The 54313-nt window shown below is 51.9% G+C and carries 40 protein-coding genes and 5 pseudogenes; 18 read left to right on the top strand and 27 right to left on the bottom strand.

Annotation, left to right across the window (positions count from 1 at the left end; genetic code table 11):
- Positions 1–122: 122 nt before the first annotated feature.
- The 3 genes and pseudogenes from FHS72_RS17510 (at position 123) to FHS72_RS17500 (ending at position 2845) form a co-directional block, all read left to right on the top strand.
- The gene (locus FHS72_RS17510; RefSeq protein ID WP_183531033.1) at positions 123–1115 is read left to right on the top strand and encodes an IS30 family transposase; all 993 of its coding nucleotides are present in this window, start codon (positions 123–125) and stop codon (positions 1113–1115) included.
- A gap of 6 nt (positions 1116–1121) precedes the next feature.
- A pseudogene (locus FHS72_RS17505) lies at positions 1122–1400 on the top strand (integrase core domain-containing protein); the annotation flags it as partial.
- Positions 1401–1618: 218 nt separating this feature from the next.
- Complete coding sequence (locus tag FHS72_RS17500; protein ID WP_183531032.1) at positions 1619–2845, top strand: hypothetical protein; 1227 nt, start codon at positions 1619–1621, stop codon at positions 2843–2845.
- Positions 2846–2942: 97 nt separating this feature from the next.
- Here FHS72_RS17500 and FHS72_RS18540 read toward each other — a convergent pair.
- The 16 genes and pseudogenes from FHS72_RS18540 to FHS72_RS17430 form a co-directional block, all read right to left on the bottom strand.
- Positions 2943–3047: pseudogene (locus FHS72_RS18540) on the bottom strand (IS5/IS1182 family transposase); the annotation flags it as partial.
- A gap of 39 nt (positions 3048–3086) precedes the next feature.
- Positions 3087–3592: pseudogene (locus FHS72_RS17495) on the bottom strand (integrase core domain-containing protein); the annotation flags it as partial.
- Between the two features lie 371 nt (positions 3593–3963).
- A pseudogene (locus FHS72_RS18535) lies at positions 3964–4233 on the bottom strand (integrase core domain-containing protein); the annotation flags it as partial.
- Positions 4234–4515: 282 nt separating this feature from the next.
- Positions 4516–4701, bottom strand: a pseudogene (locus FHS72_RS18530) (transposase); the annotation flags it as partial.
- 274 nt (positions 4702–4975) lie between these two features.
- On the bottom strand, positions 4976–5989 hold the full coding sequence (galE, locus tag FHS72_RS17485; RefSeq protein WP_183531031.1) for a UDP-glucose 4-epimerase GalE: 1014 nt from the start codon (positions 5987–5989) through the stop codon (positions 4976–4978).
- Positions 5990–6021: 32 nt separating this feature from the next.
- Positions 6022–7110 (bottom strand): DUF1972 domain-containing protein, encoded by a 1089-nt coding sequence (locus FHS72_RS17480; protein WP_183531030.1) that lies wholly within the window; start codon positions 7108–7110, stop codon positions 6022–6024.
- On the bottom strand, positions 7107–8171 hold the full coding sequence (locus FHS72_RS17475) for a glycosyltransferase family 4 protein (RefSeq protein WP_183531029.1): 1065 nt from the start codon (positions 8169–8171) through the stop codon (positions 7107–7109). Before FHS72_RS17475 ends, FHS72_RS17480 begins: the two co-directional genes overlap by 4 nt.
- A 41-nt stretch (positions 8172–8212) precedes the next feature.
- A complete protein-coding gene (locus tag FHS72_RS17470) occupies positions 8213–9469 on the bottom strand; it encodes a glycosyltransferase family 4 protein (protein WP_183531028.1) in 1257 nt (418 codons plus the stop codon).
- Positions 9466–10512, bottom strand: a complete 1047-nt coding sequence (locus FHS72_RS17465) for a hypothetical protein (protein ID WP_183531027.1) — start codon at positions 10510–10512, stop codon at positions 9466–9468. Before FHS72_RS17465 ends, FHS72_RS17470 begins: the two co-directional genes overlap by 4 nt.
- A gap of 115 nt (positions 10513–10627) precedes the next feature.
- Positions 10628–11056 carry an acyltransferase gene (locus FHS72_RS18415; protein WP_221235469.1) on the bottom strand — a complete coding sequence of 143 codons (429 nt, stop codon included), beginning with the start codon at positions 11054–11056 and terminating at the stop codon, positions 10628–10630.
- 484 nt (positions 11057–11540) lie between these two features.
- Entirely contained in the window at positions 11541–12668 is a 1128-nt protein-coding gene (locus tag FHS72_RS17455) for a phosphotransferase (RefSeq protein WP_183531025.1), read from the bottom strand.
- A complete protein-coding gene (locus FHS72_RS17450) occupies positions 12665–13282 on the bottom strand; it encodes a nucleoside/nucleotide kinase family protein (protein ID WP_183531024.1) in 618 nt (205 codons plus the stop codon). The genes FHS72_RS17455 and FHS72_RS17450 overlap by 4 nt, the downstream gene beginning before the upstream one ends.
- Positions 13283–13497: 215 nt before the next feature.
- On the bottom strand, positions 13498–14736 hold the full coding sequence (locus FHS72_RS17445; RefSeq protein ID WP_183531023.1) for an oligosaccharide flippase family protein: 1239 nt from the start codon (positions 14734–14736) through the stop codon (positions 13498–13500).
- Between the two features lie 338 nt (positions 14737–15074).
- Positions 15075–15722 carry a YjbF family lipoprotein gene (locus tag FHS72_RS17440; protein ID WP_183531022.1) on the bottom strand — a complete coding sequence of 216 codons (648 nt, stop codon included), beginning with the start codon at positions 15720–15722 and terminating at the stop codon, positions 15075–15077.
- Positions 15719–17773, bottom strand: a complete 2055-nt coding sequence (locus tag FHS72_RS17435; RefSeq protein WP_246414861.1) for a YjbH domain-containing protein — start codon at positions 17771–17773, stop codon at positions 15719–15721. Before FHS72_RS17435 ends, FHS72_RS17440 begins: the two co-directional genes overlap by 4 nt.
- Positions 17774–17844: 71 nt before the next feature.
- On the bottom strand, positions 17845–19011 hold the full coding sequence (locus tag FHS72_RS17430) for a replication initiation protein (RefSeq protein ID WP_183531021.1): 1167 nt from the start codon (positions 19009–19011) through the stop codon (positions 17845–17847).
- A gap of 529 nt (positions 19012–19540) precedes the next feature.
- Between FHS72_RS17430 and FHS72_RS17425 the strand changes: the two genes are divergently transcribed.
- The 8 genes from FHS72_RS17425 to FHS72_RS17390 all read left to right on the top strand — a co-directional run bounded on the left by FHS72_RS17425 (position 19541) and on the right by FHS72_RS17390 (position 29702).
- Positions 19541–20926, top strand: coding sequence for an AAA family ATPase (locus tag FHS72_RS17425; RefSeq protein ID WP_183531020.1), 1386 nt, complete (start codon positions 19541–19543; stop codon positions 20924–20926).
- An 88-nt stretch (positions 20927–21014) separates the two neighbouring features.
- On the top strand, positions 21015–22079 hold the full coding sequence (locus tag FHS72_RS17420) for a ParB/RepB/Spo0J family partition protein (protein WP_183531019.1): 1065 nt from the start codon (positions 21015–21017) through the stop codon (positions 22077–22079).
- 582 nt (positions 22080–22661) lie between these two features.
- The gene (locus FHS72_RS17415; protein WP_183531018.1) at positions 22662–23729 is read left to right on the top strand and encodes a DUF4123 domain-containing protein; all 1068 of its coding nucleotides are present in this window, start codon (positions 22662–22664) and stop codon (positions 23727–23729) included.
- A 350-nt stretch (positions 23730–24079) separates the two neighbouring features.
- The gene (locus FHS72_RS17410) at positions 24080–25009 is read left to right on the top strand and encodes a zinc-dependent metalloprotease family protein (protein ID WP_183531017.1); all 930 of its coding nucleotides are present in this window, start codon (positions 24080–24082) and stop codon (positions 25007–25009) included.
- A gap of 2 nt (positions 25010–25011) precedes the next feature.
- Complete coding sequence (locus FHS72_RS17405; protein ID WP_183531016.1) at positions 25012–25716, top strand: hypothetical protein; 705 nt, start codon at positions 25012–25014, stop codon at positions 25714–25716.
- Positions 25717–25954: 238 nt separating this feature from the next.
- Positions 25955–26923, top strand: a complete 969-nt coding sequence (locus FHS72_RS17400; RefSeq protein ID WP_183531015.1) for a DUF4123 domain-containing protein — start codon at positions 25955–25957, stop codon at positions 26921–26923.
- Entirely contained in the window at positions 26920–28791 is a 1872-nt protein-coding gene (locus FHS72_RS17395) for a hypothetical protein (protein WP_183531014.1), read from the top strand. Before FHS72_RS17400 ends, FHS72_RS17395 begins: the two co-directional genes overlap by 4 nt.
- The gene (locus FHS72_RS17390; RefSeq protein ID WP_183531013.1) at positions 28788–29702 is read left to right on the top strand and encodes a formylglycine-generating enzyme family protein; all 915 of its coding nucleotides are present in this window, start codon (positions 28788–28790) and stop codon (positions 29700–29702) included. The genes FHS72_RS17395 and FHS72_RS17390 overlap by 4 nt, the downstream gene beginning before the upstream one ends.
- Before the next feature lie 7 nt (positions 29703–29709).
- Here the strand turns inward: FHS72_RS17390 and FHS72_RS17385 are convergent, their stop codons facing one another.
- From FHS72_RS17385 to FHS72_RS17365, 5 genes are all read right to left on the bottom strand, one after another.
- A complete protein-coding gene (locus FHS72_RS17385; protein WP_221235468.1) occupies positions 29710–30477 on the bottom strand; it encodes a hypothetical protein in 768 nt (255 codons plus the stop codon).
- Positions 30478–30483: 6 nt separating this feature from the next.
- The gene (locus tag FHS72_RS17380; RefSeq protein WP_183531011.1) at positions 30484–31503 is read right to left on the bottom strand and encodes a M12A family metallopeptidase; all 1020 of its coding nucleotides are present in this window, start codon (positions 31501–31503) and stop codon (positions 30484–30486) included.
- Positions 31504–31741: 238 nt separating this feature from the next.
- Positions 31742–33064: a DUF4123 domain-containing protein gene (locus FHS72_RS17375; RefSeq protein WP_183531010.1), complete on the bottom strand. Its 1323-nt coding sequence runs from the start codon at positions 33062–33064 to the stop codon at positions 31742–31744.
- Between the two features lie 31 nt (positions 33065–33095).
- A complete protein-coding gene (locus FHS72_RS17370; RefSeq protein ID WP_183531009.1) occupies positions 33096–33353 on the bottom strand; it encodes a PAAR domain-containing protein in 258 nt (85 codons plus the stop codon).
- Positions 33353–35407 (bottom strand): type VI secretion system Vgr family protein, encoded by a 2055-nt coding sequence (locus FHS72_RS17365; protein WP_183531008.1) that lies wholly within the window; start codon positions 35405–35407, stop codon positions 33353–33355. Before FHS72_RS17365 ends, FHS72_RS17370 begins: the two co-directional genes overlap by 1 nt.
- A 934-nt stretch (positions 35408–36341) precedes the next feature.
- On the opposite strand from FHS72_RS17365, the gene FHS72_RS17360 reads away from it, so the two are divergent.
- The 3 genes from FHS72_RS17360 to FHS72_RS17350 all read left to right on the top strand — a co-directional run bounded on the left by FHS72_RS17360 (position 36342) and on the right by FHS72_RS17350 (position 40292).
- On the top strand, positions 36342–36851 hold the full coding sequence (locus FHS72_RS17360; protein WP_183531007.1) for a terminase small subunit: 510 nt from the start codon (positions 36342–36344) through the stop codon (positions 36849–36851).
- Between the two features lie 469 nt (positions 36852–37320).
- Entirely contained in the window at positions 37321–38415 is a 1095-nt protein-coding gene (locus FHS72_RS17355) for a hypothetical protein (protein ID WP_183531006.1), read from the top strand.
- Entirely contained in the window at positions 38412–40292 is a 1881-nt protein-coding gene (locus FHS72_RS17350; RefSeq protein ID WP_183531005.1) for a DKNYY domain-containing protein, read from the top strand. Before FHS72_RS17355 ends, FHS72_RS17350 begins: the two co-directional genes overlap by 4 nt.
- A gap of 40 nt (positions 40293–40332) precedes the next feature.
- On the opposite strand, the gene FHS72_RS17345 is transcribed toward FHS72_RS17350, so the two are convergent.
- From FHS72_RS17345 to FHS72_RS17325, 5 genes are read right to left on the bottom strand one after another with little or no spacing between them, the layout of a single operon-like run.
- Positions 40333–40731: a DUF4150 domain-containing protein gene (locus FHS72_RS17345; RefSeq protein ID WP_183531004.1), complete on the bottom strand. Its 399-nt coding sequence runs from the start codon at positions 40729–40731 to the stop codon at positions 40333–40335.
- A gap of 4 nt (positions 40732–40735) precedes the next feature.
- Positions 40736–41749 carry a DUF2169 domain-containing protein gene (locus tag FHS72_RS17340; RefSeq protein ID WP_183531003.1) on the bottom strand — a complete coding sequence of 338 codons (1014 nt, stop codon included), beginning with the start codon at positions 41747–41749 and terminating at the stop codon, positions 40736–40738.
- Between the two features lie 34 nt (positions 41750–41783).
- On the bottom strand, positions 41784–43640 hold the full coding sequence (locus FHS72_RS17335) for a lipase family protein (protein ID WP_183531002.1): 1857 nt from the start codon (positions 43638–43640) through the stop codon (positions 41784–41786).
- A gap of 9 nt (positions 43641–43649) precedes the next feature.
- On the bottom strand, positions 43650–44744 hold the full coding sequence (locus tag FHS72_RS17330; RefSeq protein WP_183531001.1) for an ankyrin repeat domain-containing protein: 1095 nt from the start codon (positions 44742–44744) through the stop codon (positions 43650–43652).
- 4 nt (positions 44745–44748) lie between these two features.
- A complete protein-coding gene (locus FHS72_RS17325) occupies positions 44749–46779 on the bottom strand; it encodes a type VI secretion system Vgr family protein (protein ID WP_183531000.1) in 2031 nt (676 codons plus the stop codon).
- Positions 46780–47180: 401 nt separating this feature from the next.
- Here FHS72_RS17325 and FHS72_RS17320 point away from each other — a divergent pair, with 401 nt between their 5' ends.
- From FHS72_RS17320 to FHS72_RS17305, 4 genes are all read left to right on the top strand, one after another.
- Positions 47181–48965 carry an SLC13 family permease gene (locus FHS72_RS17320; protein ID WP_183531034.1) on the top strand — a complete coding sequence of 595 codons (1785 nt, stop codon included), beginning with the start codon at positions 47181–47183 and terminating at the stop codon, positions 48963–48965.
- Between the two features lie 1286 nt (positions 48966–50251).
- Entirely contained in the window at positions 50252–50950 is a 699-nt protein-coding gene (locus tag FHS72_RS17315) for a hypothetical protein (RefSeq protein WP_183530999.1), read from the top strand.
- Complete coding sequence (locus FHS72_RS17310) at positions 50950–52659, top strand: polymorphic toxin type 15 domain-containing protein (RefSeq protein WP_183530998.1); 1710 nt, start codon at positions 50950–50952, stop codon at positions 52657–52659. The genes FHS72_RS17315 and FHS72_RS17310 overlap by 1 nt, the downstream gene beginning before the upstream one ends.
- Before the next feature lie 17 nt (positions 52660–52676).
- Positions 52677–53378, top strand: coding sequence for a GAD-like domain-containing protein (locus FHS72_RS17305; RefSeq protein ID WP_183530997.1), 702 nt, complete (start codon positions 52677–52679; stop codon positions 53376–53378).
- On the opposite strand, the gene FHS72_RS17300 is transcribed toward FHS72_RS17305, so the two are convergent.
- Positions 53375–54001, bottom strand: a complete 627-nt coding sequence (locus tag FHS72_RS17300) for a DUF4123 domain-containing protein (protein WP_183530996.1) — start codon at positions 53999–54001, stop codon at positions 53375–53377. The two genes, FHS72_RS17305 and FHS72_RS17300, sit on opposite strands and share 4 nt — an antisense overlap.
- Between the last annotated feature and the right edge of the window lie 312 nt (positions 54002–54313).

Below are 54313 nucleotides of genomic sequence, written 5' to 3'. Positions count from 1 at the left end.
TTTGGAACCAAGGAGAGACGGATATGAACAAAGGAATACGGTTTACAGACGAGTTCAAACAGGACGCTGTGGCGCAGGTTGTTGAGCGTGGATATCCTACTTGAAAGTCAGGAGAATCGTTTATGAAACGCACAGAGCTAAATCTAACTGAGCGACGTCAAATCGAAGATCTATTGTATCGCAAGGTGAACGTGACCGAGATTGCGCGGAGGATCAATCGCCATCGTGCGACCGTGTATCGCGAAATCAAGCGTAACTTTTTCAAGGATGATGAGCTACCTCAACTGAATGGCTATTACGGAATGACGGCACAGAGATGCGCAGCTGAGCGCCGCGCAAGACGTCGTAAGTTGGTCCGAATTCCTGCGCTGAGAGAAGCCGTGATTGACCGACTTCAGGAAGGTTGGTCACCCGAACAGATTGCAGGCCGTTTGAAGTTTGAAGGCCATACAACCACCGTCAGCCATGAGACGATCTATTCCTATGTGTACAGCCCAGATGGCCAATCCCAGGAACTCGCACGATATCTTCCAGATCGTCGCAAGAAGCGCAAACCGCGCTACGCAAGGACTGCGCGTGGCATGATGTTCCCGCCTGAGCGTTCGATCCACAACAGACCGGAACATATCAAAACCCGGGATAGCTTTGGTGCATGGGAAGGCGATTTAATGATCTTTCGGCGCGAACACGGCAAGACTAATGTGGCGTCTTTGGTCGAACGAAAGACGCGCTATGCTGTGTTGTTCCGCAACAATGACCGAAGCTCGAACCACTTCATGGCGCGGTTGATGAATGTCATGGAGCCCCTGCCCCAAACGGCCCGCCAATCCATCACTTTTGACCGTGGGATTGAGTTCTCTAGCTGGCGAAAACTGAAACCCGGGATCGGAACCGAGGCCTGGTTCTGCGATCCGCAGGCCCCTTGGCAGAAAGGCTCCGTCAAAAATATGAACAAGCGAGCGCGGCGGTATCTGCAACGCGATACACCCATTTCGACGCTCTCAGATCGCGACATGAAGGCGATTTGCAACCGCTTGAATGGAACCCCAAGGAAGTGCTTGGGATGGCGAACACCGACCAAGGCATTCGCCGAAGAACTCAGAAAGCTGGGATAGAGAAATGTCGCAACCAAACTTGAGTTCACAGCCTACCAAAAAAATGTCACTCTCGATTCCTCGCGCCCCGGAAAGCCCACTGACAATGCCTACATTGAGGCGTTCAGCGGCCGATTCCGCGCCGAATGCTTGAACGCGCATTGGTTCATGGGGCTTGAAGATACGGCCGAAAAGTTGGAGGTTTGGCGTAGAGACGACAACGAAGAACGACCGCACAGCGCAATCGGCAACAAAGTCCCAGCATCGCTGATGAAATTACCAGACGCATCCAGCCCGTTTGTGTGATCAAAGTGCGGAAAATCCAACCCTAAATCGGGACACTTTGTGTAGCAAAGCAGGTCCAATAGTTATTTGTGTTACTGCATGTTAAGTTGTAGGCGTAGAACTTGCGGTACAATGACTGTATTAAGAATAAGCAAAGTATATACGATTGTAATTTCATCCCTGAGGATATCTTGCCAAAGCGGGAACGGCGATTGGGATCAAAAATAGAAGGAATTGCAATGGCGCGTAAAGTAAATTCAGCTGCGATTACGCCACTGATGTTGTTAGTTGTCATAATTGTTTTTTTTCAGCGTGTGACCATAAATACAGACGCAAACGTAAATAGTAGCTTTCAATCTTCATCGGCAGCTTATGCTGTTGCGCTCTCAACAGTTCTTCTTATCGGATTTTCGTATGCCTACTACAACAAAGTATTTATGCGCCTGCCGAGAAATATAGTTACAATTTCTATACTGGTTTTCTACCTGATCGCTTCCATCTCCGCAATAAACTCGTTTCTACCTTTATTAAGTGGTTTTCGCGCAGTTTCCGGAATAGGCTTGACCTTAGCCGCGTCCGCTTACGGGCAGTACCTAGCAAGAAATTACGCCAGTAGCTTCGAGTATCAAATTTTTTGCTTTGCCTTAGCAATTTGCGCTACTTATTCGATCGGATCTGCAATTTTTCAAGTTCAAGTGCTAAATGTACCGCTTATCCCACTGCGAGGTGGGATGGGAGCGACAATCTTTTTATTGTTATGTATCTGGAAAATTATCGATTTATACAGCAGTCGGAATTACAGAAATATTTCTCTTGTTTGTCTTTTCTTTATGATCGGAATATTTTTGAACTCAGCATCGGCAGTTATGTCCTTCGGAATGGCTCTACTATTTCTAGCCTTAGTGAATGGCAGAATGCTATTATTTTTAACTGGCTTTGCTGGAGTTAGCATTGCGACTTTCGGATTCATAGAATACTTGAATGCAAACATAGATGATGTAATTTTTAACAAACCGGCACGGGCGTATTTAATCGGAACTGGAAGGTTCCCGTTGCTAAGCTTCGCAATAGATTACTACAAGACAGAATTTACAATAGCTCAACAAGTATTTGGAGTCGGTTTCATGGCGGAGCGGGAAATTCTTAAATTGAGCGAACTTAGCTGGACCTCCAATCTCCACAACTCCATGATTTCCAACTTGCTTGGAGTCGGAGTTGTAGGTTTCTTCGCATCGGCTGTTTTCCTTGTCGCACCGTTTTTTTTATTCTCCAGAATTAAAAATATTGCGGGAGGGGCATTGGCAAACAAATGGATAGCATGCCATCTAATATTTTTATTTTTTGGATTCACCTCATCAGACTATCCCAATAGCCCTAGTTGGCTCTTGCTGATTTTTCTTACATTCAATTCAGGTGTGGTGTGTATTGTTAGAAAATCAGCCAACAGAGATAGAGAGTTTGGCTGAATTGAGACCGGTAGTAACCCCTTGTTTCGTAAGGCTCAGGACCGGCTTTGTTGCACAATTCGGGCGAACGATGTTCTGCCCCGTTCCCCAGACGCACTTAGCCTACAGGTTCCCTGACAGGCATACCAAGAGCCATATAGCGATGGAGGACGGCGATGTGGATTTGGATTTCTGCGACCTGCCGCTCGCGGTCACTCGCCATGGAAATCCCCCCATTTTTAATGGGGTCCAGCCATAGAATTCATGCGGCTGTTTTCAATTTCATTGCGGAAGTTATGCCGCCGATGCCCATGTTGGGCCGCTCGTTATTATAAGTCCATAGCCATTGCGTTGCCTGGTCTTGTGCCTCCTCAATCGTTTCAAAGATATATTGCCCCAGCCACTCGCCACGAACGGTTCGGTTGAAACGTTCGATATAGGCGTTCTGCTGCGGCTTGCCCGGCTGAATGTGTTCAAGCCGGATGTTGCTTTTTCGGCCCACTTCATGAGCGTCCCACTGATATATTCTGGGCCGTTGTCGACGCGACTTACCTGCGGCTGACCGCGCCACTCAATGATCTGGTTCAAACTGCGAACGACACGTTCAGCAGGCAGCGAAAAGTCCACCTCTATGCACAGGCCTTCGCGATTGAAGTCATCCAGCACATTTAGTGTTCGGATCGAACGACCATCCGCCAGTTGATCCGCCAAAAAATCCATCGACCATGTGTCGTTTGGAGCCTCAGGCACAGCCAGCGGCTCAGGTTTCTAACGCCAGCACGTAAGTTAGAGCAGGTGTTGCAGTGACCGGCTGAATCCATCACCATTAATTTTAGGGTGATTACTAAACGACCAATTCTTGGTCTTGTACTTCGTAGGGGCCAACTGCTCATCCCACTCAGCTATTACTCCAGACTCATACAGTGAATCCCATTTGCGCAACAAAGCTAACCCGTTACAACAGATGTCCAACGGTATTCCGGACTGCAATCGCGTTCTCTGCAACAGACATATTCTGATTATGAGTCCTAAATCTAGATGCTAGACGTGACCTGAGCCCCAAGTTCCCTCCAGCTTTGCGCGGAGTCCTTGGGGTTAAATCTTTGGCGTTAGGCCGCCATCTTGTCCATTGCCTTTCTCTGCAAAAATTCCATCGGTGTCAGGTTGCCCAATGCTGAATGTGGTCTGCGCCAGTTATAATCCTCCTGCCATTCTTCAAGCGTTTTGCGGGCATCGCGCAATGTGTCAAATAGTGTTTCATTCAAACATTTGTCCCGCAGCTTACCGTTGAAGCTTTCGATAAAACCGTTCTGCTGGGGCTTTCCAGGCGCGATGTAATGCCAATCAATGCCGGCTTTCTGCACCCATTGGAGTATCGCCATGCTTGTGAACTCAGTGCCCCTTTCGGCAGATTGCTACGCAATCGCCTGTCGGGCAGTGGTGGTCAGAAACGATTGTCGTCGACATGCCCCGTTCAGCATCATCACCACGGCGCGACAGATATCTCACTGTTGACCGATCAACTTGCAGCACATCGCACGCCCGTCGCTGACTGACCTGATGGACGTCCATCAGATGCGCCACAGCTTTCCGCTTCCCAACGGGCGTCACCATTTTTTTTGAGTTGATGTCTCGCAGCATCGCGTCGTCTCTTGCCCGGCAGGGTATTGCGTAGCAATAGCCCGAGAGGGGAGCATCTGATCAGCCAGCAACTTCTTCAGCTTACCGTTCTCATCTTCCAACGCCCGCAACCGCTTCGCGTCGGATGGCTCCATACCACCATACTTCGATTTGTATTTGTAGAACGTCGCCGAACTAATCCCGTGCCGCCGACACACATCGGCAGTCTTCTCGCCAGATTCCTGTTCCTTGATCATCGCCCCTCTCGGGCTATTGCTACGCAATACCCTGCCGGGCAATGAATGATCTGTTCATCCGTAAATCGTGCCTTTATTTGTCGGTCCTTTTGTTGGGCGGACTCTACACAAATCTGGAGGAGTTTTAGGGGCGCAGGTCAGACGACATAACGAAATTTAATACAATTATTACGGGCAGTCATTTCGCCTGTAGTAGGTAGAGAAACTACTTGTGTAAAAGAGACTACGTTGGGACTATTATTTTATCGTTCATATTGATAAATATCGCTACTTTTCAATCATACCCACTCGGGTTCTTAGAATGCCAATTCCAAGTCGTATTACACATCGACGTAAGGTCGTGCTTGGCGCGCCAATTCAGTAAGTCTGCGGCACGTTCTACGGCTGCGAGACTACGGCCCACATCGCCGAGACGGCGAGGCATAATCTCAAACGGAATTTTTTTTCCCGCCGCCCGTTCAAATCCACTGAGCATCTCCAGCACGGTCGCCCCGACACCAGTTCCTACATTTAATACCTCGCATCCTACCTTGCTTTCGGCAAAAGATTGGGCGGCTAGATGTGCATCCGCCAGATCTGAAACGTGTATATAGTCACGTTCGCCAGTGCCATCTCGCGTTTCATAATCGTCACCAAAAACGCCCAACTGTGAGAGTTGCCCAGATGCAACACGCGTGATAAACGGCATCAAGTTATTCGGAATGCCTCTAGGATCCTCACCGATCCGCCCTGATTCATCAGCCCCTACAGGATTGAAATAACGGAGCAAAACACCGCTAGCCTCCGGCCAAGAATTAACCCAATCGCGGATAATCTCCTCGACAAATGCCTTTGTACGTCCGTAAGGGTTCGTTGGATTGATGGGATGATTTTCATCAAAAGGCAAGTATTGAGCATCACCGTAAACAGTAGCCGAAGAGGAAAAAATAATCTGGCGGCAGTTATGCGCCTTCATGCTTTCTAACAACTCAAGTGTACCTGAGACATTGTTCCGGTAGTACTCCAGAGGTTTTTCTGCCGATTCACCCACGGCTTTTAGCCCTGCAAAATGAATCACAGCCTCTGGAACGAAGCGGGCAAATACCGCATCCAGTGCAACTCGATCGCAGATGTCACCCCTCACAATTTGGGCCGCAGATCCTGCCAATTTAGCCACGCGGCGCAGTGACTCAGGTGAACTGTTCACGTAATTATCAAAAGACATTACCTCATGACCAGCTCGCAAAAGCGCCAAAATTGTATGGCTACCAATGTATCCGGCACCGCCCGTCACCAATACTTTTGCCACTTAAACGTACTCTCCTCTGAACGACCGAATTTCTACGAGCGTGTGTTTGCGTCCATCAATTCAAAATATCGTTTACAAACTATCTGCCATGTATAGTTGCGCTTCGCAATCTCGAGCATTTTCATGCCCTGTTTTGGTAATGGCTGCCCGGCAAGTTGAGCCAGTTTCTGCGCGGTACTAAAATAATTGGCTTCGTTTTCTGTTGTGTGCCGGTTGAAGCTGCAATCGAAGGCGTGAACCGGCACACCAAAATGCATCATCTCAACCAAAGAAGGATTGGTGCCCCCGGCGGAATGGCCATGAGCATACGCCCGGGCACCGGCCCGGATCGCTTGCAACGTGGCAGGGTCGTACACAGGGTCTAACAAGGTGATATTTGCATAGCTGCAATACCGTTGTTTGAGGTCCCGGCCAAAGTGGCTGTTGCTCCAATTGCCGACAAAGACCAGCGGCTCTTCAGTATCGGCAAAGGCCTCAAGAATCATGGCCACGTTGTTTTCAGGCTCAATCCGGCACAGCGCCAGCGTATAGGCCGCAGGCAGATCTGCAAGCAAAGCGGCATCTGGAGTGCCGATTGCCTCCGCCACCGCATGATCGCCACCATAAGCGATGGTTTCCACCTCAGTGCCATAGGAATCGCGGACATATTCCGCGATCGCATGATTGTCGGCCACCACCACATGCGACCAGCGCACCGCAAGTTTTTCAGACCACCGTAGGAATCGCTTGGCAATCCCTTGCCATTTCTCGCGCTTCCATTCGATGCCGTCGATGTTGGTGACAATGCGCCGCCGGGGAGCAATCAGCCGGATCAGCGGCAGGACAACCGCCCCCGATACCCCCAGCACCAAAAGCACGTCATCGCCTCGCCGCACCGCATCTAACGCGGTGACAATGTCGTAAAGCACGCTTTGAAGCCCATTGGCCCTAAGCCGAGAATAGCGCAACGTGGCGCCAGAAAATTTTGCCGGGCGTGCAGGATAAGCCCCCGCGCTACAATAGACCGTCAGCTCGCCCTTATCGATTCTTGCCGTATGGTAATGGACCAGATTTTCCGCCAAAGTTTCAAACCCGCCATAGCGGCCGGGTACGCCCACGGTGCCGATGATTGCGCGCTTCATGATGTCTCTTTCTTGGTGTAGATTTGTTGCAATTGGGCGGCTAGATTTGCCGTAAATTGCGACATTGTGAAATCACTCGCACGGGTCCGTGCAGCTTCTGACATGGACCGAGCCAATGTCGGGTCTTGTGCTAAGCCGGCCACCAGAGCGTGCAGCCGAGACGCATCGCGCCCGTCGCACAGATACCCTTCTTTGCCGTGGGTGATGATCTCGACCGGGCCGCCCACAGGCGGACCAATCACCGGCACACCAAAGGCCATCGCCTCCACCAGTGTCAGACCGAAGGTTTCGACCCACTCATCGGGCCGCGACAGGTTTAGCAAAATATCAGCCGTTGCATAGAAATGCTCCGGGGCTTCAGTGCGAGGATGCAAGCCTAGATTTGAAGGCCGTTTGACCGCTGGCACATACCGCGCCACTTCGGTTGCATCGCCATTCAACACCAACGTAAACATTATATCTGGGTGCGCCTCAAAACTGCGGGCCAGTGCCACAAATTCCGGCACGCCCTTAAAATCGCGCGGTGATGCCAGCATTAGCACCTCAAATTGGCCAGAGCGGCGGGACATATAGGGGGTATTTGCCCCCAAAGTGGCGATTTCGGGCGCGACAGGATTGGGCACAACCGCTTGAGGCACATCTGCAATCGGCAGACGGTCGCGGTTATCTCGTGACACATAGATCAACCGATCAGCACAGCGTTGTTGCATACCAACCAGAAACTTGCGCAAGGGGCTAGGCGAGATTGAAACCTCATGCACATGAGTGATGACCCGGTGGCCATGCATGCGCCCCCATAAAGCTGCCCCAAACGGCAGCAGCGTATTGACATAAATGACCGCGTCCTTGGGCAGCTTTGAGCGCGACAAAAGGCGATACAACATCAGCTGACTAGCGACAAAAGTGAACAGAGTAAGGATGCGAAACCGGCTGCGCCTGTACCAATAGCGCCGGATCGGCACACCTGCGTCTTCCAGACACCCGCGGCCCTGACTGCCCACACATAACATCGCATCATGGCCCGCCCCGCGCACTGCGCGGATCGTTTGACGCAAGACCATGGGACTACCAGAACTATCATTAAGCAGGTGACAAAAGACGATCATTCTTGCGCGGCCCCTTGCGTTGCCAGCAAATCCGCATAAGCGGCATCAATCTGTGTCGTGACCCTGCCCCAGGTGAATGTCTGTTCCACATGCGCCAGCGCGTTTGCGGCAAGGGTACTGCGCAATTCAGGCGCCTCAGCCAGGCACAGCAATCCTTCCGCCAGACCCTCGCGCGCGGCCGCATGGCTAGTCGGGGACACCTTGACACCACAGCCATCGCCAACAATCATGTCAGGACCATTCACCTTGAGACAGACTATGGGCAGATGATTAGCTATCGCCTCAAAAAAGGCCCATGTGCCGCCCTCTTTCATGGTCGTGGAAAAATAAATATCGCTGTCGCGCAGCGCATCAAAAACCTCATTTGAGGGCTTCTTGCCCACAAATGTCACTTCGGTCAGGCCGAGCTGATCACGCAACGTTTCTAAACGGCTCCGTTCAGGGCCATCCCCAATAATTGTCATCACAAAGGGGCGATTGAACTGCGCTTTAAAATCAGCCAACGCTTCTAGCATCAGAGGGTTAAACTTGCTGGTGATCAATCGGCCCACCGACACGATGTGCACCACATCGTTGGAGCGGGTGGGTGCGGCATCGGGTATCATCTCAGGCCCGATGGCGGTTTCCAACAACAGCTCGGTCTTATGATGATAGCGCGCCGGGAACATCTCGCGGGTCTCACCAGTGCGGGCAAAGATGCGGTCAGCTCGCGACAGATTAGCCAAGAATATCGGGTTCAGTACCATCAGTTTTTGCACCAGCCGCCGCACGAGCACTTTAATACGCCCCGCAGGCCTAAAGGCCCCGCGCAGCGACAGAGGAATACGTTCGCCGCCGCCCACCGGTCCCAATAAATAGCGGGTGTTCATCAGATATCCGAACTGCGGCCACAGCATTGTACCAAAGGTCAGAAAATGCGTGATCTCCCACCGTCCCTGTTTATTCATCTTGCGACAGCGCAGCACCGCCAACAAGCTCCAAAGCGCGTAATACAGATATAGCCCTCGTTCGCCGCGTTTGAACCACGCAATGGATTTGGGCAGATCGTAATAGATAAACTCAGGTCTCGGCCCGTCTTTAGGTTTTTGCGCATACCAGGCCTCAATGTGGGCGCGGTGGCTTTCGCGGGTCAGCACGGTCACATCATGATTGCGCTGGATAAGATGCGCCCAATGCCAGCCCACCTGCCGCTCAGAGCTTTCGCCGGGGCGGCAAGCATAGGCGATCAGCAAAACCTTTGCGCGGTGCGTCATCCAACATAACCCTTGCTGGTCTGCGTATTGCCATACGCCATTGCCCGTGCAGCCTTGGCTCGTTGCACCGCGACAATCGCTTCCAATGCGGCGGGCCCATTTGCAAATGTCGCCTGCGGTGCCTTCAGTGCCGACAGCCCCCCCGCTTCAGCCGATTCAGGTGACAACACCTGATCCACCAGTCCCATCCGGTCCAGCCTGCATGCCAGCGCCCTGCCCCGCGGATGGTCCGGCCCTGCTAGCACAAAGACCAGCCCCTTGCGTCGTTTCAGCAGCGCCAGATTGGCCTTCAGTTTGATCGAGGCCCCCGCAAGCTCCGTTCCATCCAGCCAGATACGGCGGTGAAACACTAGCTCAAGCGTCTCAAGGGCGGTGGATGAAATGCTGTCACGCGGGCCGGTCAGCACGATCAACTGTCCGGTTTCATCACGCAGACGTACCGCGATGCGCTTGGTCTGAAGCGCCATGTTTGCGACTTTCTCAGACAGCGATAGGTTGTTCTTAGCGGTCTGGCGCAGTTGCGCCCAATCGGCCCCACGGCGGGCCGTAACCGCTTCCACCTTGCCAGCGCGTGCGTCCTCCAGCATCGGGGCCATCCAGCCGTACTGCGCGGGCAACCAATCCTGATGCGTGATCCTGCTGTGCAACTCTGCGATCCGCGCGCAGTGGCGCTCAGACCAATCGTCCTTGAAAAGGCGCCGCATGGCAGTAAAGATCAGCTCCACTTCTGGGCGCGGCACATGAAAATTGCGCAGCGCGCGGCGGTCCTGCACCAGCACATCGTGCGGCAAGAGCGCCGGGCACCCTTTTGTGGAAAAGGCGGTAAAAAAATCAAGCTGTACAAAGGCGCGGTCAAATGCGGGCCCAGTGGCCACGATATAGGCGCATTTCATATTGCCATGCCACAGCTTTTGAACAATTTGCGCACCATGTTGAGCTGCAAATCCAGCCACAAAGCCATCCAATTGATAGAACAACTCAGGCGGCACAGAAAAATCGATGTCCGACGGAATCACCCAAGGCAATTCTTCGTAATTGTTCATCACTACCCAGGCAAATGGCTGTTGATTCATGTGGTCAAAAAAATTGGAAACCAACCGCGAACGTGGGCGCAGTGGGGAATTGGGACCAAGGGGGGAAACCCCGTCTTTTGGCGTTTTAGTCATTTGAATCCTCTGGCAAAGTAGGTTCGGCGGAGGCCGCAGACATATCTCGCATCCGCAACAGCCGCGCAGGCACGCCGGCAATTATTGCGTAGTCTGGGAAGCTCTGGTTTACCACACTGCCCGCCGCTACCACACAACCTCGGCCCAAAGTGACACCATCCAAAAGAGTCACTTTGGCCCCGATCCAACAATCCGGCCCAACCTCGATACCAGTTCGGGTTACGCCTTGCTCGCGAATTAAGTTGTCAGGGTCGCTGAAAACGTGGTTTTCGCTATGGGTGCTGAAATACTGGCCTACTATGGTGTCAGATCCGATCCGCACACCACCGGCACCGCCGATATAGGCGTATTCACTGATGCCCACATTGTCACCTACAGTAATGCCCTGACCCAAATCGCTGAGCGTGCCGCTGGCCACCATGCGCGAGAATGCCCCAAGTTTGAAGTTCCGCCCAACGCAGATGCCTTCTCGTGAGACACACTCCACACGACTATAGGCCCCAATCCGGATCAGGCCACCGCCACGCTGAAATCGCCCAGAATTGGTGATCCGGGCACCTCGTTCCAGGATAAGGCTAGTCCTGGAAAGCACCAGGCCACGAAAAAGACCTGTTGTTAACGTTAGGGCCTGACTTATAAGAAGGCTACTAGGAATGTCGGAATCTAAGGCAACAGGACGCTTTAGCAATCGAGACAGTAACGACGCCAATAAGGACGTAAAATTTACCATCTGCGGACCTCAAAATGCTGCAAACACACCGATGCGCGTTGCGGTCGCAACCTACAAAGCATTAATGAACATATTGAACGACCACAGACAACAATGGAAGAAGCCGATCCAATCGCGACCCCTGCTATTTCAAGAATGGTACATTCTACAACCCAAATATATCCATAATAAACCATCAATTTTTATCCATCTCTGCTGGCAGCAGGCGTAATATCTCTGCCCACTCCTTCAACTGCCAAAACGCTTGATGATGCTCACGTAAATCTGTTTGGCGCTCAAAAACAGCGCTATAATATAGGCTTTGATAGCAAAAATAGAAACCAACCTGCTGCCACCAATCAGTGCAAAGTTTCGGGTGCTTTTGTGCAACGTCGCGCAGGTGCAATAGCAGTTCGCATGCCGGTGTCTGAACTACCAATAGATGATACGATACTATGTAATGCAGAACATCAAACCATCGGGGCTTCAGACCGTAAAGCTCCCAATCAATGATCCGGGCGCTGCCATCTGCCGCCCGCAAAACGTTCCACCTGGTAAAATCTCCGTGCGCCATGTAACATGGCACGCCCATGTCAGCAGGAAATCCATTGAGGAATGCGTCAGCCGCAGCGCGGGCCTTCGAAATAGCTACCCGGGCCCCAGCGTCTTGTTCAAGCACCGCTCCCTCGGGCCCCACTTGCCAATCCTGACGCAGTTCGTGCAATGGTTTTGTCATTCCTGATCGATGTTGCAACTGGTCGTGAATGCGGATCACTTCTCTCAAATCAAGAGCGGCATGCGCAACCCCCTGTGTTTCAATGTCTTCAATAGCCAAATGGCCAGCGACTTGATCAGCGCGTGGAATTAAAGGGGCTAGATTAGGGTCTTGCGCCAACAATGATAGTGCCGCGGACTCGCGTTCCACGAGAGCCAAGCTAACTGGACCAAGCGGGATTTTAACAAAAACAGACCGATCAGACCGTGCCGCGTAGACCACGATCTTACGATTGGGGCCTGGCGTGCCAAGGAAGATTCCCAGGCGGTCAAACCTATTGGATAATTGTGCGTAAACAGATTCTGGTGCCACTGAAAAGCCTTCCACACGAGACGGTAGATTCAATCCTAAAGCACCCATTATCCACGCCACACGGTAAATGACTCGCGCCCGCAGGTTAGCCCGTGGCCAAGTTTTCAAGTGCCAAGGACGGCGCTGAGTACTTTCTAGCAACCACCTTTCTGCACCAGATTTAGGAAAAACACGAAAGTGGCGGATTTGCACGTCTTTGACCTGAGCATCACCAAAAAGAGCCGACAAATCGATCACTTCAACATCTCCAGCTTTTCAATTATCTCTTCTACCGCGACTTGAGGTGCACCAATATTATGGATGATGACCGCATGAGGCACCACCTCTGTCAAAGCCTCATACGCCGCAACTTGACGAGCAGTTTCTTCGCGTGGGACTTCTTGTTTGCGGGACTGAATTACATCTGTCGGAGCGCTAATGATGACAAGTAAATCAGGCACAGGCGCAACTTGTAGCATTGCACGCATCCACCAACGCAGAGTATCCATTCGGTACCGTTTGGGATCTACCAACAAATCATGTATGTAACGGTCAAACAACGCCAATTCATATTGTCTCCGCAGAGGCCAAAGTCCCATGCGGAACTCAAACAGAAGCAGTGATATCTTTGCAACGATCAACACTGGGCCATATTGGGGCCCTTCGTGCGGGTTTGTAGTGATCGACTTATTTCCCTTTGGCCGGTATCGCTCCAAATATCCGGGAGCGAAATAGCGATAGCAATGGTTCGTACCTTGGGCAGATAACTGCGCCTGCAACAATTCCAAAACTGTGGATTTACCAGCCCCATCAGGTCCCAAAAAGGCAACAACCTTACCTGCACGCTTAGCGACCATCTTTTCTCTCACCATTTTTAGTCCACGTCTTCTATAGGATATAGTCCTAGGGACACCTTTATTTCTACTTTATCAATAACCTCAAGAGGGAGCGAAATAACTAGAAGAGCATTAGACTCTCTGAGCAGTTATTTATCAACCGAGCTGGACCTTTCTGAATCTCTCGTAGTCATTTCATGTCGTGATTTAGTGCTTTCACTCTAAGCATTAGTTTCAACAGCGATCCAATACTAAAAAAGCGCCTTCGGACGATTTCGCCGTAAATAGAATGAGTTAAGTATGAACAATGTGAAAAAGGAAATGGCAAGGGTTACAACGGCACCTTCAACTCCAAACGTAGACTGAAGAATCATATTTAAGCCGATATGGACTGGTAACACTATCACCATAGCCCTCGCCCTATAGGATTGCAGCCCGTAAATTGTCAGCATCGGACCAGTTGTCATCTCTGTAACACGAAAGACAAAAACGAGAGCCAAAATGCGTACGAGATCACCAGATGCCTCAAACTCTGGTCCGAATGCCCAGACGATTGCAGGAGGGCCCAACGTGAATGCAACCAAAAAGCAAAGGAAAGCCATTGACCCCATGATCCAATAAAAGCGCTTTACTTCGTATGAGAGCCTCGCCGAATTCGTTTCCTGTAGCCGCGCCAGCCGCGGTGTGAAGGTACCATTCAAAACTTCAAAAAACAAAATTAGCGCCAAAATTACTTTCATTGCAGTCCCATAAATGGAAACACTCTCTGGCCCCAGCAAAAAACCCATTATCACAAGGTCAATGCTTAAAAATATCGCGCCAAAAACAGAAAATAGCGCATATTTTGCATTATTTCTAAAATCAGCAACAATTCCAAATAACAGCTGCTGCGAATTACCCGTTACGCTTCCCCAATCTTGCTCTTTAGTAAGCTTAAGAAATGCAATTAGCTGAAAGGCAAGCACTAAAATCCGCACGATGAGCACAATTAACCCAACACCCACCAAAGTAATATCTTCACGCAGGACAAACAGAATACCGACCTGCAAAGTATTCATGATTACAACTGAGAAAAGTTCATATTCAAATCGACCCAAAGCTTTGAAGAACTGCAGGAGCAACCCTGAAAAGGACATCAACACCACAATTATAAAAAACAACGCGGTTACAATCAGCCCCTGCTGAGAAAACGCAACCCCATACAGTCCCGAAAGCGCTATCAAACAGACAAAGGTTAGCGTAAGTTTGGAAAGCACAATACGTAAGAACAATGATCGCGCGCGCCCCACTGCTCGCGAGGCCGTGTTGAGCACAAACAAGTTGAAACCGTAGTCAATTATCGTTCCAAAATATCCTACCGCTGTCGTCACATAAAGGTAACCGCCCAATTCGCTCAGCCCTAACACCTGCGAAATTTGCCAGAAAAACAGAAAACCCAAGACCACTCGCAAGACATTGGCGATCAATGACAAAAGAAAATGCTTTTTCATCAAAATGACCCCGACAGCGCCTTCAACAAATTCCTCCAAAAAATATTCGTAAAATAAACTGCATTAATTGCCCACTATTGTCGTCCGCTGGCGCCATCGTTCAAACAAGTGATCGCTTGGCCTTTATCAGGCAGCTAAGAATCATATCTCCCTAATAAAGGCAAGTGCACAATGCGCTAAGGACTCCGCGCAAATCTGGAGGGAACTTGGGGCTCAGGCCACTGCCTAGAGGAAATCGCCGAGCATAACGATTAGATCAGGTCAACTCAGCGACGCAGTTTCATATTTGCCAAAACCGCACCTGATGAATATCTGAGCAAGTCGTTAGAGAAATAAAATTAGAAGTCTTGACGTGTAACCCTAATTACCATGCTGCCTACGTTTTCACCAACCCATTGACGCGATTGAATAGCCTCACCTCGTAATGTATCGACCCAATACAAATTATCGAACGAGTGTTCCAAACTGCTACACCTCTCCGACATTAGGGTGGTCTGCACCGTTTCGGCTTCAAGCATTACGTCCCGCGGACCTACAGGTGCAATTTCACATAGATAGGTTCGCGTCTGTGCACGATCTTCGCCATCTACATAAGTATGAAACCGATTTGCAACGCCTGAACGGCCGGCAATGATCAATGACAGCGATTGTGATAGCTCTGCGCCGGCCAGAGGTTCACCGAAGCCATACACGCTGTGCAATATTCCGCGTTGTAGGACGACCCCGCCCAAATCAGCACTGAGATATCGAGCAAAAGCACCGTCTTGCTGTTCTAGAATTAGTTTACCCGTAACCCCGAGATCGATAAATTCAATGTCGAGCACAGATCGTTGCTCCGCAAACAAACTGTTGAACCTTGGCGATGGAGCAAATTGTTGTTGGGAGAAATATGAGCTTGCTAGTCCGAAGCTCGACTGTTCCTTGTCTGTACTACATGCGGCCAAACTAGTGGCAAAGACGAAAGCAACTCCCAGAAATCTCATCATCGCAGATACCTCCCCCATCCGTCACTAAGCTCAGCACCGCGGTAGTCACGCACAAGAGGATAAAGCCGATTTGAAACGTTTAACCTCGCGCCACCGTCCCGGTTGACCGCCTGCAAGTTCTGTTTCAAAACGCGTCTCGTCGGTTGACCGGTAAAGAATGAAAGTGGAATTTCCAGTGTGAGTCCTTTGTCGAAAGAACCTTCGCCAAACTTATCAAACGGCACGTCCGTCAACGTGAAGTAGCCCCCTACCCGAACGCCGTTGTTAAATTCACGATTAACCGTCAGCGTTCCACCCCAGTCACCCGCCAAGTAGCGGCCAATATCCACTTGAGTGTGAAATCCGTTCCCGAAGTCATAGTATCCGGAAAAATGTCCTGTCACAGCGTCCAGATCTTGAAAACCAAAAAGCATGTCAAAATCGCGTTGACGCACGTAATTGATTTCAGCGCCATAAGCCATGCGGCTATCGATTGGATACCAAAGAGCCTCGGCAGAGACGCCACCAAACTGATTTTCCAAGTAGCCAGCCGTCATACGGCCAAAGGTTTCAGGTGCAGGTCGCCAGATATACTCCGCAGTTAATGTATTTACTTCTAACTCTGAATCTCGTGCGAACAGAAATGCCTCTGAACGAACGCGTGGAAGAACTGAGTCGGATTCACGATCAGTGTCGCCAAGGTTTCCTGCAAAAGGGTACCGAAGCCGCGCATCCAATGTAAAACCAGGTAATACGCGATAACTCGCACTCAGCTGAGCGCCGACGTCGACGCGAATTGGGCTTTGCGGATCGAAAAAGGAAAATGCTGTGTATGGTTCAAAACTAAAGTCCAGTTTGGACTGAGCAACACTAACTTGGTTCGCATCGTCGATATTTGCGCGAACACGGGTTAACCACGCAGCATCATAGTGATATTGTAATTCTTCAAGATCACTTCGCTTCGTCGAAACGCTACTGATCGGTACACCTCTTTCCTGAAAAACGACTGTAAAGTCTTCAACATTTAAAGGCAGACTATTGGTTAGTACCCGCGCCGTGCGACCCGCTGCTTGGGCTTCCACATCCCACCGATTATTGCCCACATAAACCCTGGCGCTGGTAGTATCGATCTGGCTACCATCCAGAACAAGGCCTTCATGGCTCAAGTTCCGGCGCAATTTTTCTTCGACATCACCGGCAGAAAAATCACTCGAAGATCGTATTGGTTGAGGAAATGGTTCACGTCCCCCTTTTATGAACCGTTCCGTGGGATTAAGAACGTAATTCAACTGCACCCCAAAATTTTCACCACCGATCACGTAAGCTTTGAGATAAAAACTGTCCAAGGGACTGTATTGCACACTGGCGTTGAATGGACTGGAAATCTTTGTACCGCCCAAGAGACGTTCAGTACCATAATCATCGTTTGAATACTCAAGCTGAACACTCAACTGATCTGAAAAGGCCCAATCTAACCCTGCAAAGAATGATGCAGGACCCTGAAACCAACGACCCGTCTCCAATTGACCGCCAGTTCCACTGAATTCAAGCGAGGCCGGATTATTGAAAATACGCTCTTCAGAGCTGAGACCAAACACTGACAATGGATTGTCAAAGCTGTTGCGACCAGCAAATCGCCCCCAACCTAAGCCACCTGTCACCTGCAAGACTTCGCTTACGGTCTTAGTCGCAACAATATATTCCCCAGAATAAACGCCAGTCCCAATAATATCCCTTAGCCCCATTGCCAGAGATGGACGCGTGTCAGTTTCATTAAGAAGCTGGTAATGCAGGTCAAAGCTTCTGTCATAAAAGACGTCGCTTTCGACTACTGTATAACGAAAGGTGCCTGTCAGTTTTGGCAAGACCTGAAATGTGAAGTTATTTCGCAGGCCAAGCTCAGAATACGACACCCCAAACGATAGATGACCATCTGGCAACACTGATGCCGTCGGCAAGTCTACTAAACCAGGTGTTCCATAAGTGGAAAGCGTTGGGATTTCGGCGGAAAGAGGCGTGCCAAACGACGTCAATGCAGCAAAAACCGCCGTGAAACTTCTGAATATCTGCAAATGTCTTGCTCTCAATTTACCGTGCAGTACGCACGCCGAACGGTCTAAAGCAGTCAGGCGATCTGCTCAACCTATAGTTCAAAAGCCTCCGGCATCAACTCCTCCCAAAACGCAAATATCCCCTCGGCATTCAATGCCGACATCCACCCGTGCTTTTCAAAATCCAACCGCGCAGCCCCATCCAGCCTCGCCATGAACAACCGTTTATCCGCATCCCGCTGCGTCGGACTACGCCCTGCAACCAAGTCCCGTACAATCGCCAATTTCCGCCCCCGCTCTGATGTCGGCGCCGCCTCAACCACAGGCGCCGCATAATCATCCCGCAAGGCCGCCTGCAAATAGCTCACCGGATTTTGCACATCGCGGCGTTCTCCGACATACGCCAGCTTCGCCCCAACATATTCTGCACCATGCTCAGCAATCCATTGCTTCGCCAACCGGTCACTAACCCCCTGCCCTATCAACGCGGCGTAGGTTGGCGAGTTGCGCACCCCTGACCCATCGTCGATATCAAGGATCGCCAGTTGCGGATTATCCTTAATCTTAAACCGGATATGCGTCACCGAGCGACCCATCTTGCGGGTCTCAGGCGTCACTATAATATTGCTCGTCTTGTTCACCTCAGCGACCGCAGGCTTAATCACCTTCGCGTTCAGATGCTTAAACACCTCGTAATAGGCACTATCATTCACGCCCATCAGCCTGCGAAATGTCTCAAGCTCCCACCAACCCGTACTGCGAGTCCTCACAAAACGGTAGCAATTTTCATACAATGCCAGCGCATGCCCAGACGTGAACCGCTTTTGAATGTTAAGATTGATTAACGCGAACACCTTTGGATCGTGCAGCTTCTCAGCCAAAGCAGATGAATACGAATACTCACAGACCCCACCTTTCAATTTCGCATAGGCAAGCAGGCTCGACACGCCCCATTCTTGCTGGCCGTTCTCATCCAACATGTCCCATTCGGCTAACGTCTCAACCAGACCGCGCAACGACGCCTTCAGCGTTTCCATGTCATTCGAGTTATACCCGATCATCGCGCAGAGCGTCTGCGCGTCGATCTTATGCGTATTCTGATGGACCAACGTATCGTAGGCATTCAGCAACAGCACGTTCGACAGCTTGCGTTGCAGCAGCGTCAGCTTGCCACTCACATGAATAGCGGCAACGTTCTTCTTCACGGAGCCGCGGCGAAGCGGGCCAGTCAGGTCTTTGGGTGTCTGCTCTTTGCGCATTGGCGTGCCTTGTTGACGGCGATTTTCAGGTACCATACCGTGAAAGGAACCTACAAACAACAATCGAATAGGCACCTGTCGCGGCATGATAGGCTTCCTGCAAACAGGCACCTTAGCGATCCGAACCCTAGCCGTTGAACAAACAAAGGTACCCAAATACGGGACCACCAACCAACGAAGCATGAGAAATAGACACTAACATAAGCGAAACTGACTCTGGGCACCTGCTTTCCTGCGAATCGGCACTTTTCGCCCTACATGCGGGTCCGCTTCATCCCGTAAATGGATACCCTTCATCCTGTTCACGGGTCCCGGCTGACCAATAAGCATATGATAAATAACGAGTATATCAGCGTAAAGATTCTAAAGTATCTAAAGATATTAAACAGTTTATCGTTGTTGTTCCTTTCAGATATGACCTTATTAGGGTCTAATCGCCCATATTAGCGACATTCTGATTCTCATTTGCGGTTTCATGTGCGATACTTACGCGCAAGAACACAAACCTTGCATACATTGAGATATTACAATGGCATCAGCGGATAAACCACCCCTGCCCCCATATATGAACATCGACCCTAAGGCCGCGGCAGCCAAATTATCCGCGCCTGTCGACACTACACGATTCGCCAAGGCGGCCACTTTCGCTGCGAAAGGTCGCGAAGATTTGGCCAAACGTGGACACGCACCTGATGGCGCAAAACGTCTGCGCAGCTTCTCAACGTGGGAGGTCTGCCGCTACATGATTCCTGTCGCGACGTCCCACTTCCGGCGCGTCCTCAAAGCACACCCAGACTTGCCCCAAGGCACAGGTGACGGAAACTCGAAGTGGTTTACCCTCGAAGAAGTCCTCGCCCTGCGCAAACACTTCGCTTCTGAGGGCGCCGCAGGCAAAGAATACCTGCCATGGCGGCCCGAAGGGTTAGACGCAAAAATCATCGCCGTCGCCAACTTCAAAGGCGGCGTTGGCAAAACGTCCACCGCCGCTCACCTTGCGATGTCGGCAGCTCTCGACGGTTACAAAGTCCTCGTGATCGACCTCGACAGCCAAGGCTCCATGACCTCGATCATGGGCGGCAAGGTTGAGGATGAATGGCAAACCGCCTTCCCGCTCATGGCCAAAGATTACGCGATGAATGTCGTCGCCGAAAACCGTGAGCGCGAAGCAAGGGGCGACGCCCCCCTGCCCCTTGATGAGACTCTAACCGAGGCGCTCAACACGAATGCCCGCGACCTGATCCAGTCGACACACTGGCCGAACATCGACCTGATCGGCGCTCAGCTGAACCTCTACTGGGCCGAATTCCAAGTCCCTGTTTGGCGGATGCAGCACCGCTCTTGGGCGCTGTGGGATGCGCTGACCAACGCGCTCTCGCGTGAGGATATACTAACAGATTACGACGTCATATTCCTCGATACGCCCCCTGCCCTTGGTTACTTAACCATTAACGCATTGGCAGCGGCGGACATCCTTTTGGTGCCTCTCGGGGCATCGTTCCTGGAATTTGACAGCACAGGCCGGTTCTTTGATATGCTCTACAGCACATTCGCGTCCATCGAAGACGGTGAAAACACCATCCGCCGTCGCGACGGTTTGCCAGACATGAAATTCGAATGGGACGCCGTCCGCGCCATCGTCACCCGTTTCGACGCCGCGCAACAAACCGATCTCGCGAACGTCGTCCAAGCCTATTTTGGCGACTTCATGACGACCTACCGCCAAGAAGTGACCGCAATGGTGGGCCAAGCTGGCGAGCGCGTAAATGGCATCTACGAGGCCGATTACCGCGACTTCAACCGCGACACCTACGTGCGTGGCCGCGAGACATTCGACCGCACATGGGCCGAGGTTAAAGAAGTGTTACTTGGCACATGGTGGCGCGATCAGCAGATGATGCAAAACCGCGAAACCTGACCGATCCAGAGTTTCGCTGCGAAACTCCAACCCCACGAAACCCGAGTTTCGCAGCGAAACTCACGGACATGACGACAGGAGACCCCTGATGGCCAAACGCAGATTAGACCCGCCAAGTGCCGACCAACTGGCCGCGATGGATGCCGAGTTTCGCAGCGAAACTCCAGAACGGCCGGGCAGGGGTGCGGCACCCATCGCACAAGTCGCAGGCGAAGCAGCACAGCTTGGATCAAGCGAAACGCCCGCCGCAAAGCTAAACCGGCTCGACGCGGACAAGCTTCGCGACGCCGTCAAATCTGGTCTGCTGATCCAAGAAATCCCGCTCGATCAAATCAAAACCGACGACCTCGTGCGCGACCGGACGATCATTGACGAAGGTGAGCTGAACGAGCTGATCGCCGCAATCACCATCAGCGGTCTACGCTTGCCAATCGAGGTCTACAAAGACGGGCAGGGTGCCTACCAACTGATCTCTGGTTATCGCCGCATGCTCGCGTTTCAATCGCTGAACAAAGCTTACGACGGCGGCTACGGCGCGATCAAAGCCATCGTGCGCGAACCCCGCGACATGGCGACGTCCTTCATGGCGATGGTGGAAGAAAACGAAATCCGCGCTAACCTTAGCCACTACGAGCGCGGCCGCATCGCGGTACTCGCAGCACGACAAGGGGCATTCCCAAGCACCGACGACGCCATCGCCAAACTCTTCATCGCGGCATCAAAATCCAAACGATCAAAGGTGAAATCCTTCGCCGAAGTTTTCGAATGCCTCGGCGACGTCCTCAAGTTCCCAGAAGACCTAACCGAACGGCGGGGCCTGCGCATCGCAGCCGCCATCAGACACGGTGTCGAAGACAGGCTGCGTGACGCGCTGGAAGCGGGGCAGGGAAGTTCCGTAGATGCGGAATGGGGGTTACTCGAACCCATCATCGACAGCGTCGAAGCCGCACCCAAACCAGCAACAAAAATGGGCCGCCCCAAAGCACGCCCACTCCCCGCGCAAGGCAACGAAATCAAGCTCTCCAGCGGCGTCAAACTAACCTGTTCCAGCGACAGCAAAGGCTACTTCATCCGCATCAGCGGCCCGTCAGTGGATGCCGAAACGCTCGACGCCGCCATGCAAGAGATCGCGCATTTGTTCGAGGCGCCTTGAGGATTAGAGCTCGAGAGTGGGAAAGAGCAGTGCAGGTTTCCGCCTCATAGGAGAACGCAACGGCCTGCCTCAACCCTTTGAGGTTTCTTACTTATTTTGGATCTCCGTAGTTTCGCTATTACAATCCGTTATCATAGACTCGAACTATTTGACGCATGAATTGCGGGCGCCATAATGCCTCACTGTCACGCTAGGTGTTTGATTCTAAAATTCTATTTTGGCGTTAAGTCAAAAATTCGGCATAAATTGCAAAAGCTGTTGCCGAGTGGCGAAAGTCAGCCACAATTGATGTTTTAGATATATGATCGAGATCGCACCGTCTTGCATCGGAGTAAAGCCAGTGAAATCGTCGCAAAGATCACGGGACCACCTATGGGGCAGTGATCCGTAACCCAGTTCGTCATTATCGCCTAAGTGGTGCGTGTTGCAAAATCAGTTTTAGATTGTAATCAGGCCATCGAGGGTAAAACAATTAATCATGTCGCCTTTCCCTTGCCGCATTGCTAGCTTATAAGTTGCGGAGCTTCGGCTCGGAGTGGTCTTCGGACGGGTGTATTTGTGACTTGTAAAGGCGGCTTGTTTTTGGACGCTACTGATTTTGATAATTATTGGATTTCGTCGCCAATGCGCGACCAGATCCTCGCAGTACCAAACCTGCAGATTGACAGAATAGATGGTGTCGCGCCGCTGGATGCACAGCTTGGTGTGGCCGACCCAAGAACGGTGCCAGATATGCTTTTTGAGCCCTTATTCGGCCAGCCAAAACATACGAAAGCGGCACTATCTACTTTCGCAATCCTCGACGCGGCCAAGATGCCAAGCCTACCCGAATTGCTGGAAATGTCTGGCCTGCAACATCGTTGCCTGTTCAAGGGTGACGCCTACGATGAATTGAAAAACGTAGCGCCGTGGATCGTTCGCCTTGAAGACGATAACACTTTCACTCGCAACCTGTTCACGCGATCAGGCGTGCCTTGGCATTTTTGGGATTCCGAACCGGGCATCTACATAAGGTCAGGTGGGACACTGGACGACATGTGGAAGCATTTTCGGAAATTTACGCGAATGCAAGATGAGAAAAGGAAATGGTATTTTCTCCGTTTTTGGGACCCAACGATTTGGTTTGACGCACTTACTTTGGAGGGCTGTGAGTTGGCGCATGATTTGCTGTCGCCCTCGCATGGCTCAGGTGTTGATTGCCTGGTGGTCTATACCGCCACCCAAGGGTCTTGCATGGTTGTCAGGCCACCTACTGTAGGAGCTCGGCATATGGGCAAGAACGCTTTAGCTGCACGCTGTTTGACACAGGCAGATGTGGAAATCTTACGGATTGGAATGTTATGTCCATTTGCACGGGAAATCCTGACACAAATAGCGCGTGATGATGCTGCTATGCTGGCTGGACTGACCAAATCAGAAGCTGAAACACGCATATTGGCGACAGTTATGCGTTTGCATGGCTATGGTTTTTTGACCGTCGATATTTTGCGCGAGTTGTGTTTACAGGACCTGTTTTTGGGTTATGACTTCGAGAGTGAAGACGAGACTGGCCAGCTAATGCAAATTTGCAGGTCCAATCTTTCCGAGGCCGAAAAGTATTTGGGGATTACTAAACGGATATCGGCGCTAGAGTTGGTCAAGTATGGTTAAAAGTAAAAGGTTTAGGGTCTATGTTGCCTCCAAATAAAAGTGTCCGGCCTGTACCGCGCCCGGTGGGACCATCTACGTCACCAGCACCTAACGTGACGACCAGTATTCCTGGTCTATTCCCACCGGCGGCGTCACCATCTGAGCCCACGGTCGTCACTCCTACGCCGTCAGGTTCGGGCGGCGCGGGCCCGTCACATAGCTCGCCTGCCCAGCCATCGCAGCCTGCACAAGCGACGCCTCCGACGATACCTCCAAGCCCGGCGGCCACCTGTTGCCCGCAGGTAAGCACCTTTGCGAAGGCAGCTTCGCGGACCGTTTATTTTGGCTTCGATGACAATACCAACCAGGTTGTGAAAGCGAATGCTGACGAATATTGGATACCGCCCACTGATTCAAAATCGCGGCCCTCAGATCGGGAAGATCCTGACGGCAGCAATTGGCTGTCGGTTTCGGTTGGGTCCGAAACCGAAGTTGTGATTGCCTTTGTAGGCCAGTCCGGACCGGCCTGTATAGGAAATTGCACCTTTGTGGTTGATGCCCCTGCTGTGGCCGAGGTGGTGACGACAAATGTCACGGCAAACAACGTCGCTTTTAAGGTAAAGGGGAAAGCCGCCGGAGAATGTTCGGTTGAGGTGAAATGCAATGGCAAGACGCTAGGCTGGGTCCATGTGTGGTGTGCAGTTGCAACCACAATTAATTTAGAGGTGGCCAGTATTGTCACCCCCAATTCGCGTGCGGCAGCCTATGTGGTCGCCGATTTAGAAAGTTATATAAATGCGATCTATGCTGATCTCTTCATTTCTGTCAGCATAACCGACAAGGGGCCGATCACGGTTGTCCCGCCAGCGGCTGGGTATCTGACCTCAACCCGGCACTACTTGGCACTGGACACTCTCGTGCAAGCTGCGGCAACGACTGCGTTCACAGCACCATACCGTTTGCTTTATTACGTAAATACGGGCGCTTTTTCTGGGAACTATGGGATTGTGCCGGGCGGTGTTGGTACCGGAAAAGCAGGTTTTGCTTTTTTTGATCATGATATTCAAGGGTCGTACAATACGATGGCTCACGAACTTGGTCATTCACTTAACCTATCGCACCCGTTGCACGATTCTGATGGAGATGAATTTCCTGTACGTCACCGTGCAGGTTTGGCTGGGGGCAATGTGATGCCTTTAGACCCGTGGAATCTGATGGGGTACAAAGGTACGCTTCCACAGCGTGGGCCTAGCAGACGTGATCTACGGTATCGCCAGTGGAAAAAGTGTAGGAGAGTTTAAAAATGACAGATCATTTTGTTGAGATAATACAATCCAGTTGCAGCCAAGAAATCGCTGTGCAGGTCGAAGAAGTCGCAGTTTCAAGCCCTGACTTTTCAACGTTGGCTAAGGTACTTTTGCAAAGAGCAAGCCTTCCAAGCGAAGACGCACCAATGACGCCTGAGTGCTTTGCCGCGTTCGTGGGGCATTCTGCCGCTCGTCTGGGTATGACGTCGACGGATGAGGCATTGCGCACCGTACTGAACGCGTCTCTGTCTGTAAGTGAACAGACAAGGCCAATCGTTTTAAATGAACTCTGCAGGTTATATGAGCGGATGCCGCTTAGGCGTGTTGATGCGCGTACATATTTCAAACCACTCAGCCTTTACAAAATTGACGTCCGCCCTTTGCTCGCAGTGGAATACGAAAGTTTAGTAATTGAAGAACCTCAAGATGATGCCTTCTACTATGCCTATTATCTTGCGTCTATTAGCGACCCTCGTGGGATAAAGCTTTTGGACGATGCTGCCATTCGTAGCGAAGGCGAGGCGCATCAATTGATAGGCATGCTCGGTGCCATTGCTGAACTGGGGCATTCAAACGTCCGCTTTATTCTGGAGCGCTATTCTGCTGACGATAGGCGTGGCGTTGGTGTCAATGGCCCCAACACTGGACCATCCGTTGCTGAGGTCGTGACTAACGAACTGCAATATAGGGTTTGGAACTGACCCGTACAGCCGTTAACGAGTGTCAGTTCTGCAATATTCGTTAACGGCAGGCAATTATCCATGATTGGTTCTATCAATTTAAGTTTGAGTTACCATTGCTAGAATGCCGTTATTCTGAGCTTACACCCGTGAACCGGGTAGAGTTTAGGACGGAGTCGTTGCCAGAAACTGTGGTTTGATGGGCTAGCTCGGCCTTGCACCAATTGTCATCACCGAGAGAATCTGCAATCAAAACATCATGACAAATCATGACGTTATCTACCATGTCACGAGTGCTTTCTCTGGCTTCTCGGCTGGGACGCAAAGTGCTGAGCTTGATGCCGAAGGCGTGCTGCCTGTGCCGTTATTTGATGCACTCAAAGATGGTCCTGACAAGCTATATGCGATTCTCGATGCTGGGCGTGTGCCATTCCTTGCTGAGCGGTTAGAGCTGGGTGGTCTCAAGGGGCGGATGATTTATCGTAGCAATCGTGTGATGCGCAGCTTGGAGGAGGGGGATGACCCGCTTGCCGAGGTGTCGCCTTGGTTGATTGAGTTGAGCGCTGACGACAAAATTGTGCGCGATTTCTTTTGTGCTGATCCTGATGAAAACTGGCAGATGATGCCAGCGCGGGCGGGCATTTTGTTGCGCTCTTCGTTGACGCCGGACAAGGTGTTGCGTCGGTTCATGCGGCTGTCCCAGCTTCCTGATGAGGCAGGTGCTGATTTGTTTTTCAGGTTTCAAGAACCGGGCATGTTGGGAGCTCTCTGTCGCGCTGTTCCGACTGACGTGGTGGCCAGCATTTTGGATGGCATTAGCGCAGTTATTTGGACCGAAGATACAGTCATTGAAGGGCAATGGCAGGCGCATATTTTACGGCCTACGGTGGGGTTGCAGTCGTCTGGCTGGCACGCACCGAAGATCGACGGCGTGGTGCGGCACGCATTCGCTGAAGTGATCAACCGCCGTCGCGCGCATCTGATCCTACGCGACAGCGATATTGCGCCGTCGGAGCGGACTTCGATGATCGACGATCTGGTGCACCTGTTGGGGGCAAGCCAATCAAGTTCGGACGCGATGCTGCACCATTTGCGACTTGTGGCAATTGCCCCTCCAGCGGACCGTCCGTATTGGCGGCATATGGTTGATAAGGGGGATATTTCTCTGGCCTTCATCAACCGTAGAATGCATGATCACTACATACCTGCGGAGACGTTTTCCAAGTGACCGAGACCTGTATTACCTGTGGCGATGTTGAGCTTTATTATGTGCTTTCTTGTGGTGACACGGCTGTCGGTGACAGTGTTATCCTTATGTTTGGTGGTGAAGACCACGACGCGCTAAAGTCTGAAATAGGTCTCGTCCAAGACGCCTTTACCGAGATCTCCCAAAACGCTGCCGATGACAGTAACGAAGGTGCCGAAGCCACGGTTCAGGCGCAGGACCATATGGCCAAGATGCTTGATGGATACATCAAGCCGGATGTTAGCCTACCCGACAAACATATGGTGCAGGCATATAATTTGCGGGGCCGGAAATGGACGTTTATCCGCAGTGACAGGATGCGCAATCACATGCGTAGCTACGCGATCGACAAATCACTGTTAGAGGCCACAAATGATGGTCTGAACAAAGGCCGATTGCGGTCAGCGTTTGTGGCTGCGCGTCAAAAAATTGCCGAAGACCTGGGCAGCGGGATTAGCTGGAAAGGTCAGGTTTACAAAGCGTCGGTCGGCGGGTCGATTACGGATATTTGGGACGCGGATTTCCTGACGTGGGTCGATGCGGTGAATGAAAGCATGGCTTACTCGAGCGAAAGTCCTTACCACGATTTGTCGGCTGGTGCGCAGTTGTTGCGCGGCTACGCGGGCTTTGGTCTGGCGATTGGGTATAACCCTGCGAAGAATAGTTATGGTTTGACCGGAAATGCCGAAGCGCGTGCTGTTTTGGCTGAAGGCAAGACGACGATTACTGGATACGTACCGCACGCTGACGGTTGGTTCGCGCGCGCACCATTTGCTGATGCAGCGGCTTCTGAGGCAGGGCGGCAAGAGGCGCTGAACTTTGGCTATTTCCGTGGTACCATTGAGTTGAAGGCCCACGCGATGCTCGGTGCTAGCATTATGGGAACTGCGGGTATCGAATATGTCCCGCAGAACGACGGATCGACCCGCGTGCTACCGTCTGCGGCTGGTGCGAAAGGACAGGTGTCCGCAGGCGCGTTTGCAGGCGTCGAGGCCGGTGGCAGTTTGACGGGTGGCGTTCAGTGGCTGAACCCCGGTTGGCGAGAAGACGAAGGCCAACGCCTACGCGATGCAGGCTGGAAAACGATGGTGAGCATCGGTGGTTCCGTCGCTGTGAACGCGGGTGTCGGCGCTGAATTTGATCTAATGATTACGTTTGAGAACGGTAAGTTCATGTTCCGCGCCAAAGCGCAGGTCGTCTGGGGCGTCGGTGCCAAAGGTGGTGTGCTGGGCAGCATCGGTTTTGAGGCGATCATCGAGTTTGTGATGTACACATACCACCAATTGCGGGCGAACGGCTTTAGTTATCTGGTGTTCATTAGCGAAGGGGCGTTTGACGCGATGGTTCAGATGCTCATTTACGCAGTGCAATTTGGCGAGGACGCTATGATCGCCCTCGGTAACCGCGTGACGCAATTGGCCAGCTGGGTCATGCAACCGTTTGAGGATGCCGATGCGGCAGAAGCTTTCGCGATTAAAGTCAAGCAACAGCCTCGCGCATTGTTCTTTGGGCCACCTGAGGTGAAAGGTGCTGTTCTGTATCGCCTGTCTGAACGTTTCACCTTCAGCCGTGAAGAACATCAAGAGGGGGCGATTATTGCAATCATGCACTGCATTTCGTCCCGTCGCGAATGGGAAAAGATCGTGGAGCGTATCACGGTGAATGGTCAAAAAGGGAGTGCGACTGCTGGGCTTGCGAGATTGAACGCGGTTCTTGATTTCGGTGCTCAGACACAATTCACAGCGCGTCTTAACGAGATTTTAGCGATGAATGATGTTTATGACTATGTGCCGACAGGCGGGGACACACGCCTTGCCGGTACGCCCGTTACATTCTCGAGCTACGCATGAAAATTATCTTAAGCATAGCAGTCGCGGCGATCCTCCTTGTGGGCGGTTGGTTTGGCTTTACCACGATGCAAAGGTCGCGTGCCATTGATACGCTTGCCGCAGAAACCCGCGCAAACCTGATCTACGTGAAAGGCGGTACGTTTCAGGCCGGTAATTACGAGATTACGGTGAGGTTGGAGAATGGCGAAGAAGAGGTTCGCCTTGTTTCTGCTAACGCACTGCCGGCTATTGAAGCAACTTTAGACGATTTTTCGCTTTTAGCGAGCGAGGCTCTCAACAGTTCATTCGATCTGTTCTTGGCGGAAACAGGCCGTCCTGCACAGCTTCGCAACCTTGAACAAGGTCTCGGTGCACCTGAACATCCGGCACGTATGTCTTGGCAAGAGGCGACTGCTTATTGTTCATGGCTTGGTGAAGTCTCGGATATATCGCTGCGCCTGCCCACAGAGGTTGAGTGGGAATATGCGGCGCGTAGTCGTGGCGAGAAAGTCGCGTGGGGTACTGCTGGTGGAGAGTGGATTCCGGGCGAGACTGTTGCCGGACCTAATACGCCAACTGAGGTTGAAGAAATGCCGAACCAGTGGCCACCGTCGCCGATGGGGTTCCACGACATGGCCAGCGGTGCAAAAGAATGGGTCGCTAATGATGAGGCAGATACACGAATTGCTAAAGGCGGAAGTATAAATTCTGACGCGGTTTTTGAAACGATCCCGAGCCGGACAATCGTCGAGCCAACAACGCAAAGTTGGCCTGGTGAACCCGAGCGTTACGCAAAACAAGGGTATCCCTATCACGGGACTTTCGCGACAGCGCGCTGTGCGTCTGATCAGATAGGTCAAGGGCCGGGCGCCGTTGATTTTAACGCGCCAGAGGTGATCCCAGCGGTCGCGCCTCAGTCTGTGACCTACTGATCTGCGTTTAACGATCCCAGACTGACGATGGAGCGTCTGGCTGCGGAATGTAGGGTTGGCCGTTTGGCTCTAGCGGGCGATACGGACCTTCGTGCGGTGGCAGGCCAAGGTATCGACGGACTGTGTTTGCGATCACGATCCCAGGCATCCGATTTGGTGTTAGGCTTTGCCGTGTGTCGTTGATAAATGCCTGAAAGATAACATTGCTCTGCGAGAGATTTAGGTTTCTTATTTGTCCAAGTTGGTTGCTTACATAAGCGGGGTTTGGTTCTAAGCGCAGTGCTTCAATCAGCCGAGTTAGTGCCTCTTCGTCAGCCATTGCAGTAAGATAACGAAGATATGCGAATGCCTTTGAATTATGCTCTGGCGTAGCATTTTCGGGGGCTGGAAGGGTAGGGAAATGGCGTTGCAATACGTCTCTGACGTCAATTTTGTGTTGCGTCACGAGGAAGAAAAACCGTTGAGGCAAACGGTCTCTGGAAGCCAGCTGTCGTACTGCCGTAATCACAACGGGACGATCATCTATGGGCACTTGGGTATAGTAATCGATCGTATCCCAGGCGATATAATCTGCGGTGGTATCCCCGAGGTTCGATGGCAAAATACTGCTGCGATACAGAAGTGCTGCAATATGACAGTCGTCTGAAATATTCTGACCGAAAAAGTCCTGATTAGGCCAAGGGTTTTTGAATGCGGAGGTCATGTCTGAGTTGATGACATATTCGACAATCGCCGGCGGGCATTGTTCTTTGAGGAGCTCAATGTAGTCCATCATTCGTCCCTATTCTATTCTAGCAGCAACGGCACGCACTGCGTCCCATTGGTTTTTCCGTAAAAACGATTGCTCTTTGAAGTTCGGCCAATACCCCATTAAATTTAAAGGATCGCGTTGCATGATCAGTCCAATATTCTTTGGATCAAGAACGCGTGGTGTTGGGGTTATTGCTGGCTCGGTATTTGTTCCGGATTCCGCAGTGACGGGTTGTCCCAAGGATGCTTTGAGGTGATTAGGTAGCTGGTTTGCCACGTTCGGATCGTCAGGGTGGAGTAGCCCCAAAGCATGACCTAACTCATGAGCCATCACAGCATAGCTGTCTGTTATCGTTTGTCCGCCAATAGCACCTTCAAAGTCTTTGAATACAAAGCCGTATTCTGATGAAATCTCCGGAACGACCCCACTGAAACGCGAGGGGACATCATCTGGCACAAAAAACCATAAATACTTCTGCGATGATGCACCTGCTTGCCACGTCGCTGTCTCGCCGATCCATGCGATCGTGCCGCGTTCACCGCCTGAAAGCGCACCTAGAAACGCGCGCTTACCTAACAGTTCTCCAAAGCCTTCACTGTAGTATGGAGACGTGACGACTGACCGAAGACCCGGTTCAGCGGCGGCGATATCTGGGTGGCCCGTTAAATCTACTTCGCCAAGATCGGTTACGACAATCCGAATTCCTGCCGCATTGAATGTTTTGTTTAACGTATTGGATAGCGCATTTGCAGAATAACTCACCGATCGAGATAGTGGTGTTTTGATACATCCTAAGGTGACTGCTAGGCGTATTGGTTCATAACATACCAAGTGAAACCACCCGATGTCTTCGCCGTCACAGGTGACTTTTACTGTGGCTTCACCGGCGCTCATTCCTCGCAGGGTGAGCGTCATGCCTGAGGCAGAGCCACGGTTGGGCGATACTTGTGCGACGCCTGCGGGGATCACTTCGAATGTGCTGTTGGCGATGCAGGCGCTGCTGGTGTGGCCTTCGAAGCTGGCTTCGACGTCTGTTTCGTCGCCCAGCATGACCGAGACCCATGCAGCACCGTCTTGGGTCATGCGGTCTAATGGCATGATTTTTCCCGCATCGGGCGGTATCCAGTATTCATCCGCGTCGCGTGTCTGGGCCAAATTGGTCCGTGCGTCAAAGCCAGTCACCCTGTTTGGGCGGCGTGATCCTTCGAAGGTGCTGACCTGCGGGCAACATGTTGCAACAGGCGAAAGGCCGCCTGATGGCGGGGATCCGTTTGGTTCAGGTGAAGGGTCAGCCATCAATCAATGCTTTCCAAAATTCGTTACATAATGTGTTCCAATCCGCCGCTGATTGCGGAGGGTGCGAACGTCCTAAAAAGGGGTCTTCATAGAATTTGTAGCCCCAAAACAGGCTTAGGAAAGCAAGGCGCGCCCAATGCGCCTCGGGTGCGCCTAATGCTGCCAAAGGGCCTTGCGATTTTTTCCATAGCTGCCGGAATGGACCTTGGCGATCAACCGGGATGTGTGCCTCAAGGCAGTCGGCGAGTAGCTGCCTGTCTGGGGTTAGTGTGCCACAGTCTTCTGTTGTCGTGATAAGTCGCGGGTCGGCGATCAATCGTTCGCTCCAATTGCGTGCGACGGCGCGATACGATCCAGCCCATGCGTCAGAAAATGCGGCACGCAGGGGGACTTGTTTGGCCTTCACGTCACTTTCTAGAATTGCAGTGAGTGTAGGTGTTTGCCCGCTTTGATGAAACCAACCGCCAAGGTGCACCATGAGGTGACCAAGGTAGGAATATTCGTCCTGACGGGTGAATCCGTAACGCGCACCTTCGCGCAAAATATACGGCCCGAGTGCGTTGACGGATGCGCCGGCAAAGAGGTCATCGGGGTAATCGCGGGCGAGCCAACGGCTGAGGTTATGTCCAAGACCGATCCGCGCAATACGGTCCATGACGGGGGCGTCGCAAGCTGCGAGCGAAAAGTATTTACGGACACCTGTCCGAGTGGCGCGTCCGGATAGGTGAAACGCATTCATTTCGTCGGGGGACTGTTCCGATAGAAAATGCACAGGCGACCCATCTTGAGTAAAGAGAAAGCGCTCCAAGCGGTCGGGTTGTGTGGCTAAACTTGGTAGAAATTCATTTGCGACGATTGGATCCCAATAGCGAAAAAACACCATCGATGTCGTTTCGGGATCGCGTGCAACCTTGACCAAGCCACGCAGGTGCGACCGTATTTCGGCCGTTGATGCGGTTGTCAGCAGTAGAATGCCGACGCCTTGTCCGTGAAATTTGCAAAAGTGGTCACGAAGGACGGCGGCTTGTGCGCCTTGCCCGCGTCCGAAGGACAAAAGCCAAGGTCCTGCTTCGCCTTCTGCTGTGTCTGGATTGAACAGGGGGGTTGCGTCTATTTCTAGGGCGAGAGTATCGAGATCATTCAGGCCGCGCACCGCTGCGCGGCGTGTCCCGTCGAACACTCCATAAATCTGCAAGCTGCCATCGGCATCTAGTAACGCGGACAGCTCTTGTGGGTAATGAATCGACGTATCTTGCGCCCAATCAGGCGCAAACGCGATTTTCTGGGCGTGCAACTGCGCCTTGTCCATTTCCATGGTTTCCCTGCAATAATCGCTTTAGCAGCCCTTACGGCAGGATCTTGTGTGCAGGCGAGCCTGAAACAATTGCACCGCCATGCGACGTTGCACAGCCGAGGTAGGCGACGGGTTTACCGTCGTCTGTCGACATCGATGATCCCATAATGATTGTCGCACCGCAGGCGGTTTTGTCGCCCATGCGCGCGACGGGTTTGCCGTCGATCATGGCTTTGCCGCCAGATACAATCGCATTTGGGCCGTGGATTGGGCAGACGTGTTTATCGCCGAGGCGTGCAATCGGGATCATTATTCACCTTCCTTTGGGCATTCCTCGACCAGTGGCAGACCTGCGTTTGCAGCACCTTGCAGTGTGGGTACTTGAGAGCCGCCTGAGCCGCCCATTGACACGTTGCCCTTGAGCTTGATCTGCGCACCCTCGATTGTGACACCGGAGGCATCAAGCGTGATTTTGCCACCTGGACCTTTGATCACGAACTTCTCGAAGGCCATCAATGTGTGGACTTTAGTGTTGTTGGTGATCGACTGGTTCACGTTCAGCGTTGATTTACCAAGCACCGTGTGTTCGGCGTTGCGCCCAACTTGGGTCAGGTGGTCTGCAAAGATGTCCTGTTTGTGGATGTTTGCGACGTTGTGGACATGGTCTTTACCATAGTTTTCGATTTGGTTCTGACCGACCGTGTATTGCACGTCGCGGCCAATATTAATCGTCTCATCGCGCCCGACGACTTCGGTGTGATCTTGGCCGACAGAGATCGATTTATCACGCCCGACACTTTCCGACTGATCCTGACCGATGGTCTTGTTCCGGTCATTCAAAATGTCGATCTGCTGGTCTTTTTGACCATGCATGTAGATCAATTCTTGGTCTTTTTCGTCCTCGAACATCAGCTCGTTAAAGCCGCCGCCCTTGTGAGTGTCGGTCTTGAACGTCGATTTTGTTTTGTTCGCAGGTAGCGGGTAGGGGACGTCGTTTTTACCGTTATAGACGCAGCCTGTAACCAGCGGCTTGTCGGGGTTACCTTCAAGGAATTCGACGACGACCTCCATGCCGATGCGCGGGATGACCATGCCGCCCCAGCCTTTTCCGGCCCAGTTTTGAGAAACGCGGCAGCGCATTGAATAGCGATTGTCGAGGTCCCAGTGGAAGTGCACGAGGATGCGGCCGTATTCGTCGCAATCAATCTCGCCTTCGCCGACGACCACGGCGGTTTGTGGGCCGTGCACGATGGGCAGCTTTGTCTTCCGTTCCGGCGCGAGCGGGGCTGAGATCGGCAGCAGGACATAGGAGCCTTCGTAGGTGGGCTCTGAGTTGCCTTGGCCGGATGCAAATGACGCGGTGGCAAAGCTATGGCTCGCAGATAGGCAGACGCAAGGATCATCAACGCCTGTGACACTGTCGCCTGTGATATCAACGATCAGGCCTGCGCGCATCGAGGCGACATCGCCTTTGGCTTGGTGCCGGTGATCTTGGCCGCGTTCCTGCAAGGTGCGCAAACGTGCGACCAATTTGCCGGTGCCTTGATCAAAGTAATCGCCGGGGTAATCGTAGCTTTCGATCTGGCCCTGCATGTAAGCCGCATCGCCCATCCGGTCGGTTTCCATCGACGCGGTTGGCTTTTTAAAGTTGTAATCGGTCAGGCGAATTCCGCCTGTCGTCAGGCGACGACCGGGGCGCATTTCGGTAAAATGTTCTTCGTCGGTGGCACGATTTCCGTCGGCCACGATCTTGAACAGACGCGCAGCGCCGGGCAGGGAATCGTGTGATGTAATGGCGTCGGTCAGCACCAAAGTGTGCGAGCCTTGATCGTGCTTGAAGTGATAAGAGATTCCGAACCGCTCCATCAGGCGTGTCGCGAAATCCAGATCGCTCTCGCGGTATTGAACGGTGTATTCGAGGGTCGGGTAGGACCCTGTCAGGCGCTTCTCCATCGCAGGCTCGCCAAGGCCAGAGTAAGGGGCGAGCAACTCGTCGAGAATTTCAACCACAGTTTTTTCGTGGTAAATCCGTTGGTTGCGGCGCAACCCAGCCAGCCACATCCACGGTTTCAGCGTCAGGGTGTAGCGCCAACCGTTCTCGTGCAGCCCGTCAAAGTTCACTTCGGAAATAATACCATCGAAGGGAACATCAGGGTTGTCATACGAGGTCAGTTCGACCGTGGCGTGGGTGCCGATGAGCGCGTCGAAATCAAGATCGTTGCGTTCGGCCAGTGCATCAACGCGAATGGTGAACAGGTCATTGACGTGCTCTTCGGTGTTCATCCGCAACAGTACGAGAGTGTTTGCACCCAAAGCCGTTTGCAGGTGGCCCATCCGTTCATCTTGCTTAAATCGCGCGTTCATTAAACTACCCTAAACATATAAATTACTGGCGAAGTTAACAGCGAAAGCGAGCAATTCAAAGTTGAAATTGTGGCGATTGATCATATTCTGGACATAGGGTTTTTTACAATTTTACTGCCGCCGTCGAGGCCGCAGTGTCCGACACTCATGTGGTGATCCATGCCGCACCTGTGAACTTCACCAATCGTACGAAATGCTAACAAAGGTTAACAAATCAACACTACTTTTTTTGCATATTGATACCAAAAGTGCTGATGATCTTGAAAAAAGAGGATCCGTTTTTTTAACTTTTGCATATGCATTTCATGAAAAAGTGTGAACAACCGTTAGTTTGATAGTTTTTCATAGTGACAACTAAAATTTCGTGAAATATAAAAACAACGAACCCAGATTTGTGGGTGAAGAGAGCGCAGGATGCGCACAGATAACGATCGCGGTTTCGCGGTGGAAATGTGCAGTCCATGACTCATCTACACTTTTGCCGAAATATATACCGTGATCTCGATTCATTTGCTGAGCCCTTTCAGCTTTGGATCACGTCAGGGTTTATGCGGCTGTTTTCCCTGGCTGTGAGATACACAATCTTGCGCTTGGTAAAGATAGCTGCCTCGGTTCGCGTTTCCCGCTTTTCAAAAACGTATACCTTCTGGGACCACTCACCCGGCCCTGTGACAACTGACATCCTCTAGGACCACAAGAAGCGCATATTTAAACCCACCCGACGCTATGTACGGGGGACCAGACCGGTAAAACGATTATCTGGGGTAAGTGAAAAGCTTACGGGCAGGCGGCTGGCCATCGATAAACGGCATTGCGTGGATAGGAAGATTATGAGGATCTTGCTCCAAGGGATTGGGGGGCAAGTACGGGTGGGGGAGTGCGTCCAAAATTTATGTGATAGTCGTTAACATTAAATTTAGAAAACGAGGCAAGTATGAGACGGGCTATAAAAGACAAGCATGCGAGATTTTGTTTGGAGTTCTTGCAGGACGGCAATGCCGCGGCAGCTTATCGGCGCGCGGGTTATGCGGTTAAAAATGCGGACGTGAATGCAGCACGGCTTATGCAACGTCCTGACATTCAGCTTTATATAAGAGAACGACGTAAGGAGATTGAAAACCAACTGACATTCAATGCAGCAAGCATCATGAACCTGTTGTGGGATATTGTGAACGCAGATTACACCGAGTTGTCGAAGGTGAAGAACTTGCCATGCAAGTATTGCAGATCCGATGGTCCTATCTTGGCCCAATCTCCGGATCCTATGTGCCCTGAGTGCGATGGCATGGGGCGTCGCGTGGTGCAATACGCGGAATCACAATACCTGAGCCGACAAGGGAAGTTGATTTACCAAGGAGCGGTACAAACACCTTGGGGAATTAGGTTAAGTCTCACGAGCAAAATGAAAGCTCTGGAATTGCTTATGCGGATGTATTTGTCCTAGGTATTCGAAACAAAGCTGCGGTAGTCGCAACGAAACGCCGTCAGCGCCAGTTAGATCGTATCTGTGACGTCCTCGGCCCGCATGTTGGTGCAAAGCTTTCAGGCAATGGTGTAGCGGACAGGGCAAATGTAGCTTTGGCGAGGACGGTGCCAACGTCGGTATCGTCAGTATCCAATGAGCGAAACCCGTGTGTGATGCGGATAGATTCTATCCGTAGGCGCGGCTAGAAAACGGGGACATCTCCTGTGTGATCAACGACCGCCTCGGCACGCTGAAGGAAATTGTCGGCGGAGATGGCAATCCGTGCTTGAGCGCCGACCACAACACATAGGGCACTGTTTGAACGTAGGCGAGAAAAGCTTCAACCCTACCTAGCTGCTGTTTGACGTTTGGTGGAATTGCATCTTGTGATTTGGGCTGCCTTTTTGTCAACTTGCGCGAGCATGAGGTATGAAGGCGGATAAGTTGTATGTGGCGATTGGTGTTGATGGTTTGGTATGCTGGGATTGCCCCAGAGATTGCAGTTGCGCAGGATTACTCGAACAACGGCTGGGTGCAGCAAAGTTTTGACTTTGAAAGCCCGCATCTGAACTTCACAACGACTGTAATGAACGGTGCGAGTGTTAAAACAATTCCGATGAGAGGTCCTGAACAAGGCGAAATCGGGAAAATTTTAGCTATTGGAAATGTTGCCGACCCACGTGAGTGGATGCTGGTGAACCTCATTGGTTACAGTTTCGCGACGCCTGTAGCACCGGAGCCGCTTTGTCGTTCCGAGCTTGAACGCGAAGGCTATCAGATACGCGCAATGCGCAGCACGCCGGATATGACAATGACCGAGGCGCTGAGCGTCGCCTCGAATAGTGAACATCTGACCAAAGGGGTCTACACACGGTGCTACGCGCGCGGCAATATAACGCTTGTTTTGCATGTTTTTGACGATGTCTCCGATATCACTACACAAGAAGCTTATAACGCCCGTCGTGCTGCCGCTCTCGACCTTTACACCCGTTTCACGACTGACCTTATTTTCGAGGACGGCGCTTCGGCCAATTTTGGTGGGATGTTGCAGGAGGTAACCGTTAAATTTGGAGACGATCGTGTTGATTTTACGGTGTCAGAAATATGGGACGTTGCCATTAATGACTTTACTGGTTCTCTGCCCGCCGAGATGCAATTATTTCGCAACCGTGACGGTCAGACACTAGGCGTGTTGTGGTTACATGTCGCGGAGGGGCCCGAGCCTACTGACTTGGCTGAGGTCGCGGCGCGTTTTGTCACGCAATATTTCAGTGACCTAACACAGCAGGTAGGTTCTCTTGAGGTCGTCAGTAATGTGCCCGACGAGGACCTATCAGAGCTGAAGGGTCGCCGAGTGCGCGTTGCGGTAAACGGTTTCGGCGATATCGAAGCAAGCGTGATTTGGCATGATGGTAGATTATACGTGCTCGGTCTTTGGCAGAACTACGAACAACCTGCTGATCGGAGTATGTTTTATACGCGATTAGCCGCGCACTCTTCTTTTGTGATGATGAAAAACGACCTTGTGAGATCGTTGCCATGAATTTAACCGATGCTTTCCCGATACCTTATGCACATTGGTATGCCGCGCGGTTATATATAGAGGCGGGTGTCGCGACGGGTGATGTGCTGGGGCGATTGTGCATTACTCAGGCGGATTGGGATGCTTGCCAGGAACGGTATCGTCAGTTGCATTTTGCCGATACGGGCTGGGTTGCGTATGCGTTTGAGCGGGCTGGTTTGTCTGCGCCGGAAGACGATAGAAACCTGTATCAGCTTTTGACTGGATCGCCGGCACCTGCGTTGTTTAGTATGCGTGAGGCGTTAGCGGCGATCAGGCGTAGGGTTGAGGCTGATCCCAAGATCGGCCCCTTTGCGGGTGTGGGCTGGGTTGCCGAGTATTTGTGCGAACGGCATTTTCCGACGATCCGGTATATCTACAATGGCGCGCAAGTTTGCGCCGATGGGAAGCCGCTACAGACCAAAACGGGTAAGGTGATCGACGGGATCGACCCGACAGGGTTTCGCAAGCTCGGGGAACGCTGGTTTACCGATGGGAAACGTGTGTACGGGCAGGGCGAGACACCGATGACGCGTCATTGGTTTGTCATGCGCAGCGCTGATCCGCTGACATTTCGCGTGCTGAATGAACGCTATGGGGCCGACAAAGATGCTGGATATTACATCACAAATCTACGGCTGACCGGCGGCGATCCCGAGAGTTTCGAGGTCATCGCTTATCCCTATGGCACCCCGCCGAAGCTGCATGTGTCGCAAAGCCATTACGCCAAAGATTCCCACAAGGTTTATGGCTACGGTGTGGAAATTGACGGAGCCGATGCCTCCAGTTTTGTGCCGCTTGGCGTCGAGGGCAAATATTTTGCGGACAAGGTCCGTATCTACTGGGAGCGCAGCCCGATTCAAGGCGCAGATCGCGCGACCTTTACCTGTGCAATTGAGGTCGGGCAGTACTGTGCCTTTGACAAGGATCGGGTTTATTACGGCGGCAAAGTTATGTCTGCGGCCACCGAGCGTGCGGACTGGGAGGCATACTTTAAAGAGCGTCCCGAGATCGCAACGACATGGTGGCACGAGCAAGCTGAGGCCGGTGATCGCAAGCCAATTGGCGGTCCGTTTTTTAGCGATGGTCAGCGGCTTTGGGTCAGGCCGCAAAACACGCGACGTGAGGACTGGGTGTCGCTGGACTATATCGACCATGACGGTTTTGAACACGTAGTTGATGTGTTCGGGATTGATCGCTCTGGCCTGCGGTATGTTGAGACGCGGCTAGAGATGTATGAACGGCCCGCGGTTAAGGGGGCTGATCCTGCGAGCTTTGAGCGCCTTGGCGACGGCTGGTATCGCTGTGCCAAGCAGGCTTATTTTATGAACCTAACGGATCCGCGCGAATACCATCGACTGGTGGTTGTGAAGGCGGACATGGATAGCTTTCGCATGCTGGGCAGTGTTTATGCGATGGACGCGAAGGGCCTGATTGTCGAGGGCGTGCGCAAGCGCGACATCGACGCGGCGGCCGTGAAGCCGATTGGCGGGATGTTCGCACGACTTGGAGATACGGTTTTGTTTCGCGGCAAGGTAGTGAAGAAAACGGGTGGCCTGGACCTGACTACTGCGCGTAGTCCGACCCCGCGTCTGCTGGTCGACGACGCGGGGCACATGCTGTTGGGAAGCCGTTACCGCAAACCCGTTGCTGGCATGAACGCAGCTGCCCTGCGGTTTATTACCCCATATTTCGCGACCGATGATCGACAGCTTTATGTGCTGACGGATGATAGCCTGATGCATTGCGAAGGAGCCGAAGTCAGCGCGTTAAAGATCGAGGACGACCGACACGTGCGCGATACAACAACGCGGTTTGCGTTCGGGGGCAGGGGCCTAGAACGGGAGGCGATTGGGTGAAGCGCCGCTGTTTCTTGCGAAGGAAACTAGCCGCTCAACATCATTCGAAATACATCAGCCGCCCAATTGTGTTCCCTGGACCTTCAGGGCCAGAACAATTCATCTCGTAGAGGTTGTTGTTTTGCAGCAGCTCGGCCCCGTTCACAAAAACGCTGGTTTTGTTTGATTGCGGGCGGCACCAGCCTTTGTTCACACCAGATTTCACACCGCCTAATGAGCCCGGTTCGTCGCCAGTGACCTTGTTCGTGCGGGCGTCCATGTTGAAGGCCTTCATGCCGGTCAGTTCGACGTCGTTAGAGGTTTTATCGGACCAATCCAGCTTGGAAATGATCATATAAGGGATCGGCACGACAGCATTACCGACCTGCGTTTTACATACGTCGGGGGCCATGCAGGTGATGATCGCGTTTTTGCCAGAATGGCGGGCGGCGGAGTGCATCTATCTATCCTCGGATGATTTCGGCGTCGGAAAAGGCGTCGCGGTCTGGCACGATCGTACGCCAGAGTAGGGTCATCGCAACATGACCATCGTCGATGGTTTCGACATCTAGGTCGATCGTATCGAGCGCCATCGAGATTGGCGGTTCGTTTGCAGAAGATCGTGATTGCAGGAGCAGTTTCGCACCTGGAAGCTGCAAGCTCACCGTTTCGCGTTTATGAGAGACGCCTGTGATTTCAATCATCTCGTCGCCTTGCAGGTGAGGGCCGAGTTGAAGCCGCAAAGGCGCTGCATTCCAGAACCCGAGATCGTAATCGAGAGGCATGCGGGGGTGGCGGTCACGTTCCCATGCTTTGTCAAAAGTGCCCGCTACGGCACGCCGCGGAAGCCAGCTTTTGGCGATTGGCATGGTCCCATGAACGGCCATAGGCTCAAACGGCGTGGCGGCCATGAATTCGGCGAGGAGCCCGATCTGGGGAGCGACCCAGCTTTGCAATTCAGCGGCAGCGGCTTCGGTCATGAAGCCAAGGCCCGCGGGGTTTTGTTCAAAGAAGTGAGTATCTTCGCCATCGGTGCATTGGCCCCCATAGGCCAAGGCGTATGTCAGTGGAACTTCTGTCACGGGGTCGGGTTGCGACAGTTGCCACTTCCGGCCGGGTTTGAGCCACTGCGACGGTCCCCGCACGTGAAAGCCGTAACTGAGCCGATCAGGAATGCTGATAGTCACCGGCCAATCACGGCGCGGCGTGCCTTGATAGCTGCGGGCAGTGCCGCGCACGACGAGGTCGGTTTTAGGTTTATGCGGTGCGATGTCTTGCTCAAAGTCGAGCGCACTTGTCGCCGGATCACCGGTGAACACATCGACCAACTCAAGGTCAGGCGGCGGGAGTTGCGGCACGGTCCCTTCGGCAGACAATACAAAAGTAGCCTTCGCCACGACCACGCCGATTTCGGTGTCATCGGTGTGCCAATGCGCGAATGCTGTGTGGGAAATGGGAAGGGTTGAGGAAATGTTCACGATTGTTCCTTTGAGGTCATAGAGGATGATATCCTCATCGATCAATCGCAAATGTGAACGTCAAAAGTTCAGTGTCATGATATGCGGCAACAGCCAAAATTATCTGGAAAAATTGGGGCCCCGTCCTCGTTAGTTCAGTCGTATATTTTCCGAATTCCACCATGTATTGCGCGGTATGTTCGTACGCATAATTTAGGCCGTCACCAACTGCATCAGTGACATTGTTTATACCGTCTCCCGCCTCATCGATGACTTCGCGGCCCGCATCTAAGATTTCGTCACCTAAAGCGCTGCCTAAATCACCGACCTCGTCGCCAATTTCGCGAAGACCTTGTCCGATTGTACGCACGTTGTCCCTAGGGTCGTCATAGTATCGGTTGTAGAGGTAACCTAGAAGGCCCTTTGGCTCGTTGGCCTCGGCCTGTGCCTCTACAGCACGTGCCCGTTCCTCTGCTGCGGCTTCTTCCGCCTCAGAAGCTGCTTCGCGTTCTGCCTCCAATCTCTCTGCGGCCGCTTCGCGAGCTGTATCTGCTGTTTCACTTTCCCGTTCAGCCTCGACCTCTGCCTGTTCCATTTGATCGCGTTCGTTTTGATATGAGCGTACACGGCTCTGAATTTCGTTGTGTAAATTATCCAACGCCTGATCCATGTTTGACGCGCCTGCAAAATGCCCGGCAAAATTTGACCATGTTACCATTGGATTTCGGCCGTCTACATTTGGAAAAAGACTTTGGCTTCCAATTTCAAGCAAGTTTGGCATCCGCGCCCATTTTGGCGCGTATTCATGCCCTTTGATAACTGCCGTCTTCCCTTCAGCCCAAGAGTTACCAATCGGACCTGGGCTGATACCTCTGCGGATATCAAACGCGCCAATCGGAGATGGCATCTCCGATCCAGTAAACCGCACAAGGCTTGAGAAAATAGGAACAAAATCGGACTCTTTTTCCAAAGAGGTCAGGATTTCATCCTCAACCGCGCGCATGATAATCTTTGCCTCCGAAGCGAGGTTGAGCGACGTCCTCAACCGTTCTGCAGTCTGTTCGTGAACACCTGCAGCATCATAGGCCAGCCCATAGATCTTGTATTCGGGATCTATTTTTTTAGCGTAGATCGCGGCGGCACTTGCAAGACCACCACCCAGAGAATGGCCGGTAATACGCAGTTGTTTGCCAAACTTTTCGGCCTCGATCATTGCCTCATTCACAGCATCCGTCAATTCGGTACCGTATTGTAGGGTCTCTTTTCCTATACCTTGGATGACATTTGTTGCCCAATCGCCTTCATCACGGTTCATCCAAACCTCATAGGTTTCCTCGATAATGATGTGACGATAGTTGTCGGGGATAATAACGTTTGGCGGGATAACCTGTATGCGAGAAGTGGTCGTTGTATTCAGCTGCTGCGTCGCAAAAAGTTCAAGCCAATTACCGCTCTGCGTCAGCCGCTGTATAAAGCCAAATTTGCGAGCCATATAGCCCAACGAGGTCAACGTACTAGGATCTTCGTCCTCTTCATCAATCTTGTATCCTGGCGCCCACCCAAATGCGAATTCTTGGGATTTTTCAGGAGCAAATTCTGGATAAACTTTTGTACGCTTCATAAATGCAATGCCGCGTGCATCGCTGAAGACAGTTCCGCGAACGGCTAGGGTCGGAGGACAGTCGTTTCCATCCTTTGGGGTATACATCGTGGCGTAGAAACCAGACCGTTTCGGTGTTCCAATGTTGGCGGTATTAACCCGATCCCAGTTGCGGTCGATTTCTTGCATCGCGGTTGCACATTCAGGCTGTAGCAATGCGGGATCTTTTTCGTAATTATCCAACAGCATGAATGTCGCGAAGTCTAAGCAGACCTTATCTGTTGCTTCGCCTTTGACTTGAGTTGAATTCAAGACCACACCTTACCAGACATTTGAGCCAAGCGTCGCGCCGACGCGTGCATCATCATAATCTTGATGCAGCTGGCCTTCAGGTAAGACCCAACCGCCTTCGTCATCCGGTATCGGGTTGCTTGCCAAAAGCTCTAACATTCGCTGGCTCGGTTCGAAGGCATTGCGTGCGATCATTGCGCTGACTACCTTCTGCAATGTCCATAGCTTATGACGCCGCTCAGGACCGGAAGCGTCGGAAAGCTCTTCAAGAGACTCCAGGTAGAAATCATGTACCAGTGGTTGATAAACTGGTTGTGGGGGCGGTGTATAAAGTCCACGCGTGACAAGCACGTACATAATTTCATTGAAATCCGCAGCCAGTGATCCAAAAATATAACGCCCCATCATCGTGCTATTAAAATTCAATCTGCGAGGCGGGTTTTCCGTTAACCAAGGATCTGCGCCTTGTTCGAGTAAAAACACCGTTGCAGCTAAATTCCCGACAGGTGAACGGATCAAGGGTGCGTTTCCGTAGCCACCGTCCTGCGTCGTGTTCAGGTATCCCCCAAAGTCCAAATAGGCCTGAAGGAAAGGAATTGCCGGTGCACCATCTTGGAAGAGAGCTGTCCATTTGCTGCGGGGATCCCAAATTTCTGTTACTGCAACATATGCCATAAGGCTGCCTGACCCATTCGGATCAGCTCCTGACTGCAATAGAGCCATGGTCCACGCATAATTGGCCTGCCGCACAGCTTCGGTAAGAAGCGTCGAGTGTGTGAACACATCGCGACGAGGGTGCAGGACGATATTCAGGTTCTCCGCGCCAAGCGTTCTTAATGTAGCCAGATCAGGGGGTGTGTTCAGATACAAATCTTTGAGAATTAATTGGATACCTACTGCTGCATTGGCCCCGATGTTTTCGGCATGTTCTTGCGCAGCTTCTTCTGACGGTAAGCACTTTACGATTTCTTGCAAAACATCGACCATTTCTGCGTTTAGCCCTTCTATGTTAATGTGCTCTACGCTCTGGGTCGCTGAAGCACATTCGGCACTTTGGCCGGACGTCTCTTCACATGCCAGCACTAAGGTTCCAAAGAAGACGCAAAGGCCTGTCATATACCTCATGTCATCAATTGAGCTTAATCGTGTCAGATTGGACCGAGACCAATTTGTCGCCCAACTGCATAATTTTCTGGCCATTGATCTCTATGGTTCCATTCTCTGATAACTTGATCCTAGATTTCCCACAGACGAGCAATATCTCGTCCCCAGCATCAATGCGGATTTTCTTACGCACGTTTGTGGTTTGATTCTGCTTCACTTGCGTGTCTTTGTCGCCATCAACAATTTCAAAGTGATCTTTCCCAATAACCTGTGTTTTTGTGTTCTCGACAGAGACCTTTAGATCACCGACGCCGCGTTTTGACTTGCCAGGAGCCCCAATCATAGCGGGAACGGCCGGAATACCTTGCGTGTTTTTATCTGCTCCGACCGGAGTAAAACTACCTTTGTTGGCGGGGCCGACCCTTAGCTCCATGTCTCCGTCGACAATTTCAAAAAGATTGTTTCCAATCTCTGTGGCCTTGTTGTGGCCCACGCTTTCGACTTTGTTGACGTTGACTCGCTCTGATTGATTATTTTCGACCTTCGTATTCCTGTCTTTCTGTGCGTGAACAAAGATTTCTTCTTTGCCGTTTTCATCCTCGAACCGCAGTTCGTTGAACCCAGTCCCCCTGTGAGTGTCGGTCTTGAATGTGCTCTTCGTTTTTTGTTCGGGCAGCGGATACGGTGTGTCGTTCTTGCCGTTATACACACAGCCTGTCACCAGCGGCTTGTCTGGATCTCCCTCAAGGAACTCCACCACGACCTCCATACCGATCCTTGGGATCACCATGCCACCCCAGCCTTTACCTGCCCAGTTTTGGCTGACGCGGCAGCGCATCGAATACCGCTTGTCGAGGTCCCAGTGGAAATGCACCAATATTCGGCCGTATTCGTCGCAATCGATCTCGCCTTCGCCGACTACAACGGCTGTTTGCGGGCCTTGCACGATGGGTCGCGCCGTCTTTCGTTCGGGGGCGAGCGGGGTGCTTGCGGGCATCAACAGGTATTGGCCCTCAAAACTTGGTTCACCGCTTTCCGTTGTTCCGTAACCGCCGGACGCGTAGGTGTGGCGGGCAGAAAGGCACAGCGTTTTGTCGACGCCGGGTACTTTGTCTCCAGTGACTTTAACCTTGTGGCCTGCCCGCAATGAGGCGCAATCGCCCAAAGCGCGGTGGCGTGGATCTTGACCGCGCTCTTGGTCAACGCGCAGGCGGGCTACGTCTTTTCCAGCGCCTTGCGCGAGGTAATCGCCGGGGTAATCGTAGCTTTCAATGCTGCCCTCGGTGTAAGGCGCTGCCGCGTCACGGTCGGTTTCCATTGCAGCGTTGGGCGTCTTAAAGTTGTAATCCGTTAACCGGATCTTACCGGTTGTTAATCTTTGTGAAGGCCGCATATCCCAGAAATGCTCAGCATCGCGGCTTTGCTTGCCGTTGTCCGCCATCAGGAATTCACGCGCACCGCCCGGCAGATCATCATGCGAGATCGCCGTATCTGTCAGCACGAGCGTGTGTGAGCCGGTATCGTGTTTGAAGTGATAGGAAATGCCGAAGCGCTCCATTAGCCGCGTCGCAAAATCCATATCGCTTTCGCGGTACTGGACAGTATATTCCAGCGTCGGGTAGGTTCCTGTCAGGCGCTTTTCGACAGCGGGTTTGCCGAGGCCGGAGTAGGGGCTGAACAGCTCATCCAGAATTTCGACCACAGTTTTATTATGATAAATCTGTTGCTTGCGACGCAGGCTTAACAGGTAAAGCCAAGGTTTGAGGGTAAATGCATAGCGCCAGCCGTTGTCACCTTGGCCGAGCATTTCACCCTCGGTGATGATCCCGTCAAATGGCGTTTCCGGCAGGTCGTAGGATTTGAGACTGATGGTGGCATGGGTGCTGATCAGCGCGTTGAAATCGAGATCATCCGTCTTGGCCAAGGCTTCAACGCGGTAGGTGAACAAACCGTTGAGATGTTCGTCGCCTTCAAACCGCAGCAGGTTCAAAACGTCTTTGCCGAGGATCGTCGACAAAGACCCCATGCGGTCGCTTTGCTTAAAGATGGCGTTCATGACCTCAACCTGACTCAGCTATTCGTTACAGCCGTCACCATACCCAACGCAAAACGATAAGCAACTGTTGGTTGATATGGTCGTTCAAGCCGCGTGATGGGATTTCAAGCGTTGGCCATTTAACGCCCATTACACCGACAGTTGAAATATTGATGGCTTCACAAGACGGGTCCGCGCCAGTGCAGGTGTCGCGATTCCACGCACAGTCGTGTGGCCCACACGTTAAATTTCCAACCACATTGCTTTTCAGCGCGCCCATCCTAACTTCGAAGTTGGTACTTCTCGCGACGCAGCTAGGGTTCAACTTTCAAAGGACCGCCGATGAGGTCTTGTTGAGCAGTGGTGTCACGCGTGCAATGTTAACGTCATCTATGTCGTATATTACAGGATTCTGCTCAGGGATGGTCGATTTCATCGGACACAATGCTCCTTATCTGGCGCTTGGGATATTGCTGCTGCTCTTTGTCGCGTTCGCATTCGAAAAATTTCCGCCTGAAGTTACAGCGTCGGGGGCCGCAGCGCTTTACATCGTGCTGGGGTTGGTGCCCGAAGACGAGGTGATGAGCGTCTTTTCAAATTCAGCCCCCATCACGATCGGGGCCATGTTCATCGTGTCGGGCGCGTTGGTGCGGACTGGTGTGCTGGACGCGCTCGCAAATCTGGTGATTGCGCGAGCGCAAGATCGTCCAATCCTCGCCATGATCGTGTTTTTCGTCGCAGCGGTTGCGGCATCGGCGTTCATGAATAACACGCCAGTTGTGCTTGTGCTGATCCCTGTTGTGATCCGGCTCGCCGCCAGTTTGCAGATTGCATCGACGCGATTGCTGATACCGCTGTCCTATGTGGCGATCCTCGGCGGCACTTGTACACTGATTGGGACATCGACAAATATCATCGTTGACGGCATCGCCACGGAAAGCGGTATGGAGCCGTTTTCTATTTTCGAGATAGCCCCCGTGGGATTGGTCGCCACGCTGGTCGGCAGTCTGACGCTGTTGATCCTCGGGCGCTGGTTATTGCCGCACCGCAAAACAGGTGGCGGGACTGATAGTGGTAAAGAAACCTGTTTTCTGTCCGAAATCACGATCCTCGATGGATATCCGCACATTGGGACACCGCTGGGCAAAATCGCAGATTTCGAACGGGACGGCGTGCAGGTCAAAGGCGTGAAACGGGCAGGGCAGATCACCCGCAACGATCTGGGCGATCATGTCGCACAAAGGGGCGACGCGGTGATTGTCATAACAACGACATCGGAACTGCTGACCTTTGTTGATCATTCAGGACTGCGCGTCGGTATGCGGCGCACGACTGAGGCTGACCCCGATACGGAATTGCTGACCGCCGAGGCCTTTGTCACGCCTAAACGCAATACCGTCGGGCGTAGCATTGCCGATCTTGCGTTGGGCCGCAAAGCGGGGGTGCGGGTTTTGGGTGCTTTCCGTCACGGGCATATCGCAGGGGCCGATCTGTCTAGCGTGCGCCTGCGTGCCGCTGACAAACTGCTATTGGAGGGCCCCGCCGAAGGGTTTCGCGCATTGGCGGAAACTGGCGATGTGGCGTCGATCACCGAACCGTCAGGGCGGGCCTACCGCCGCAGGCAAGCCCCGATTGCGATCATCGCGCTGTTGGGGATCGTGATTTTGGCGGCGCTAAACGTGATGCCGATTGGTATTCTGGCGCTCGTGGCCGTGGCCGCGATCCTGCTGCTGCGCTGCATTGACAGTGATGAAGCTTGGCAGTCCGTGGATGGTTCGATCCTTGTATTGATTTTTGCGATGCTGATTATCGGTGCTGGATTGGAAAACACAGGCGCAGTCGAATTGATTGTTGATATGCTGACGCCGCTATTGACCGGACTGTCCCCGTTCCTGACGTTGCTGGCGGTCTATTTCGTAGCGTCAATCATGACAGAGGCCGTTACAAATAACGCTGTTGCCGTGGTGTTCACGCCGATCGTGATCGCGCTGGCAGCAGAGCTGGGCGTTGACCCGCGACCGCTTGCCGTGGCTGTGATGATCGCTGCAAGTGCCAGCTTTGCGACACCAATCGGGTATCAGACCAACACACTGGTCTATGGTGCGGGAAACTACCGTTTTACAGATTTTCTGAAAATCGGCGTGCCCATGAACCTCATGGTAGGGATCAGCGCATCTTTTGCGATCAGCATATTCTTTCCGCTGTGATGTGAGATCAGAATTGAGCAAAGCCAACTTTCAGCCCGTCGATACTGTACCCCGACCAGTGATATGAGCTGCCACCATGTCAGTAAGATCCCTTCATCGTGACCAACTGATACCCTTCACTATCAAATCTGCGCACCCAATTTAGCGTTTCCTCATATGCGCCGAGAAGGGCCGGAACTTTGATCAAAGACTTCGGGCTATTTCGGTAGGCAGGTCACTCGGAACGCACAGGGCGCAGCGCGTTGTTTGCGGGGGATGTAATCTGCGGGCCAGACGCCAGAGGTGGTATCGCTAGAAGGCTTGCGCAATCCTCCGGGAACCACACTAGCCCTAGAACGCTGGCACGCTCACTTAGGTCGTAATAATCAGTCTCGCGGTAGCTCCAAGCGAGCAAGCGGCTTGCTTCTCGGTTTGCGGGTTGAGGAATGGCTATTGCAAAGTGTGGGCGTGTATAAATGCCACGTCTCGTCAGTTCGATGACATCGCCCCAAAATCCGAGCGCGTTGGGAGGTGACAAAGACAAATGCATTTCGCGAACATGTCCCAACGTCTGCGGACCATCCGCACCAGGCAAAATCCAGCAAAACGCGCCATCCGAATACTGTACAGCTAAATGCCTGGATCTCATTGCATAGTAGGATGGCGTAGCAAATATTACCGCGACTGCGATCGTGAGGCAAAATGTTCTGATCTTGGGACTCGTCATTAAAAATACCACCTGTTACAGCATTCACACGCATTCATTTGGGAACATCAGAGAAACTGTTGCTGGCAGAATTGCCATAGCTCGACGCTAACAAATTTATCAATTGTACCATTGTCGTCTCGCCAAAATGGACGCTTGCGCGCACTCCAACCCCAGACCTCTAGGGTGCCATTTTTATTCGGAGTCAACAAAGCAGCCCAACAACGGCAATCGTAACGCTCAATGCCTTGTGCATAAACTCTGTCTTCTCAAATTAGGGCTGGCCGCTCCAGCCTGGGTTCACTTGTGACATAAGAGAACAGAATAGGGTCATGGATGATGAACTGTTCAAGCTACTTGCTGATGATGCGGTCTGAATTCTCACCAACGGCCACTTTTTAGGCTTTTCACTGAGACACAGCGGGCCATTATGCACTTTTCACTCCTGTATTTCGGCTTCGTTAAGACCCTACTAGGTTTTTTGAGATGCCTTGCCGCTTCAGCTGAAAAATGCGCTATTTTACCAATCTGGCATATTTTCAACTAGCCTTAAGGCGATGAAACGCTAAAGTACTTCTGCCGCGGATTTGGATTAATTAGTATGAAACTATCAGCAGAAATCTTCGTTGCACTCGAGAGATCCAACCGTGATCTTTGGGTGAGCGAAACCGCTGGTAAAATTAGAGGCAGCTTCTCTGACTACTTTGATGTGTTGAACGTCAGCACCCTGGATCTAGAGCAAATTTGCAGTGATGTCGAAATTTGGGCAAGCTCGTATCAAGTTACTGGCGGCCGCGATGTCGCGAAGCTATGCGTTGTTGCTGTATCCTTGGGGCACCATTTTTGGAAAGACCCTCGCTTTGCGACTTATATTTCTGAATCAGTGCAAAATCAAAACGTCGAACGAACGCGCTGTTCGCGCCTACTTATGAAAGCCACTGACGATTGGCTTTCTCTTCTTTGGCATGACGACAGCGTTCTGCATTTCGCTGAACGATTAGAAGAACTTATGAAACAAAGCTGCGATGATTCAGATCGCAACATTCGCTATCTTGTGCCAAATCATTGGTCGATGTTTACAGAAGACTACAACAGTCAATATCTAACTTGGCTGCGGTCAAGACTGCCCGAAACCAAATCGGCTTTAAAACGCACGATACTTACTGCGGGGGCGCTGATTTTTGGAGCGAATTGGTGGAATGATCCACAGTACACGAAATTGATGCATTACTTGATGGCCGAACCCATCTCAGACCAACAGCTGACAAAGCTTATCGCAAAACTCAGGGAGATAAACTAATGTCAGGAACACCGCAGCAATCCGCTAGCGTCAGCTCGGCTTCGGCTTTGGCTAGCGCACAACCAAATTCGCCGGTCGGCCAAGCCTGTATACCTTGCATGAGCAATTTTCGCGTTGAGGCCAATTATGATGACCTGTGGAGAACACCAATCACTCAAGCCCAAGTGCGCGTCGAGTATAGTGACGGAGAAGTAATTGACGCAGGCGGCGAAACACTTGGGACGAGTAGTTTCGGGCAGGAAGATGGAACGGTCGCCGACGCAATTAGACCGGATCTAGGTAGCTTTGAGGGGACTGCGCCACATTTTGGCCGAGTAATCGCGCGCATCGAACCACAGGCAGGCCCGGACCCGGCGGATCTTGAGGCAGCAATCATAAGCGATCTTGAGGAATTTGCAGGCGAGATGGAAACTGCAATGGGACCATGGACCATTGAATGGGAGGAGTCTGGATGGTTAGGCTTTCTAGGTAGCCTTTGGACCGGCTTGCAGAACGGAGTTTCATCTTGGTGGGAAGGTGAAGGCGATTTTTGGAATGCCGTCGGCGACTGGCTCTATAACCTCCCCGAAATGATCGGAGACGCTTGGGACAGCGTGTCTGAGAGTGCTAAAGCCTTATGGGACAACCGGGATCAAATATTTGAACTTCTGAAAAATTTAGGCGAAGGCGCGATAGACGCGTTCGAAAGTGGGATCGCAGCTCTGAGCGCAGCCTTGAAAAACATTCCAGGATTGGAGGAAATCGCAAGACTTTTGGAAGACTTGGTTGATCGGAGTGCGGAATGGGCCGCTGCGATGATTGAACTCGCGACGCGCACATCCGTGCTACGCGTATTAGGCGCAACTGTTCTTGGCGTATTCATGATGATTCCGCCAAATTTTTACAGTGAAATGGTCGCAACCGGTGTAGGCTATCTTTTACCGGAAGCGATTATCGCGATTTTGTTTGCTGTTCTGGCTTTTTTCACCGGCGGCGGCACCGCCCCAGCTCTATATGCTCGGTTGGCGGCTTTTGTTCTTCGCGTCACAAATTCCCTGAAAAGCGCCGGAAGAGCCGGTGTTGCTTTATTGAAGGTTTTCAACCTTCTCCGAAGAATCAGTAACAAAATCATCGATCTAATTCGTGCGTTGAAGGCAAAAATATCAGAGGTAGCAGAAAGTGCCACGGAGCAAATTACGCGTATTACCCGCAAGGTTTCCCGCCACGATGTCCCTTGCTTTGACCTACCCAATGGTGCCGACTCGGTTGAGTTTGACCGCCAACTTGCCGAACAAATGGCGACCATCAATGCGATGACTGCGGATGACATGGCTTATGCCCATCAAATACTTGATCAAGCTCGTGCAGAAAAGGCTCGACTACAGGCGATGGGAGAATGGTCCGGTGGATCATTCACGGACCTTCTGCGCGACAACTCTACCCAGCAACGGGCGCGCGCAACTCACAGGCAGCTTTTACAATCCCAAGGCTTCACACCTGCGCAAATTCGACAACAGATGAACAACTTGAATGCTACCCATTACCTGGACATTATTGCAGGCGGAGATCCGTCTAGTGTAGGAATTGGTGGCGCGGCAGAAAACCAGGGTATTGGGAGGCAATGGCCTCGTGACAGTCGGTCTGAAGGCATCGGCGTTGCAGCACGTGATATGCGAAACAATGGGATGTCCAACAGAAATATGGATGTTACCTTGCGGCGATGCAGGTAAAGTGACAGGTGACGAATATGGACGAGAATTTTCAATTTATCGCAGATGAATTAGGTGACGCACATGCAAGGAATCCTTTTTCGCCCAGCGAACTTACCTATCTAAACAAGAGGCTTCCTGAGCGCCTATTTGAGTTTATGGAACATAGTGGTCATGCCTGCTACTTAGATGGAGGCGTGACAATTTGTCCTGCTTCGGCATTCGCTCCCATCCTTGCCCTTGTTTTTAAAGGCGATCCCGACTTGGACCATCGAGATTGTACCGTCGTTTCCTATACTGCATTTGGAAATTTACATGTCTGGTCCAAGAAACACGGAAACATTGTCATTTACTTAGCCGAAGGCCAATTGACCTCCGTTGCTTTGGCACCCACGGAATTCGCTCCAGGTATAGTGCCGCAGCGACAAGGCACGCCGGATCCGAACATCGTCGCAAGTGGCGCCGTGGTTTTTGAGCCAGAGGAACTGGACTTTCTAGATTACCGCGGAAGCGAAATGCTTCAGTCATGCATAGCGGCGCACGGTGCGTTAGAATTGGGCGACTGCTTTGGATTTTTCCCAGCACTTGGCCTGGTAGGTGCGGACAGCCCGACTCGTCGTGTTGAAAACGTCAAAAAAGTGAAGGCGCTAGAGCACTTTGCATTGTTGGCACAACTGCAACCATTCTATTTGACCAAGCTAGACCGCTCTGGGATCAAACGTGTGAGAGAAATCGGTTAGAGTTCGGTTACGCTCAGACAATAAGCTCTGTCTAAGTGCCGCCAAATGATGATGTGGTCGCCACACAATTTGACAAGAACAGGTTCGAATGCGGGATCACTGATCAGTCGTGGTATTTGAGAACCTTCCCAAAAGCGAAAGTAGAACCACTTTCCGGCATCATCGTTTACTCTGGTAAATTTTCGGAAGTGAGAACGAAGCTCATTGAGGGTAGACTGTGACCTTATAAATATACCTGGTTCGCTGTCCCAAAGGTGCCAAGGTTCGTCCGATTTTACAAATACACGTCGCGTAAAGCTGTTTTCAAGTTTAAGCTCCACAAGCCACGGAGCCACGTCTTTCAGCTCATCGTAGGCGCCGCCCTTAAACAAGCAGCTGTGTTCAAGACCCGAAGCTTCAAGCATTTCCACTAAATTAGGAACTTTTGCGGCATCTAAAACGGCAAAAGTTTTCCAATTGGTCTGCTCAACAGAGGCTAACTTGCTGCCATCTTGTTCCTTGATTGAGCCAAAAAGCATCTGATCTAATACATCAGGCACAGCTTTCGCGGCCGGAACACCTAACTGAACCCTAAGTGGTTCGATGTTTTTCTCTATCGTAAGGTGAAGGGCTTTCGTTTCCATACTGACAGTAATCCCGCGCTGTACCGCCCAAGTAAATATCCACGTGTTAAGAAATATCTTGCAAGACCGTCGCGGATATCATGACATCATTTAGGCTGCCATAAAGGCAATTAAAAGACCGCATTGATGCAACTTTGACATATGATCAATGAAAAGATTGCAGCGATATAGAGCGTTCGGCAAAGTTGGTTACATAATCTTCATTATCGGTGAAGTGGATGTCGCCGCAAAGTTAGAATGTCCCACATCTGCAAAGTAGAAGTGTCACACTTCCCTGTTGAACAAGCAGGATTGGAGTGTGACCGTGGGATT

This window comes from Yoonia ponticola (genome assembly GCF_014199395.1).
GTDB lineage: Bacteria > Pseudomonadota > Alphaproteobacteria > Rhodobacterales > Rhodobacteraceae > Yoonia > Yoonia ponticola.
The sequence above is the reverse complement of the archived record's forward strand: the minus strand, read 5'-3'. Positions and strand labels throughout refer to the sequence as shown.

What these genes read in the sequence shown, in the direction of transcription:
- FHS72_RS17510 (WP_183531033.1), top strand. Translation starts at nt 123, where the DNA reads ATGAAACGCACAGAGCTAAATCTAACTGAGCGACGTCAAATCGAAGAT.
- FHS72_RS17500 (WP_183531032.1), top strand. Translation starts at nt 1,619, where the DNA reads ATGGCGCGTAAAGTAAATTCAGCTGCGATTACGCCACTGATGTTGTTA.
- FHS72_RS17480 (WP_183531030.1), bottom strand. Translation starts at nt 7,110, where the DNA reads ATGAAGCGCGCAATCATCGGCACCGTGGGCGTACCCGGCCGCTATGGC.
- FHS72_RS17475 (WP_183531029.1), bottom strand. Translation starts at nt 8,171, where the DNA reads ATGGTCTTGCGTCAAACGATCCGCGCAGTGCGCGGGGCGGGCCATGAT.
- FHS72_RS17470 (WP_183531028.1), bottom strand. Translation starts at nt 9,469, where the DNA reads ATGACGCACCGCGCAAAGGTTTTGCTGATCGCCTATGCTTGCCGCCCC.
- FHS72_RS17465 (WP_183531027.1), bottom strand. Translation starts at nt 10,512, where the DNA reads ATGAACAATTACGAAGAATTGCCTTGGGTGATTCCGTCGGACATCGAT.
- FHS72_RS18415 (WP_221235469.1), bottom strand. Translation starts at nt 11,056, where the DNA reads ATGGTGGCCAGCGGCACGCTCAGCGATTTGGGTCAGGGCATTACTGTA.
- FHS72_RS17450 (WP_183531024.1), bottom strand. Translation starts at nt 13,282, where the DNA reads ATGGTGAGAGAAAAGATGGTCGCTAAGCGTGCAGGTAAGGTTGTTGCC.
- FHS72_RS17445 (WP_183531023.1), bottom strand. Translation starts at nt 14,736, where the DNA reads ATGAAAAAGCATTTTCTTTTGTCATTGATCGCCAATGTCTTGCGAGTG.
- FHS72_RS17440 (WP_183531022.1), bottom strand. Translation starts at nt 15,722, where the DNA reads ATGATGAGATTTCTGGGAGTTGCTTTCGTCTTTGCCACTAGTTTGGCC.
- FHS72_RS17430 (WP_183531021.1), bottom strand. Translation starts at nt 19,011, where the DNA reads ATGCGCAAAGAGCAGACACCCAAAGACCTGACTGGCCCGCTTCGCCGC.
- FHS72_RS17425 (WP_183531020.1), top strand. Translation starts at nt 19,541, where the DNA reads ATGGCATCAGCGGATAAACCACCCCTGCCCCCATATATGAACATCGAC.
- FHS72_RS17420 (WP_183531019.1), top strand. Translation starts at nt 21,015, where the DNA reads ATGGCCAAACGCAGATTAGACCCGCCAAGTGCCGACCAACTGGCCGCG.
- FHS72_RS17405 (WP_183531016.1), top strand. Translation starts at nt 25,012, where the DNA reads ATGACAGATCATTTTGTTGAGATAATACAATCCAGTTGCAGCCAAGAA.
- FHS72_RS17400 (WP_183531015.1), top strand. Translation starts at nt 25,955, where the DNA reads ATGACAAATCATGACGTTATCTACCATGTCACGAGTGCTTTCTCTGGC.
- FHS72_RS17390 (WP_183531013.1), top strand. Translation starts at nt 28,788, where the DNA reads ATGAAAATTATCTTAAGCATAGCAGTCGCGGCGATCCTCCTTGTGGGC.
- FHS72_RS17385 (WP_221235468.1), bottom strand. Translation starts at nt 30,477, where the DNA reads ATGATGGACTACATTGAGCTCCTCAAAGAACAATGCCCGCCGGCGATT.
- FHS72_RS17380 (WP_183531011.1), bottom strand. Translation starts at nt 31,503, where the DNA reads ATGCTGGGCGACGAAACAGACGTCGAAGCCAGCTTCGAAGGCCACACC.
- FHS72_RS17375 (WP_183531010.1), bottom strand. Translation starts at nt 33,064, where the DNA reads ATGGAAATGGACAAGGCGCAGTTGCACGCCCAGAAAATCGCGTTTGCG.
- FHS72_RS17370 (WP_183531009.1), bottom strand. Translation starts at nt 33,353, where the DNA reads ATGATCCCGATTGCACGCCTCGGCGATAAACACGTCTGCCCAATCCAC.
- FHS72_RS17365 (WP_183531008.1), bottom strand. Translation starts at nt 35,407, where the DNA reads ATGAACGCGCGATTTAAGCAAGATGAACGGATGGGCCACCTGCAAACG.
- FHS72_RS17360 (WP_183531007.1), top strand. Translation starts at nt 36,342, where the DNA reads ATGAGACGGGCTATAAAAGACAAGCATGCGAGATTTTGTTTGGAGTTC.
- FHS72_RS17355 (WP_183531006.1), top strand. Translation starts at nt 37,321, where the DNA reads ATGTGGCGATTGGTGTTGATGGTTTGGTATGCTGGGATTGCCCCAGAG.
- FHS72_RS17350 (WP_183531005.1), top strand. Translation starts at nt 38,412, where the DNA reads ATGAATTTAACCGATGCTTTCCCGATACCTTATGCACATTGGTATGCC.
- FHS72_RS17345 (WP_183531004.1), bottom strand. Translation starts at nt 40,731, where the DNA reads ATGCACTCCGCCGCCCGCCATTCTGGCAAAAACGCGATCATCACCTGC.
- FHS72_RS17330 (WP_183531001.1), bottom strand. Translation starts at nt 44,744, where the DNA reads ATGAGGTATATGACAGGCCTTTGCGTCTTCTTTGGAACCTTAGTGCTG.
- FHS72_RS17325 (WP_183531000.1), bottom strand. Translation starts at nt 46,779, where the DNA reads ATGAACGCCATCTTTAAGCAAAGCGACCGCATGGGGTCTTTGTCGACG.
- FHS72_RS17320 (WP_183531034.1), top strand. Translation starts at nt 47,181, where the DNA reads ATGGTCGATTTCATCGGACACAATGCTCCTTATCTGGCGCTTGGGATA.
- FHS72_RS17315 (WP_183530999.1), top strand. Translation starts at nt 50,252, where the DNA reads ATGAAACTATCAGCAGAAATCTTCGTTGCACTCGAGAGATCCAACCGT.
- FHS72_RS17310 (WP_183530998.1), top strand. Translation starts at nt 50,950, where the DNA reads ATGTCAGGAACACCGCAGCAATCCGCTAGCGTCAGCTCGGCTTCGGCT.
- FHS72_RS17305 (WP_183530997.1), top strand. Translation starts at nt 52,677, where the DNA reads ATGGACGAGAATTTTCAATTTATCGCAGATGAATTAGGTGACGCACAT.
- FHS72_RS17300 (WP_183530996.1), bottom strand. Translation starts at nt 54,001, where the DNA reads ATGGAAACGAAAGCCCTTCACCTTACGATAGAGAAAAACATCGAACCA.